This window comes from Terriglobia bacterium, assembly GCA_020073185.1.
In the GTDB taxonomy this organism is placed as follows: Bacteria; Acidobacteriota; Terriglobia; order Terriglobales; family Acidobacteriaceae; genus JAIQGF01.
On record JAIQFT010000061.1, the window covers coordinates 1 to 43,840 of the forward strand.

A 43,840-nucleotide genomic window follows, 5' to 3' on the forward strand; every position below is an offset into this window, starting at 1 on the left:
TTTTTCCCAAAGTGCTGAGGGTGTGGTAGCTTCGCTTCAAGGCGGTTCTCCTTTCGTTGAGAAAGTTTCCAACCCGACTCTATCAAGAGCCGGGTCGAGAACCGCCCCTCAACCTTCAACTATGGATGGGACACCCTCTGCTCGTCCAGATAGCGGAACAGACGTAGGTTTCCAGATGATTCATAACCCGGTGAACAAACGGGTGCTCATTGAGGCTTTGGTACGCACTGGACTGATCGGTATAGAGATTTGTGTGATGCGCGACGTGCTTGAAAACCTGACTCTGCAGGACCACGCGTTGAAGTGGTCGGCACAATTTTAGTGCGAATCTTACGGAGATCACGATCTAGAAAGCCCATCACAACAGTTTTTGTTTCCACAGCGCCAGAGGTGCCAGCCTTGTGGACGATGCGGTTGCGCTTCCGCGAGTGCATATTCTTCATCTTCCCGCCGATGAAGCTCTCGTCCACTTCTACCTCGCCGCCAGGACCGCCCAGTTTGTGAGTGTATGGGCCATCCTGCATCGCCAGCCGAATCCGATGCAGCATGAACCACGCACTCTTTTGTGTGACGCCAACGGCGCGATGAATCTCATAGCTGCTCACGCCGTTTTTGCAATTCGCAATCATCCACATCGCGGTTAACCACTTGTCCAGCGGAATCGCGGAATCTTCCATCACAGTGCCGACCTTCACACTGAATTGCCGCTTGGGGTGTTTGCTTTTGCACTCCCACAGGCGGCGGGTGGGAATGAAGCTCACATCGCTGCTTCCGCAATTTGGACAGACCACCACGCCATCGCGCCAGCGACGTGCTGAGATATACTTCAGGCAATTGTCGGGATTTGTGAAGTAGCGAATCGCTCCTTGCAGGGTAAGTGGCTCTTTCTCTTGCTGTTGTTTCATGGCAAGAATAAGGTAGCACACTCAGTGAACTGAGTCAAGTATATTATCGCCAAATATATATTCGGGGACTGTAAAGAAAGTGCCGGCCTGATTCGTCCTTGCTACTTGGTCCTGGCCGGCGACCCGAGGAAAAACCTGGTAAGCCTTGAGTTGACGTTGCCCTCAAACGCCGTTAGAGTCAAATTCTACGGAACGACCTCGAGGTGACCCCGGTGAAAGCTACCCGTGCGCGTGTGCGTGTGTGGTGGTTGGCATGTCTGTTGGTAGTTATCGCGATCCCGACATTGGCGGAGGACGGAAAGCAAGAAGTCAGCCTGACGCATGACTGGAGCCATCGTCACGTCGTTTACACGAATACACCCACTCAGATGAACGCGGCCATGGCAGCCACCAGGGATCCGCGCGCGCTCTCGTCTTACTTGAGGAGAGTGGTAGCGGCGCGCAACGCGAGAGAACGGCAGGAGGGGAGGCAGGAGAGGAGAACGGAGAAGCCGTTCGAGGTGGACTGGGCGTTTTCCATGGGCACGCCCAACACGGCGACGCCGATTGCCGCCAACCAGTACCCGGCAATCTTTACCCAGAACTTTGCTTCTCCAAGCTGTACCGCGGACTACCTGGTGATGCCGGTGAATGTCGCGGGCACGGCCACGGCAGCAAACCTGATCGGGGTGAACCAGTTGTACTCCAACGCCGCCAGAACGGGCTTGTGCAACACCGTAAGCGGGCCCTCCGTCCGGTTCGCGTACTTCAACGCGAGTGCAAATACGACTTCCGTTTCGACGTCTCTGGATGGGACGAAGATCATCTGGGTGGAAAACTCCACACCCGCCAAGTTGCACGTTCTGGCCTGGAGGGCCGAAGGCACGGTGGCAGGACCGATCGCCCCAGCGGCCGCGGCGGGGGCACCGGTAGCAGGATCGGGCACCATGGCCACGGTGACCTTGAGCGGCAATGTCACCAACTCCTCGCCTTTCGTGGACTACGATCATGACGTGGCCTATGTCGGCGATAACAGTGGGAACCTCTACTGGATCACGAATGTGTTCTGCACGACACCGACCTGCCAGGCCGCACCGGTCGCACCCAGCCTGGATACCACCGCTTGGGCGCCCAACGGCTTCGTCAACGTGGGGGCAGCAACGATATTGACCGCACCCGTGGCGGACGGTGTCACTGGCAACATCTATGTCGGCGGGGCAAACGGAACGCTATACGTGCGCAAAGGATCCGACGGAACTTCCGTGGGTACGGTTGCGGTGGGAAACGCCAACCAGGGTGGCATCAATAGTGCACCCATCGTGGATGGCACCGGCGCCAGCGGCAACGAGTTGGTCTATGTCTTCGCGGGTGACGATCAGGGCGTGACAGGCGCGTTGAGCGCCGCGGTCGCAGTTCAGATCCAGGTCAGCCTGAGCACGGGAACGATCGGCACCGTCACTCGACAGAACATCGGACCGAGGAATGTGCAGCCCGCTCGCATGGGGGCGCTGAATGATGCCTATTACACGGGTTCCGGCACGCCCCGGTTGTACGCCTGCGGGACGTTGGCCGGTGGTACCAGGCGGCGCCTTTACCGCATTCCTTTTAATGCCAGCAGGGTCATCGGTACTCCTGTCTCCGTCGGTAATCTGGGCACTAACACCAACCAATCCTGCTCGCCGCTCACCGCCTTCAACAACGGCACCAACGACCGGCTTTTCCTGACCCTGGGCACTAACAGAGTGCTGGATGACTTTGTCATCACCACCGATCTCACGAGCGCGACCTGCCCCAATGCGCCCACATGCATTCAGCAGTCCACGGGCACCGCCGGCACCGTCCTTACCAGCGGCGTCATCATTGATAACGGCGCCACCGGCACCGCCCAGGGCGCGAACATGTACTTTGGAAAGTCTGCCAGCGGCAACATCACGAACGGCAGTTGCTGGACCGGCACCAATAGGGCCCTGAGCGGCACCTCAACCAAGACGAATGGAGTCGGGACCTACTCGACGGGCGCCACCAACCATGGGCTGGCGATCGGCGAGACGGTTGCGATTGCCCTCAATACCAACGCTAACGTGAATGGCAACTGCACGGTGACAGCGACACCGAGCGCAACCACGTTCACTTGTACTTACACGACCATTAACAGCGGCTCAGGCACCGGCGGCAACGTCCGACTGGGCACTTGCGCCTTCAAGTTGACCCAGAATGCTCTGCAGTGATACTGCAGGAAATTCGCGGATGGGTTATACAATCCGAAGAAGGGTGAAGTCCGGTGGGATATGTCTGAAAAAGCGGTGACTCGGCCACACGAATCAGCTCCGGCCGCTCGCAAGCCATACCAGAAGCCCTCGTTTCGCTACGAGCGGATCTTCGAAACCATGGCTCTGTCCTGCGGGAAGATCGATCCCACTCAGTTGCAATGCAGGAGCAATCGCAAGAATTCTTAGAGTGGAGAAATGGTGGTGTCTACCGTATTGGCCGCGGACCAGCGGTGCAAGTGCAGCCTGGCGTCGGAAGTCCTCGGGCGTTTTGGTGAGCTTCGTCTTCAGGTCACCGGTTCAAGCATGTTGCCTTCGCTTTGGCCCGGTGACCTTCTGCTTATCCGCCGAGCCCAGTTGTCCGAGATCACCACGGGAGAGTTGGTGCTGTTCACGCGCCAGGAGCGTTTTTTTGTTCACCGGGTGGAGCGCGCCTTGGGAACCTGCCTACTGACTCGGGGCGATTCGCTGGCCGCCACCGACGCTCCGGTGGGAGCTGACGAGTTCCTCGGCCGCGTGGTTTTCATCTCCCGTGAGGGCGCAACGCGTACGCCAGCGGTTCTGAGTCCTTGCGGCCGCTGGCTCGCGGGTGCGGCGAGCCGCAGCACAATCTTCTGCAATTTCCTGCTGCGCCTGCGCGCGTTGTTCCTCCGCATTCCGCGGGTTTCCCTTTTCACGAGCATGCATCCGGAGGAAGTGTGCCCCAGCTAGCGACACCGCCAGCCTATGCGGTAGCGGTGGAAGTCGGAGGGATCCCAGTCCTGCTGCGCACCTCAGATGCAGACTTCGCACGGATGTTGGAGGAGCGCTACTGCGGCTTCGTGAACCCCGCTGCAGGCGCCGGATTCGAATTCGACGTGGACCTTGCTTCTCCCAGCGGGATGGGTCCGGACGATGGGGTTCAGGTCCGCTGCCGGAACCGGCGTTGGTCGTTCCAGCGCGGCGATTTCAGGGCAGAATGGGAGCCGGGTTGCGGACGCGGCCACATCCGCCAGTCACCGAATCCGTATTCGGTCGACTCGGTCCTGCGCATCGTCCACTCCATCATCCTGGCCGGGGAAGGTGGTTTTTTGCTCCATGCCGCGAGCGTGGTGAGGGACGGCCGCGCGTTCCTGTTCTCCGGGCTCTCGGGAGCAGGCAAGACCACGATCGCACGCCTGGCGCTGCCCGATGTCACACTGTTGACCGACGAGGTCTCGTATGTGCGGCGCCGTCCCCAGGGATACGACGCCTTCGGCACCCCATTCGCGGGCGAGCTGGGCCGCGTGGGAGAAAACGTCTCCGCGCCCATCAGCACGGTTTACCTGCTGGCCAAGGGCCCGGAGAACTGCATTGATCCCGTGCCACCGTCCGAAGCCGTGCATCGGCTGATGCGCAACATCCTGTTCTTTGCCGAGGAACCGGCGCTGGTGCAGCGCGTCTTCCATGCTTGCTGTGAATTCGTGGCCAGGGTTTCGGTCCAACGCCTGACGTTTTTTCCCGACCAGCGAGTCTGGGAGTTGATCCGATGACGGCGAAGTACATCGCCCACAGCAGGGCCATCGCCGCCCGCAAACTCGGCGACGAGTTGGTCATCATGTCCGCTGTGGACTCGACCTTGTACACGCTCAACCCGGTCGCGACCGCGATCTGGCAGGCGGCCGATGGCCGCACTCCACTTTCCGAGATTGTCGAGGCGGCGGTGTGCGGCCAGTACGAGGTGGAACCGGAGATCGCCTACGCCGACGCGGAAGCGCTGGTGAACGAACTGGCCAGCCATGGAATCCTACTGGTTTCCGAACAGCCAATCGCCGAGGCGCGCGCCCCCCAGGAGACCCGATGAGCCTGATGGCGGAGCTGAACGCGAAGGCGCTGGGGCTGGGAGTGCCCCTCGCCGCTCATGTTGACGTTACCTACCGCTGCAACGAGCGTTGCGAGCACTGCTACCTGGAGCACGATGACAAGGGCGAGATGACGACGGCGGAGATCGTGGACATCCTCGGCCAACTCGCCGATGCCGGCGTGTTGTTCCTGACGATCAGCGGCGGCGAACCGCTGCTGCGCCGCGATCTTTTCGAGATCCTGGAACGCGCCCGCGCTCTTCTGTTCAACGTGAAACTGAAGACCAACGCGGTCATGATCCGCGAGCCCGAGGCACAGCGCATCCGGGCACTCGGCGTGGAGCAGGTGCAGATCAGCGTTTATTCGCACCGCGCGGAGGTCCACGACGGCATCACCAAGCTGCCGGGCTCGCTCCAGAAGACGCTGCGCGCCATCGAGTTCCTGCACTCGCAAGGGGTCAAGGTCACGATAGCAAATGTTCTCATGCGCCCCAACTTGCCCGACGCCAGCGGCGTGCAGCGCCTGGCCGCGGCGATGGGAGTGGGGTACACGCTCGACCCGACCATCACGCCCATGATGAACGGCGGCACCGGCGTGCTGGCCCTGCGCGTACCTGGCGAGGCGCTGCGCAAGGCGTTTCACGATCCCGCGCTGGTGGGCAACGTGGACGAGTACTGCGCTCCGCCGCCGGTGGCCGACGAAGACGCGCTCAGCCAGATCCCGTGCGGCGCCGGCCATACTTCCTGCTACATCTCGCCCTACGCGGAGGTTTATCCTTGCGTGCAGTTTCCGCTGCCCAGCGGCAACCTGCGCCGGCAAAGCTTCCTCGACATTTGGCGCAACTCAGCGAAGCTGAATCAAGTGCGCTCCATCACGGCGCGCGACCTGCCCACGTGCTCATCGTGCGTGCACGTCTCATCGTGCACGCGGTGCCCGGGGCTGGCGTTTCTGGAAGGCAACATGCGCGGCCCGTCCACCGCCGATTGCGAGAAGTCGTTTGCGCGGACGGGAATCCCATCGGCGAACATGTTGGCCAAGCAAGGCGCGAAGCAGCGGCCCACCTTGCCGGGCCTGGTGCAGATCGATATGGCCGCCGCCTGACGCGTCGGGCGAAGTCAATCGATCCAGATTCTGTTGGCCGCCGCGCGGTCGCTACCGAGAAAGCCGGCACTACACCCGCGGGCCGCTGATCTGGCAGCTCAGCGCCACTCCCACTCAATGAAGCCGGGCTTCACGTCCGCCATCGCATTCACGATCAGCTCCACGAGACCGCCATAGAGAATCCGGTTCTGTTCCCACAGCTTGTAGTGCGCCAGCATGTCGCGGAACTGCCCCTTGCAGTTGCTGCAGGGCGCGCAGAGATACTTGGGAGTTTCCGGTTCCAAGCAGTCGGAAAATGCGTTCAGCACCTGCTCCAGCTTTTTGCGCCCAGCCACATGAAACCGCCAGTCGGGAAAATTGTGTCCGCTCATGATGGCAAAGCCGCTGCCGCCGCCGCAGCAGTAATTGTTCACACCGTGCGGCTCCATTTCCCGGAACTGCGGGCACAAAGCGCGCACCACTTCGCGTTGCGGCTCGACCACGCCCATTAACCGCACCAGATTGCAGGGATCGTGCAAGGTCACGGGAAAGTCATTGCGGGAAGGATCGAACTGGATGCGCCCGCTCATGACGATGTCGCGCAGCAAGGTGAGGGAACTCTCGCGCGGAACGTTCAGGTCACCGCTCAGCAGGCGGTCGGCGATCACGCACAGCGCCTTGTGCGCGTGGCCACATTCCCCGACGACGATCTTCTTGACCTTGAGCTGGCGCGCGATTTCCGCGTGTTGCAACGCGACGCGGGCGAATTGCACGTCGTCGTACCACAGGCCGTAATTGATGGAATCATAGCCCGCCAGCTCCGACGACATGGTCCACTTCACTCCCGCCACGTTCAGGATCAGCGCGAAGGCGCCCGGATTCTCCGGCCACGCCATGATCTCGCCGGCATTGTGAATCAGCAGTACATCCGCGCCTTCGACGTCCCACGGTGTGCGCACCTCGATGCCGGTCCTCTCGCTAATGTCCTCATCAATGAAGGCGATATTGTCCTTCACCACCTCCGGGCTCATGCCGGTTGACGAGCCGACCTTTAACTGCAGCATGGACCCTTGCTGGTGCAGTTCCTTGGCTGCGATTCCCATTTCCTGGCTGAACAGCTTTCTGAGCTCGTGGGCGACCAGGCCGTTGTCGGCCCCGATCGGGCAGGTCTGCGCGCAACGGCGGCACAGGTTGCAGCGATACGACAATTCAATCAGCCGCGCCACCAGCGGCCAGTTCAATTCGATTTCGCCGTGCTGCCACGCCGATAGCAGGCCGCCGTGCTTGACGTATTTGAAGTAGAGCCGCCGCAGGATTTCCGACCGGAACACAGGGCGGTAGAGCTCGTTCCGGCCGCTGGCTTCAAAGATGTGGCACGATTCCGCGCACGTCTGGCAGCGCGTGCAGTGCTCCATGGTCAGCAGCAGGGGCTGCAGAAACGTCCAGTTGTTTTCCCGGCTAAACAACTTTTCCAGACCGGAGAGAAACTGCGCTACCAGGCGCCGCTCTTCGGCCGCCGTTGGCGGGTGCGGGACGCTGACCGCGCAAGTGTCATCCAGCCCACATTCGTACTTGTCCCGGATCTGCGGTGCGAGCGCTCCCCACGCCCGGTCATGGCCGTCCAGCGGGTGAGGCAGGGGCATCAGGTCACGGTTCTCGAGATGAGCGACAGGTTCGCGATCGGGGCGAGAAAGATCCGCGATGTTCAACCGGCCTTTCACTTGCGAACCTCCTGCGCGGGACGCATCGCCGCAATCTCCGCCCAGGTCCTGTGCCCGTCGGCCCCGATGTGCGCCGCCGCCCAGGTCGGCTGGTAGGCCAGTTGCTTGGCGAGTTTCGCTTCGATCGGCCCGCCGCGCAGGTTCTCTCGGTCATCCCAGCGCACCGCGTGGTAGGTAAAGTACTTCGCGATGAAGTGCGCCATGTGCGTGAACGGTATGTAGGCCACCAGCGCCGAGGCGAGCATGAGGCCAACCGCGAAGCCGGTGCTGAGGACCAGGGAAGTGTCAAACGTTGCCAGCCCCCGCAAGACCGCGCTGGCACTGGCGGTTCCTGGGCCGCGTACGAGATATCCGGCGGCGACGAGGCCGTACGTCAGGATGAAAAAGTGCAAATTGAAAATGTCGGCCGCGCTGGTGTAGTTCTTCAGTTCAGGATCGGTAAGCCGGTGGAACAACAGAGCTACCGCTCCGGACAACGTCATCACGACGCCGGCGTAAGCCGTGGCGTGATACAAGCCGCGCATCCAGAAAACGAAGCTCGCATGCGAAGGTCCGCCCAACGACGCCCCAGCGGCGATCAGCAACCCAGTAGCGATCGTCAGGTAGAGGCCGGCATGGAACAGGAACGACGCGTACCACAGCCGGCGGTTGAATTCCCACAACCCTCTCAGGAAGGCGATTTCCGGGAGCGTGGCACGCAATTCGCCGCGCCAGTTGAAGTGTGGCGGCCTTGTCGACCGGTTGCTGGTTTCGAACGAGGAACCTCCGTATGCGGCGCGTTCCGGGTTCTCATGCGGAACCGGATACAACTCCCATCGCAGGTGGATTGGCGCTCGGGCGTACCGCACCACACGGAGAAGGCATCCGGCGAGAAAGATCAGTAAGCTAAGATAAATGCCGAGGTAAACTGCAATCGTCATACCTGCCTCCGGACAGTGCTGGGGTCCGGACCACCATTGCTTCTCCTACAGCGTACCTCCCTGACCTCTCCCCGCCGTGTGACCTGCATCACGTGCCGTGGCCCAAGGCCGTCCGCCACCCAGGGCGGGGCAGACTGGTTGCGATTTCGCTCCGCTGGCCAGCCGCTGACGGGCACAAGATCGCCCTGGCTACAGGGTTGTGCTGGAAGTCTGCTCGACAATTCTCCAGCGCGCTGACGGAAGCAGAGTCAGCCGTCCCTGCGTCGCTCTGCTGCCCGCATCGAAGGGCGGAAGCTGTGGCACCGCAAAGCTGCTCAAGTTGCGGCGCGGCATCCTGGAGGCCAGCGGCGACACCGACTCTCACTTCATCACACCGCCAGCGAATGGCGCTTCTCAATTTGCGTTCGCAACACGTCGCGAATGATCCGGCAGGCGCTCTTGACCTGCGGCATGGCTAGGGAGCAGAGCATTTGCTTGCCTTGGCGACGGGTGGCCACGACGCCGGCGGTGCGCAGGACCGCCAGATGCTGCGACAGGTTCGGGTTACTGATGTGCAAGCGCTGCTGGAGCTCGGAGGCGAACCAATCGCGTTCGGCCAGCAGATCGAGGAGTTGGAGGCGGATGGGATTCGCGAACGCTTTGCAGATGCGGGATTGAAGGACGTAAATCTCCGGGTCAACCGGTTTGCCGTTGCTGTTCTGCACTATCTCACCTCGCCCCGTTCGCAGCGCTGGCTTCCGGTTTCGACCCGTTGCCCGTTTCGAGCGTGTCATGCGAGCGGTCCTCCTCTGGGGATATTGTGTGTGCGCCATCTGCTTGCTGCATTTTAACTTCACGCCACCATTTGTAGTGGTGGCGAAATGCATACAGCTCGCTGACCATGCCGGTGATCATCGAATAAAACGCCGGACGCTCCTCGGGAAAAACCGCGCCCATGTAGACGTGGATCATCAGGCCGGAAACGACCATGCCCACGGCGACGAAATGCAGCACCATCGCCCACTGCACCAGGAAGGCGCTGAACAGGTGAAACGTCATGATGGCGCCGGTAACCATGATCAGCGGCACCATGGCGTACACCATTACGGCATAGAGTTTCTGCCCGGCATTATAAGCTCCCTGCGGCGGGAGACCCTCGGAGGAGCGGCCGACGAGACGCAGCACGCGAATGCGCAACCAGCGGAAGTCATCTGCGTCGAGACCGATTTCTTTTTTCAGGACTTCGGTGTGCAGGTAATTGCGCCAGCCGAAGATAGCGTAAACGCCGAAGACGATCATCCAGGTGAGGCCGGCGGCAATGTGCACCCGCAGCAGGTTGGCACGCGAGCCGAAGATGCTCTCCATCATGACCAGGTACCAATGCGGCATGAAAGCAAACGGAGGCGTGACTACGATCGCGGAGCCAGTTGCCAGTTCGATGAGCCATACGAGCGCATTGAACCAGTGAAGCAGGACGATGGCTACCTGGTGCTTCTTTACCTGGCGTAGCGCAAGAGTCTCGGCTTGTTCGGCGGTAAGCGCGTAGGGAGAAGTGGAAACGATGTCGGTGGCCATGTGACCTCTATTCGTCAGACTGCTTTTCGCCGACTGACAACTGGTGGAAGAATGCGCCTGCCTGTCCGAGGAACGTTGTACCCACAGCAAGGTAGACGAGCTTCTTCGCCAGCCTCGTCCATACGAAGGCCGCAGCAACAGTTCTGGGTGGTGTGGGAGCGAATGAAGCGGCAGCCATCTCCAGGTGTTCGGGCTTGCCGGTGTAATAGACGTTGGGTCCGATGGCTATATCGGCAGTTTCCATGCGCTTTGCGCCCGCGCGATAAACCAGGCGGAACACTTCGCTGCTGGGGTCCTCCATGTCACCAAACACTTTGGCCTTAGCCGGACATGTAGCCACGCACGCGGGTTCGAGCCCATGTTCCAGGCGGGGCGCGCAGAAGTCGCACTTGTCCACCACACCGCGATCGGGGTTCACGTAGCGTGCGCCATAGGGACACGCCGCCACGCAACTACCGCAGCCGATGCAAAGGTCGCGGTTGACGCGCACGGCGCCGTTGGCATCCTGCCAGGTTGCGCCCGTCGGGCAGGCGGGAAGACAGGAGGGACGCTCACATTGGTTGCATTGCGAGACGAAGAACGCCGAGGTGAAGTTCGGATACGTCCCGCGCAACCCGGCCGGGCGCACGCGGGTTCGGGCATAGCCATTGGGCACATCCCACTCCGACTTGCACGCCACCGTGCATGACTGGCAACCTACGCAGCGTTCCTGATCGATGACCATCGCATATCTGGCCATGCTTGTTAACCTTTCTCCACCGGCAGCACGCACACAAAATTGACCCGCATGCCGGTCGTACCGGTGAGCGGGTCGATGGCAACACGCGTCATGAGGGCATTATCAGAAAACCCGTGCTGGTAAGCCTTTTTGAGACCGGGCGCCTGCGGGCCGAAACCATGCACGGTGTAGGCGACGTCGCTGCGGATGGCCGGCGTCACTTTGACCGTCACCTCGGGACTCTTCACGCTATCCTGGTTTTCCAGAACGACCTTCTGCCCGTCGTGCACTCCGATTCGCTTCGCGGCTTGGCTACTGATCCACACCGGGTTCTCAGGCATGAGATCGTCGAGCCAGGCATTATTCGCCGAGCGCGAAAACGAATGCACCGGCGCGCGGCCGTAAATCAGCCGCAAGTATCCGTCGGGCGGGTCCGGCACCGCCTCGTACTTGGGCAGCGCATCGAGCTTCAAGTCCTTCAGGACCGACGACACCAGTTCGATCTTGCCGCTCTGCGTCGGAAAAAGAGGAGGATCGGTTTCGCTGCGGCCCTCGATGTAGGGCTTGCCGGGAAACGAAACTGCGCCTAACGATTTCAGTTCCGTCTCGCTGATATTGAGAGGAGCGATCAGTTGGCGGAGATGATCGTCGGGGTCACGCCACGGAAAGTAGTCCTCGAGTCGCAAGCGCTTGGCCATTTGCTTGGCAATCCACCAGCCCGGCTTGGACTCGTACATAGGCTCGACCGCGGGTTGACGGATTGAAATATAGGGCCGCTTATGGGTGGTGACGATCGCCGGCGGATCGTAGCGCTCCAGGTAGGTCGCCTCGGGTAGGACCAGGTCGGCGTAGCGGGTCATTTCCATGGGCAAAACGTCCACCACCGCCATGAACTCCAGGTTCTTGATTGCTGCGACGGTCTTCTGGCGCATGGGGACGCTTTCCAGAATGTTCTGCCCGTATACCACCCATCCTTTAATAGGATACGGGTTGCCGGTCCGGGTAGCTTCGATGAGGCCGTGTGTGAGGCCATAGGCGTCCTCGGTAGCCAGCGGATAGACATTTCCGACGCGGTCGGCAGCGCCTTTTTCGGACTCCGGCATGGGTGGCAGGGGAATCTTGCCCGTGGAGAGTTTGGTGGGCAGGTAAATTCCGCCTTTGCGGCCGTACGCGCCGAGCAGCGCCGTCAAGATCGCCATCGCCCGAGCACGCTGCGTGTCATTGCCATACCAAGTAACGTGCCGTCCGGGATGAATCGCGACTGCGGGTCTGGCTTCCGCCATGAGGTGTGCCGTTTCGCGAATTTGCGCGGCAGAGAGTTCGGTGATGGGCGCCGCCCACTCAGGAGTGAACTGCTCTGCGTGCTTCGCCAGTTCCGCGAAGCCCGTGGCGTATTGATCGAGGTAGGCTTTGTCGTAGAGCTTCTCGGAAATGACAACATTCATCCACGCCAGCAACAACGCGGTATCGGTGCCCGGCTTAATCGGCAGCCAGAAGTTCGCCTTCGATGCGGCGGTGGAAAAACGCGGATCGACAACGATGAGCTTGGCGCCGCGCGCCAGGCCCTCGGCGAAGGCAGTGACCTGCGACGTAAAGACGTTCTCGCCGATGTGGCTGCCGATGAGAACGATGCATTGGGATTCTTCGAGGTCCACCGGCTCCGGCGAATTCACGGGGCGACCGAAGGTAAGCTGGTAGCCGATATCGCGGGGCCCCCGGCATTGCGCAAACGCCGGCTCCGCCGAGTTGGGCGTGCCATAGGCTTTCATCAGGGTGGCAAAGAAACCCGAGTGGACGCCGTGGGGAAAGAGCGCGACGCTCTCCGGACCGTACTTCTGCTTTAGGTCTTGGAGACGTGTGGCAAGAAAGTCCAGCGCCTCGTCCCAGGAAACGCGCTTGAACTTTGCTTCGCCGCGATTGCCGGTACGGATCTGCGGATACTTCAGGCGGTCGGGATCGTTGAGCAGCGCCACGCCGGCGTTGCCGCGAGCGCAGAGCTTGCCTTTGGTCATGGGGTGATGAGGGTTGCCCTGCAGCTTGAGCAGCTTGCCGGCAACGACTTCCGCCATCACGCCGCAGCGCCAAAAACACATCTCGCAGTTGGTCGCGATCTGCTGGACGCGCGTCTCTCCGCGCCAGCCGGGCGGATGCACGTCAGCCACGGAGGTGGTGGCGGTAGTTATTCCGGCCGCAAGCGCAGTTCCCTGCAGAAACCTGCGGCGCGTGAACCTGGTAGCCATTGGTCCTCCACAACATTGCGAACCTGAGGCGGCGCGTGGGACGCAGGTCCCACACGCCTCAGGAGGTCTGCCTAGAAGCGCGCTGTCAGACCCAAGGTGAACATGTTCGCCGCGTCGTAGGTCGGGAATCCGAGCAAAGGCACCGAATCCAGCCGCTTGGGAGCGCCAAGATGCCAGCCGGAGCCGGACCACGTGTAGTTGTAGCGTTGAAACGCGGCCTTGAAGATGAAGCGCTCGTTGATGCGGTGCGTCAGGTACGTTTCATACACTTCGCCGCGCGTGTTCGTCTTGGGCGCAATGATGTCGTCTTCGGCATTGGCAAAGTTGAACCAATACTTGGAACCGTGGTTCATCTCGAAGCCGACTTTGGTTTTGCCGTCGTTTTGCGGGAAGCTGTAACGCAGTCCCACGTAGATCATCTGGCCTTCGTGATTGGTGGGAACATCAAATGGATCGCTGCCCATGCCGCCGAAGGGTGTGGTGACGCCATTGGGGCGCAGGCTGCTCCAGTTGCCACTCACGAACATATCCACCGGGCCAAACTTCTTTTGCGCGACAATTCCGTACAGGTTGATTCCGCCCAGGTTCGCCGATGGTGTGTAACGCATGATGACCGGCGCTCCGATGGCGTCGCCGGTGATGGGGTTGTTGGGAAGGACGATTTCTCCGTTGAACCCGTCGGTGACATTCCACGCGTGTGCGGCCAGCGCCTGAACAAATGCGGTGTCGCTTTCATACAGGTCGCTCATGACACCCAAGAGGTGAACGTCCTTGAGACGGTCGGCCGGCGTTTTCAGCAGGTTCCCATTGCCAAAGCCGGAGGAATAGCCGACGCCGTAGCACGCCCGGACCGTGGTTTTTTCGGTGATGTGATACCCCAAGGTCATGCCGTCGTACTGGTAATCGAACAAAGCGCCGGTGGGCGTGCCGCCGCGGGGTTCGTCTTGCCGGAAATTGAGCGGCGGGCCATCGGTGGACGGGCGGCGTCCGATGGAGAAGTACATCTTCGATCCGCCGATATTGGTCCAGTTGAAGAACGCGCGCTCGACGCGCAGCATGTCGCCGGAAGGGACGCGCGTGGTCGTGCCGTCAATCGCCAGCGTGTTGGGCTGGCCATTGAACATCTGCACGCCGGTGGAGTCCCCGAATACCTTGTACATGCTGAGTCGTGCATCCACGCTGACGTTGTCGGACACCTTGCCGTTGAAGCGCAGCCGCAGGCGATTGGTGAAGAGGGCGTCGGTGTTGTCCGAGTACCCGGGGGTGTACACCCCGGGAGCTTGCATCAGGTAACCCATCAACTGCTGTTGCATGGCCGGCGGGAACTGTCCCATCGATTGCTTCAACTGGTTGAAGGTCAGGTTGTTGGTGAAGTATTGGTACGAGCCGTAGTTGCCCGCCACCTGGCTATCCAGGAGCCCCTTAAACTGTGCGGGCGTCATGGTTTGCAACATGGCTGGGTCAAAGGGCATGCCGAGCCCGCCCTGGGCGGTGGGCGCGGTCAACCACAAGGTGCGCACCACCAGGTTCTGGAGGTTCATGCCGTCATAGTGAGCCGGCACGTTGCCGCGGATGGTGTGCGCTTCGAAGCGATAGTCCCCGCTCCAGTTCAGCCGGTCGAGCGCGGATTTCTTCTCGGTGCTGTTGACCCGGTCATCCAAGTCCTTGACCTGGTCTTTGAGGTCCGCCGCCGATACCGTGCCTTCGGCAGGCGTCTGCTGCTTCGATGCTGCGGTTTTCTGTCGCTCCTGGGCGGCGATGCGCGCCTCCAGGGCAACAATGGTTTTCTTCAGGTTATCGACCTCCTGGCGGAGCTCGGAGGAATCGTTGCCGGGCGCTGTCTGTTGCGCCCACGCTCCGGGTCCCGCCAGCAGGACGACCGATAAGAGACTGGCAAGAAATGTACGCATGAAATCCTTCCTCTATGAAAAGCGTTCCAAAGCCGTTGTTAGCCGCAAGTCGCCGGCGCTTCCGAGTCGGCGGCGTGATCGATGCAGAAGCGCTGGATCGCCTTCATCTGTTCCGGTGTCAGCGATTCGAACAGCTTCTTGCCGGTATTGGGATGGATGACAGTCGCGTGCGAGGCGGCGAGCTTGGCGCTGTAGAACTTGCGCCACTGCGCCTGGGTCATCGTCATGGGGGTGTACTGCTTATGGGGCGACCCCTTGTCGTGACAAACCTTGCAGTTGTTTCGGTACAGGGTCTTGCCGTCCTGGCCGGAAACCGGCAGGGCGAGCAGAACCGCGGAAGTCAGAACGAGAAGGACGATTTTCGCGCAACGCATGAGTGGCCTTCCTGGCAAAGAATGAATACGCCGGGAACGATGGTGCGCCGGAAAGCCTGCCCGCGCAGTGATACACATCACGTGTTGCTGTATTAAGCATATTCGCAATTAAGAATGTTACTAATATAGAACGGTCGTTCGTTCCGGCGGCGCGGCCCCGAAGATCGCCGGCGGAAGGCGGAGCGCTTGCTCAGCGGAGCACTCCTAACGAAGAAGTCCAGGTTTTACGGGTATGACTTCACGGCGAGTGGAAGCCGCTGTGGCCACTGACCCCTCGGCGCTCTCAGCTTGCCGGCACAGGCACTTTGTGCAAGGAAGCTTCCAGCCGGGACATCCTTTCCTCGATGCTGGCCAGAGGGCCGGGCGCGATTTCCGCCTGCTTGTCGGCACGGAAGATGGGATTGTTCACCCACCAGTCCATGCCCATTTCCTGGGCCTTCTCGACCGAGCAGATGACCAGGCGGATCTGGATCGAAAGCAGCTCGATGTCAACCAGCTTGACCCTGATATCGCCGGCGATGACGATGCCTTTGTCCAGAACTCGCTCCAGGACATCCGACAGGGTGGAAGTTTGCAGCGAGTGTGGCGGACCGTGTTGTTGCGCCATGATTGCTCCTTACAGAAGTCTTCCCAGCGGGCCAAGGTCGAGGTTGAGATCCTCTTCTTCCAGGCCGAATTCCTTTCGCAGCCGCTCAATTTCCCGACTTTGCTGCATCAGGGCCAGGCCCAGCCTTTCCACCTGCTGGCTGCTCAGGGAACCGGACTCCACCCGACGGATGGCTTGCCGCTCCAGCAATTCGTGCAGCACTTTGACCAGAGTCAGCACCAGTTGTCCCAGCCCGTTCTTCTGCTGGTTGCCGTCGAGGTTCAGGCGCGGGGTCCGGCAGCGCCGCATCTGGTGTAACTCGGAGCCGGGGAGTCTGTCGACCTCCATCACCCGAGCGAATTCGCTCAGGTTGTCGGACTCCACCCGCGCCGGGTCACAAGGCTGCATCTGTCATCTCCCCAGTCCGCGCTCCGGAATCCGCCGCGGCGCCATGCCAGCCCAGGCGCGCCGTTTCGATGGAGGTCAGCACCAGTTTCAGCCCCAGATAGATGAGGTCGATTCCGGCTACCGCAATGGTCGCTTCCCCATCCACCACCACGCCCTTGTTCAGCACTCGGTCCAGCACCTCGCACAAGGAAATTCGCTGCGAATCATTCAAGGTCACCCGTGGCGCCGTCACAAGGTCGGCTGCGGTTGTATTCTCAATCGGCATGGACCACACTCGATTCCGTCGCCGTGCGCTGATACAGCGCCTCTCCCAGGTCGCGCAGCCCGTGCAGTCCGCGAATCTCTCCGTGGCGGTAGACGCGGGTGATTCGGCCGAGAAAATTCCTTTTGAATCTCTCGCAGATCAGCGATTCCTGGCGGCTCAGGGAGGAGCACAACCCGCAATCGCTGGGTGGCGTGAGCAGGTTGATGAACAGTCCCGGCACCGAGATCCGTAAACGTCCGCAGGCCGCCAGCAGGTCGCGCGTCTCCTCAAAAGCCATTGCGGTCGGGATGCTCACCGCGTAGAGGGCCGAACCAGTCGGATCCTTCAGCAACCGCCGCAGCATTTTCAGATTCTTGGACATCTCCACCAGCTTCTGGGAAAACGCAGTTAGCCGGAAAAGCTGCCGGTACCTCAGCAGCACGTCAAAAAACGCTTTCAGCCATTGATCGATGACCTCTGGGAGCTCCAACAGCCGGATCAGGTGGCCGGTGGCGGCCGAATCCAGCACCAGCACGTCATAGTCCCGCGAAGCCAGCAGCGCCATAACCCGGGTCAAGCCCATCACCTCGTCCAGACCTGGCGGAGAAAGGTCCAGGGCCCGTTCCAAGACCTCGCGGTCGTAAGACAAATCAAAGTTGCCGGAGACCGACTCCAGGAACTTCTCGATATCCCCCGCGTACTGCCGCTTCATCGCCTCAAACTCCGCCTCCGAATCGATTTCCAGGGCGGTCAAGCCGGGCAGGATGCGTCTTGGCTTGGAGTCAATCGCCTGGTCCAGGCACCCCGACAGTGAGTGGGAGGGCCCGGTAGAAACCAGGAGAACTCTTCGTGATGAACATTCCGCCAAGTGAAGGGCAGCGGCGCAGGCCAGGGTTGTCTTGCCCACGCCGCCCTTGCCGGCAAAAATCAGCAGCGCAACTCCCGGCCCGGGAACCTGCATCCCTTCTCCTTCCTGGACTGCCGGCAGCGCCATTTCCTCCGCCACCTCCGCCGGAGGCTCGCGGATGGGCCGGGCCGCATCCCAAAATGGCTCCAGTGCGCTTGCTCCTCGGACTTCTTCGGCGTGTAGGGGAATGCCCCACAGCGCGAACCTGGGCAGGCAAGTCTCAAGAAATAGTTTCCGGAGAGAGCGGGCCTGCAGGAAGTACTCATGGCGGCAGACGCTGCAGTCATTCACCGGGTACAGCTTGTTGACGATGATGTCGCGCACCGGCAGCTGGAGATAATCCGCCTCCTTCACAATCGAGACCGTTTCTCGGAGGCTCATCGGCTCCGCCAGCATGACCAGAACGAAACTGCAGCGCTGGGAATCCACCAGGACTTCCTCCACACGTTTCACCGAGCCGGCCAGGTCATCCAGGAATGCGTCCAGTTCGTCGCGCTCGCGGGAGCGAGAAAACTTCCATCTCATGTAGCGGTGCTTGGCGAGCAGGGTCTCCAGCATGGCCAGCCACTTGCGCAGGAATTCCGGCATGGTCAACAGGCGCAGGGTGTGACCGCTGGGAGCGGTGTCAACAAGGATGCAGTCGTACAGGCGATGTTCTACCCAAGCCGCAATCTCCAGAAACGCGATCAACTCGTCCAGGCCCGGCAGAGACAGGTCGAGGAAGCGGTTGATCTCGTCGTCGTCCAAGAAAGTTCCGCGCGAGGCGATCTCGCGCAGATGGTGGTTGTGCTTCTGCTTGAACTTCAGCAAGTATTTCTCGGAGTCCAGTTCCAGAACCTTCAGGTTGTGCGGCGGGACCAGATCCGCCAGGCTGTCGGCCAGAGAGTGCGCCGGGTCGGTCGAGACCAGCAGAAACGATGACTGGGGCGCGCGCCTCGCCAGGCGCAATGCCGAGGCGGTGGCACAGGTGGTCTTGCCCACACCGCCTTTTCCGCCGAAGATCAGCAACTGCAAGCCGCGAGGCGCCAGAAAGCTCGGCTCTGGCTCCTTCACTTTCCCTCCCCCTGCGATGCTTCCTGCCATGGTTCCTTCTCGCTATTCGATCGTCGGCGCCGGCCTTTGGATCTGGTCCAGCCGGTCCAGCAGGAGCTTCTCCTGCTGGGCGAATTCTTGTTCGGTGATCTTCCCCGTCTCCAGCATCATGTAGAGAGTGCTGAGCTCCGCCGTGATGGATTCGGCGCCGTTCGCTATCTCCTCGTGGGCGGCGTGATGTATCTCCTCGAAAATCCAGCGCAAGCCGCGAAACGGAGCCAGCAGGATATCGTCCACCAAAATCACCGGCAGCCTCCCCTTTGGCGCTTACAGCAGCAGTTCCACATCCACGAAGTTGTGCGGCGCCCAGGGCCCGTTGTAGTCGAGGGCAAAATTGTTGTCGAACTGCTTCGCCAACTCAAATACCGACGACTCAAAGCGGGCCATCGCATCTTTTCGAATCAGGCAAGCCAGGTTCATCACCTCGCGCTCGTTGCGGCATTTCAACGGCCGGATTTCGCACTCCCGCGTCTGGAGCATTTCCATCGCCCGCGTCTCGTAGGCTTCCCGGTCCCGGGTGAGCAGGCGGTCGAACATGCTGCCAACCTCGATCTTGTGCTCCTGCGTGGGCGCGCAGTTCACCCCCAGCAGCCGGTCACGCGCCAGCCCCAACTCGGGATGCGTGTTGACGAAATACTCGAAGATATTGGGAACGTCCCAGGTCACCCGCAGTCCCATCTCTACCTTGCCTGCTAGGCGCTCCAGTTGCCCCACCAGAGACTGGTGGTTGCGCGCCAGCATTCGCCGTACGGTCGCCGGGCTCTCGGCGACGATCCCAAATTTCATGGGCAAAGGAGTGCTCTCCGCCATGAGCCGCTTCAAGACTTCGTGATGGGCGGTCAGGCGTGCACGTTCCGGGCGCACTCCCTCGCCCGAAAAGGCGCTGACCACGGCCGCCACCTTCCCCGCCGCAATCGAATACACGTTTTGTCCGTCGATGCCGAACCCGCCGTAGACGCGCTCCCGCCCGCCGGTGATGATGGCGTACAGGTAAGTCTTCTGGCGCGCGGCGGGCCCCGGCGCATATTGCGTCGTCGGCCTGGGAGTCACACTATGGCTAGGCACAAATTTTCTCCTTGGCGTGCATGCGGGCGCGGGGAGATAGAGGCTGGACCCGCGCCGTCATTTTCCACCCCGGCTAGTACCGGATGCGGAACGGCTGCGCCCGTACCCGGGACGGCGGCTTGGCTCCGGCTCCCGCGTTTTTTTCCTTGTGCGCCGCCAGAGCCTGCAACAAGCGCGCCTGCTCCGAATCGATCTCCCGGAGCCGGGCGTCCAACTCTGCCACCCGCCGCACCGCACTGGTTCGCTCTGTCGCCCGCCGTGTCTTTTCGAGCTCCAGGCAGGCAACCTGCAGATGCGCCCGGTGCGGAACCGTGATGGGGTCCACTTTCCCTGCCATGGTGCGGATCGTCCTGAGCCCTCGCAGTGGAATCGCCATGGTTACTCCTTCTCCCGTTTCCGCCCGCGCTCGTTGCGGCGCCGCGGCAGGACTGCGCTGCACACGTTGTGAATCGTTTCCTCCACCTTGTCCCCCATGAGCGATTGGCCCTCGTGAGTGACTTTCGCGGTGTCGGTGTTGAGCACGTCATGGCAAATCGTCTTGAAGGTGGCGTCGTCGGGACTGGCCGAGCCCTTCCCGTGAGCCAGAATGCGGGCGATTGCGATGCCGGCCCGGATGCTGGGCCGATGATTGTTAACGCCAATCCCGCGCAGCTCGCGGATGATGTCGATGATGATTTCCGCGTCCCGCCGTCCCAGGCCCGATTTGGCCATGGCGATCTCGATCTCGGTCTCGCGGTCGAAGTGTCCCAGGTTGAGGGTGATCAGTCGGTCCAGCAGCGCGTCCTGAGTTTTGTGCACCCCCGCATACTCTTCCGGATTAGAAGTCAGGATGGCCCGAAAGCCAGGGTGCACGTGCAGGTTGCCCTCCCCGGAGCGGCGCAGATTGGGCAAACTCAGGATCTTGCCCTCCAACACTCCGAGCAGGACATTGTTCGCCTCCGGGCGGGAGCGGTTGAATTCGTCGTAGATCAGGGTGTAGCCGTTGAGGCAGGCGGTAGTCAGGCGGCGGTCTTCCCAGACCGTGCTCAGGCTCTCCTCCGTCTTCACTACCGAGTGAATGTAATTGTCCACCAGCTTGGACTTGTGGTAGCCCGAGTCCTTGCCCACCAGGTCGGAGCTGGCGTACTCGTCGTCGCCATGGATGAGAATCACCGGCCGGCCGCGCTGGCTGGCCACGTGCAACGCCAGCGTCGTCTTGCCGGTGCCCGCCGGACCCGCAAAGTGCAGCGCGTATCCCACATCCATGTAAGTCAGCGCGCGGCTGGTCAGAGCGTCGATATAGGGGGTCACCACGAAGCTATCGCTGGGCTCGGGAACAACATGGCTTTCTTCAGTCAATATCTTTAGCTCGGCCTGCGGGATCAGCTGATGTCCATCGCCGTTGCTGGGCGGCCTAGGGCCGGCAGCGGTGATTGCGGTTGCGGGATCAGAAAGTGACGCCACGGTTCCACTCCTTTCGAGCTTTGGGGTCAGGGCTGGCGCCGGACGCTACCGCCACGGCGCCCGCCCGCCGGTTAGGCCTGTACGCGTCTGCCCCAAACGCGCCGCACCATCGCCAGATCATCCCGCATTTCCCTGGCTTGCTCACTCACCCCGTGCTTGAGGTCGTTCAGGAAAGTCGTCCGGCTATCGTGGGCGCGCTGGGCTTTGCGCGCCAACGCGTCCGCAAAAGTGGCACAGCTTTCCACCACCTCTACCTGACGCGCTTTGCTCGCCGCTGCCAGTTCTTTTTTCAACTGTTCGCGGTCCGCCCGCAGCGCCTGGATCTCTTCGCATAGGCGAGTCATGTCTTCGGTCATCTTGGGCACGGTCACCCTCCTTATTCTGTGTGTTGTTCCGTCACTAAGGCCGCCTGAACCAAAGGGAGGGCCGGGACACAGCCCTCCCGACTTGGTTGCGGCTGCTGGCCTCGGTTACGACTAAGCCGGAGCCGCGGCGTTTGCCGTCAGGCCGATGGCCTCGGCGTACTTCAGGTAGGTTTCGACAGAGGCGATCACTACCCGGGCTTCGACCGATAGCAGCTCGATCCCAACCAGCGAAACCTTCGCCCACACGTCGATGACGATGCCTTTATCAAGAATCCGATCTACCACTTCGGCCAAACTGGAGGAATCGGTAGACTTTTGGACCTTCGCCATGTTGTATCTCCTTTCAAATTAGAACGACGATTAACCTTCTTTCGCAGTCGACCATTGAACCGACGCTGCGATCCCGTCTCCCGTGCTAGAGCAACGCGGCTGCCACGAACTGTGCGAAACGGAAGGTTTTTCTTTTGCCGCGGCAGAAAGCTGTCCGCGAGTAGGGAGCCACCTGGCAACGGTGTGCTGGCCGGCCCGCGTACGCCCCTGCAATGCTGGACTTAGGCTTGAAGGGTTCAAGCGAACAACCGTGGCCCGAACCGAGTGACTTTGGTTTGCTAACTGGGCATGCTGCACCAGCGTTCCTAGCGCGCGGGCGCGGACTATGGAGCACAAGGGTCACTAGTGAGGCATGGTGTCCACAGAATGAGGTATGGTTTTGGTGCTATAGAATCGCGCCGCCATCACTGCTATCGACGAAGTTGTACGGCGGCCATGGCCCGCTCAACAGCAGTCTGAACGACTGGTTTTTCAGACTCAAGCTCGCCTTGCGAAACTCTTCCACGGACGATTGCGGCACCAGAAAGTAGAGAGAGAGAAGGCCCTCGCTCCTGGCAGAAGACCGTTCCACTTTGCGGCGGCGGAACAGCCCGGCAAGGGAAGCGCATAACGCCTCCACCAATTCGCTCTCCCACTCCGCCATGCGGTCAGCGTTGCGGTAGGAGAGCTTCTTGGCCAATAAATAGGAAGCGCCTGGCGGCTGGGCGGAAGGAAGCTGCGGCGGCGAAACCGCCGTCGAGCCCACCTTGGCGCGGTCAGGAGCGCCGTCGATCAGAAGTTGGATTCCCATCTCGGCGAAGCCGTCGAGTGCCTGTAGCAAGGCTCGGTATTCCGCCTGGCGCGTTTCTAGGAGCGCCGTGACCTCGCGCCGCTCGCCTGCCATGGCTCCGAAGCGCAGCGGGATCACCGTCCGAAGTCGGAAGAAGAACTCGACCACCTGCTCGTGCGCGACCAGGCTAGGCACATCCGCAGGCGGCTCCAGTCCGGGCAGCTCGGAAACCGCCACGCCCAGGTCCAGGTAGCTAACCACCTCGACCGGCAGCCCGGCTACGCCAGTGGGCAGCTCCACTCCCAGCCGCAGTGGAGGGCCGAAGATTGCGTACAGCAGGCAGCTCACGGCGCGACCACCGGAGCCAGCGGAGGAACGAAACGGAAGGGAGGCCAAGGGCCAGAGGCTTCAAACTGCAGTCCTTGCCCAGCGTGGGCCAGATTGGCTCGGTCCACGTCTTTCAGAAACGGAGAAAGGGTGCATTGCGGCAGCAGGAAGACCCAATGCAACGCTTCCTCAACTCCTTCATCGGAGCGCTCCGCGGGAAGCGGAACGCATTCGCGGAAGTCGGTGGCGTGCTGGGCCAGATTGTGCGCAACCCGCCGCAGGGTCTGCTCCAGCCAACTTCCCAGCTCACGCTCCGCGTACTGGTGGAGGCGCCGCTGGGTCAAGTAGCGGGCGCCCTCGGAGAGCCCGGACAACTGTTCCCCTTCCCCAGTCTGCCTTTCTGAAGCCAACGCCTGCTGGGCTCGCTTCCGGTCGAGCCGGCATTTCACCGACCATTCTCGGTGGCCCGTCACCCGCTGGAGAAACCGGGAAATGGCTTCCTGGTGCGCATCCATGAATTCGGTGAGGGCCGGCAATGACGAGAACAGCGTGCCAAAGCGCACCGGCAATACTGGAGAGTGTTCCATCACTGCTTCAATGACCGCTTCGTGGCGCAGGGCGCGCGGCCCCACCCAGGACAACTGCTGCATCTGGCGCTCCGCCACCGGGCCGCAGAACTCTTCCCGCGCCACTTCGCCTATGACCGCGCACACTTCTGCCGAGTGGCGGAAAATACGCACCGGGTTGTGCTCGTCGACGACGACGCCGGCCATCTGCCGGGCCTGCTCGGGGCGGGCAAAGCAGAACAGGTAGAGAACGACTTCGCTTTCCTGCATCAGGTTCGTTGCCCGACCCGGCGGCCGGCCTCCTCCATGGCCGCCTCGAGGTCGGCGGACTCAATGGCCACCTGCGGCAGAGCGCCTCCGCGACGCCAGGTCCTGCGCGCTCACCTGAGCGGCCAGGGGTTTGTTCCGCAACTGCACCTGGAAGATCTCCCGGCGCCCGGCTTCGTCGGGAAGCGGGATCTCCACGATTTCATCGAAGCGGCCGGGCCGCACGATGGCCGGATCCAGCATGTCTGCGCGGTTAGTGGCGCCCAGCACCAGCACCCCCCGCAATTCTTCCACCCCATCCATCTCGGCCAAGAACTGGCTCAGAACTCGCTCCGAGACGTGCGCGTCGGAGCCGCCGCCACCGCGGCTGGGCACCAGCGCGTCGATCTCGTCGAAGAAGATAATGCAGGGGGCCGCCTGCCGCGCCTTGCGAAAAATGTCACGCACCGCCCGCTCCGACTCCCCCACGTACTTGGAGAGCAGCTCCGGCCCCTTGACCGAGATGAAATTCACCTTGGTTTCGCTGGCCATGGCTTTGGCCAGAAGGGTCTTGCCGCATCCCGGAGGCCCCGACAACAGGATCCCCTTGGGCGGCTTGACGCCGGCCTGATGGAACAGGTCGGGGTAGCGCAGCGGCCACTCCACCGCCTCCACCAAGCGCGTCTTGATCTCCGCCAGCCCGCCTACATCTTCCCAGCTCACGTTGGGGACATCGACAAACACCTCGCGCATGGCGGAGGGCTCGATGGTCTGCAGCGCGGCCAAGAAATCGTCCATCTCCACTTCCAGCTTGGCCAGTTGATCGTAGGGGATTCGGGCCAAGCCGAAGTCCACGTCGGGCAGGATGCGGCGCAGGCAAATCATGGCCGACTCCCGGCACAGCGCTTCCAAGTCAGCACCCACGAAACCGTGGGTGATCGCCGCCAGGTGGGGAAGATCGACTTTGTTCCCCAGCGGCATGCCGCGGCTGTGGATCTCGAGAATCTGCTGGCGCCCTTGGCGGTCGGGAATGGGAATGGAAATCTCCCGGTCGAACCGCCCGGGCCGCCGCAGCGCCGGGTCCAGCACTTGCGGCAGGTTGGTAGCGGCGATCACGATCACTTTGCGCCGGGAGGCGAGCCCGTCCATCAGCGCCAGCAACTGCGCCACCACTCTTTTTTCCACGTCGCCCACCACCTGCTCGCGGCGGGGGGCGATGGCGTCGATTTCGTCCAGGAAGATAATGCTGGGGGCCTTGCGGTCGGCCTCCTCGAAGATTTTCCGCAGGTGCGCTTCGCTCTCGCCGTAAAACTTGTGGATGACCTCTGGGCCGCTGACGGAGAAGAAGCTGGCTTGGGTCTCGTGCGCGATGGCGCGAGCGATCAGCGTCTTGCCGCAGCCCGGTGGCCCGTACAACAGCACCCCTTTGGGGGCATCGATCCCCAGACGCTCGAACACCTCGGGGTAGCGCAGGGGAAGCTCGATCATCTCCCGGATGCGGACCAGGTAGTGCTTCAGTCCGCCAATGTCCTCGTAAGAAATCGCGCGCTCGGCGGCTCCCTGCGGCTTGGCCTTGGACATCAGCAACTGGGTGTCGGCTCCGATCAGCACTGGGCCTTTGGGTACCGTGCTCTCCACCTTGAAGTCGGCCCAGCGCGATCCGAACAACGTGGCCCGAATGCGGTTTTCCGCCAGCACCGGCAACCCGTCCAGGCGACTGCCGATGTAGTCCATATCCCGCTCCGACGGGACGATGTTGGTCGGGACCAGGACCACCCGCTCCGCCGCCGGGCAGGCAATCGGTCGTACCACGACATGTTCATCCAGCCCGATGGCCGCGTTCTCCCGCGTCAGCCCATCCAGTTGCACCTGGGACTGGCCGCGCATCTCCTTGTATGCCGGCATGGCCTTGCAGACGGTCCGGGCTTTGCCGGCGACTTCCACGATGTCTCCGACCTCCACCCGCAGCCGGAGCAGGTCCTCCGGCCCCATGCGAGCGTAGGCCCGACCCACGTCCTTGCTGAGCGCCTCGCTGACTTTCAGCTTCAGTGGCTTGTCGCCCATTTCCATGCTGCTCCCTTGGCTTTGGAACTACTTCGCCCACCGGATTTCCAACACCCCGTTGTTGCAGTTGACCTGCATCTTCTCTTTCGGGACGCTGCGCGGCAGGAGAACTTCTTTGCGGTACTTCTTGTCGCCGCGCTCGGCGGCGATGGTTAGAACATCGTCCTCCAGTTCGATCTGGACATCTTCCTTGCTGATGCCGGGCAACTCGGCCAGCACCAGCAGGTGCTCCTCTTCGTCGAAGACATCCACCATCGGCTCGCGCACCTCCTGTACCTCGGTGCGCCCGGAGCTGGCATCTCGGCGAAGATTCCCAAACGGCTCGATGCGCGGCCCCTGATCTCCCAGGCCTACTTTCACGGTGAATCCGTAGATGCCCCGGACTTGTTCTCCCGAACCGCGAATGGTCCCGGTCTTGGATACCACGCCCTGCTGTTCCAGGTCGGCCAGTTTCTCCACCAAGTCTCCCAGGCCGCGGAGGATTCCGCCTATGCCGCCTTCCAATCCGCCGTGTGTGTCTTTCTCTCTCCTCTTTTCCACTTAGAACTCTCCTTTTCTCGTTCTCTCAGCGGGAATGCCGTACTCTTTGAGTTTGAGGTGAATGGTCTTGTAGTCGATGTGCAGCAAGCGCGATGCCCTGGCTTTGTTGCCGCCGGTTTCCCGCATCACGCGCAGCAGAATCTCCCGCTCCAGGGCAGCGATCCTCGGTTGCACAATGTCTTTCAGGGATAAGCCGTTCCAAGGCTTCTGCCCGGCCGCCGCATAACCCGCATCGTCCTCCGAAATCGCCGCGACCTGCGGCGGAGCGGTGGGAATGGCCAGATGGTGCTCGTCGATGGTGTCATCCGCCAGAAGAACCGCCCGCCGGATCATGGAGCGCAGCTCGCGGACGTTGCCTGGCCAGTGGTAAGCCAGCAGGGCATCGGCCGCACCCTGGGTAAAGTTCTCCACCTTCTTATGCAGTTCGGCGTTGGTGAGGTTCAGAAAGCGCTGGGCCAGATACGGGATGTCCTCGCGCCGCTCCCGCAGGGGGGGGAGTTTGATGGTGTATTCGTTCAGACGGAAGTACACATCACGGCGAAACAGACCTTGTTTGCTTTCCGCCGCCCGGTGCAGATCCTGATTGCTGGCCGCAAGAATTCGCACATCCACGGGGATGTGCTGCGTACCGCCAATGCGACAAATGGTTCTCTCCTGCAGCACGCGCAGAAGTTTGGCCTGCGATCCCAGGGGCATATTGGAAACTTCGTCCAGGAAGAAGGTTCCACCCGAGGCCATTTCGAACCTCCCAATCCGGCGGTGGTCCGCCCCGGTGTACGCCCCTTTCTCGTGTCCGAAAAGCTCGCTGTCCAGCAGCGTCTCCGGGACGGCGCCGCAGTCCACGGTCAGCAGCGGATTCTGCGAGCGGAAGCTGAGAGCGTGAGTGGCGCGCGCGACCAGTTCCTTGCCCGTTCCGGTTTCCCCCAGAATGAGCACGCTAAAGTTGGTTTTGGCTACGCGAGCGACCTCCGAGGCCAAGCGGCTGATGACGCTGCTGGGACCCATCGACTCCCGCAGCGAGGCCTCGTCTTCCACCTGTGAGGACAGGCAGCGCAGCTTGCGCTTGAGGGAGCGCTCATTCAAGGCGCGGAACACAACCCGCAGCACCTCGTGGTGCTTAAGCGGCTTCTCCAGGTAGTCGTGGGCGCCGGCCCGCATGGCGGCCACCGCTGCCCGAATCTCCGGTGTGTGAGTCATCAGAATCACCGGCAGATCCTCATCCAGCGCCTTGGCTGCCTTCAGGGCCTGCATCCCGTCCATGTCCGGCAATCTGGAAGCCAGGATCAGCGTGTCGGGAACCTCGGAGCGGATTTTCTCCAGCCCAGCTTCCCCGGTGTGGGCGATGACCGCGGTTAGGCCTTCGCGCCGCATGTACTCGGAAAGCAGGCTGCACGCCTCCGCTTGCTCGTCCACAATCAAAATCTTGCTTCCCGCAGGCATGATGGCGTTCTGTCTCCCAACTTCTAAAGATGGCAAATGGTGCGAACTACTCGGATGTCCTTGGCCAGGCAGGACTCCACCGAGTGCAGCATCCCCAGCAAAAGCAGGCCGGTTTCACCCTTCCGCAGCGTGGCGTTGATCCTGGCTCCGAGGTACTGGTCGCGCCGCTGGAGCAAGGAATCTTGCACACTCCTTCCCCGAGGCGGGACCTGCGCCGGGACTTTCGACCGCGGTACGGAGAAGGCTTGCTGCAGGAGCTGATACTCCTCGACCAGCAACTCGGGTGATTCCGTGCCCATGATGGTGGCGCCCTTTTCCTTCAGCTTCAACAGCAGTTGATGGTTGCGGCTCCCCGCCTTGGCCAGCTCGCTGACGATTTCCAACTCGTGGCCGCACACCGGCAACCCGTCCTGGTAGACACGAACCCGCTCGTAGGAAAGTGCCAGGCTCTCCAGGGTCTGTTCGATATGGGACCACAGCTCGTTGACCAGCTTGAGGTTGCGCGCCCAGTTCTTTTTGCCCAGCTTCGCCACTTTCAGGCGCTGGATTGGCTCGCTGAGCGCTCCCAAGTCGGCTTGGGTGTGAATGATGGGAATCAGGATCAGAGTGCGCTGGCCCGCTGGGGTGGGGGGGTCGGGAGGCAAATTGGCTTTTTTTCTCCATGTTTCGCGCAAGGTATGTGTATCTCTGGAGCGTACCGCAGAAGAGAGGGGAGCAACGGCGGCAGGGAGTGTTTTGTTAAGCCCTCAGTGCCAAACTGGGTCGAGTTTCAAATTAGGACCAGCCGTTGTCATCGCTTGGCATCCGGCGACCATTTCGGAAATCGCCACGCCGAGCGCGTAGTGTTGGCCGCGCTGTGATCTCGCTCCCCAGCCCAGGATCAAAAAAAGGAAGGCGGCAGGTTTGCCGCCTTTCCTTCCGTCGCAGCCGCATCCCCCTTGCGGTCGCGATTGAACTTGATTGTCCAGCGCCGGACCTTACGACCTCCTAGCAAAGCAATTGGCATTCCAATTTGGAGCGAGGTAAGTCCATTAGCTAATATCGACTTACGCTGGCGGTTTGAAATGATTCCACGAACAACTGCAAAGCTTTGCGACTCTGAACTGGCATTTGCCCAAAGACCGCTTCGCACCTGGGGGACTAGTCTAACGGCGCAGATTTGGGAAATTGACGAAGCTCGGGAGGGAATCAGTGCCCGATGAGGTTGAGACTCCGCGATGCTGGTCCAACGTCCACCGCTGATTTCTGTAAACGTGTGCAGCGGCGGTGTTTATCAGCGGAGCGGTCAAACAATGTCGGCGAAAGTGCGTTCCACACGACGGAAGTAGTGCAGGCCAGCGATCAGCAAAAGCAGCACGACGCCGACGGAGATGCCGAGCATGATGCCGGGTTTGTCGCCGCGGCCAAGTAGCGCCCATCGAAAACCCTCGACCACGCCGGCCATGGGATTGAGCCCCAAGACCCAGCGCCAGCGCGCCGGAACCACGGAGCTGGGATAGCCCACGGGTGTGGCCAACATCCAGAATTGAACGAGAAATCCGAGCGTGTACTGGACGTCACGATAGCGAACGTTAACGGCGGAGAGCCAAATGCCGGCGGTCAATGCGGTGAGCACGGCGAGCAGCACAAACAGCGGGAGAAGGAACACGCCGTAGCCGGGCGGGACGCGATAGTACACCATCATGCCGAGCAGCAGGACGAAGGCGATGGCGAAGTCGAGCAGGCCGGCAATAACGGAGGCGATGGGAATCACCAGGCGCGGGAAATAAACCTTGCTGATGAGGTTCTGGCTTTGCACCAGGCTGTTGCTGGATTGTCCGAGTCCAAAGGCGAACAGTTGCCAGGGCAGGAGGCCGCAGAAGGCGAAGATTGGATAAGGCACCGGCACCGGGACTTTAGCGACGCGTCCGAACAGAAAGGTGAAGATGACCATGAGAAACAGCGGTTGCAGAAGGGCCCAAGTGGCGCCGAGCGCAGTCTGCTTGTAGCGCACCTTGATGTCGCGCCAAGCGAGGAAATAGAGCAGCTCGCGGTTTTCCCAAAGCTCGCGCAGGTTGACCGCCGAGAGGCCCCGGGATGGGGCGATCAGGGTGACTGTGGGGGCAGCGGCGCCGCGATTCGGCGCTTGGCTGAATTTCGCTGCGCTCAGGCCGGGGGCCGACACAGGACCTCCTCGAGCCGATGGCGGAATGCGGAAAAAGAAAAGTTGGTTTCGAGTCGACGCAGTCCGGCGCGACCCATGGCTTGGCGGAGGGCTTCGTCGCTGAGCAGGGCGGTGATGGCGAGCTCCAAGCTGCGGGCGTCGCCAGGGGCAGTGAGCAGGCCGCTCTCGCCGTCCACGATGACCTCTGGAACGGCGGCGGCGCGCGCGCCGATGCACGGCTTTGCGTACTGCATGGCCTCCAGGAAAACGATGCCGAACCCCTCTTTCAGGCTGGGGAGGACGAAAACGTCGCATGCCTGGTAATAGAGCGGCAAGTCCTCCTCCGAAACGCGGCCGGTGAACCTCACTCTATCATCGAGGCGGAGTTGGGCTGCAAGCCGTTGCAGGCGGGCGCGGTCTCTGCCCTCGCCCACTACCACGAGGAAAACATCGGGCGCCTGCTTAAGCACCGCCGGCATGGACTCCAGGATGAGGTCAATCCTCTTATAAAACTCGGTCTCGTGGAGGCGCGAGACGCTCAGCAGCATGCGACCGGCAGGCAGGCCGAGCCGGGCGCGTGCGTCGCCAGCATCGGCTCCGCCATAAAAAGGATCGAGCGTGTCAGGAAAGGTGGTGAAGGACAGCCCGTTGACCTGATTATGCAGGCGCATCTCGTCGCGGGTAAAGTCGCTGACGGTCAACACTTCATTCAACTGCCGCACGCCCCAGCGCTGCAAGAGGGAGAGCGGCTTCCACACCTCAATGCCGTGCACGACGAGGATGAAATCCACCGCCGTGGCAGAGACCTTCATGAGCGGCAACACCGGGCAGAAGTTGACGTGGCCAATGATAGCGGTGGTGGCGCGGGAGGCGGCGCGCACGGCAGCGCTCACGAATTGAGTCGAGTTGCGCTGGAACGACCGGTAGGCGACCGCCTCGGGATCGAAGTAGGGAGACTCGCAATGGGCACGACGGCGGTCGTTGAGCACCAGCAACTCGACAGGCCAGCGGCGCGCAACGGCGATGCCGTCGAGCGCCTTGACCAGGGAGCGGTTGAAGGTCTGGATGCCGCCGAAGGCGTCGAGCAGATCGGTGAGCAGCACCAGCACGTGTTGCTGTCCGGCGCGGAGCGCGCCGCGCCTCATCCCGCCGGGCCCGGTGCTGCGCGCCGGCGCAGGTGCGGGCAGGGATGCCGGGGCCACTTCCGCCGGAGCACGTAAAGAAACCGCAGGCACCGCAGCAGCGCGGGCGGCCGCGACCGGTTGCTCGGCTTCCATAGCACGCGTCAACACCGACAGCGCCCATGGCCGCGACCAGTGCACTCGGCCCTGGCGAAACTGCGCCCACAGTTCTTGCACGGCGTGCGATTCAAACAACCGACGCGCCTGCACATCGGCTTCGAGGGAGCCGCGATCGGAGCGCAACCATTCGCCGAACGGGAAACTGAAGCCCTGCTTGGGACGGTCCCACACACTCTGCGGCAAACGGTCGCCCAAGGCTTTTACCAACAGGGGCTTCGGCGTGTGCCCTTGCAGCCGACGCCGAGCAGGGACGCCAAGCACGTACTCGACGACACAATTATCGAGGTAAGGAACACGCGCCTCGATGGAGTGGCTCATACTCATGAAATCCGTGTCTTTGAGCAACTGGTTCTGCAGATAGTGGTGGAACTCGAGGCTGACCATGAAATCGGCAAAGCTGGTGTCGGGCGTCTGGTGGGATGCGGGGATGCAGAGGCCGAGATCGCGCACCTCGCGCTCGGTGATGCCGAGAAATTGTTGGATTTGCTGCGGGGCGAAGAGCCCGCGGATTAGGAGGTACATGTTCTCCCAGGTGGGTCGGTTTAAGTAGGTGAGCCGTTCGCGGCGCCCGTAGGGAATGCCGACGTTGTAGGCGGTGCGGACGATGCGCGAGCGCAGGGGTTTGGGGATGCGCGCCATCACCTGGGAGATGCGCCCGACGGAGGCGGCTTGCCGCAGATGTTGATATCCGAGAAAGATTTCGTCGGCGCCGGTGCCGGCGAAAACCACGGTCAGCCCCAGCGCCTTTGCCGCCTTGGAGACGAAGTAGGCATTTACGCCGTCCACCGTGGGCTGGTCCATGGCGCCGAAGATGCGGGGTAATTCCTGGAAGAAATCGCCCTGCGTGAGGCGGACTTCGCCATGTTGCGTGCCGTACTTGCGGGCCACGGCGCGCGCATAGAGGGACTCGTCGTACTCAGGCTCCTCGAAGGTGAGAGTAACGGTCTTGACCGGACGCTGTCCGGCCAGGCTGGCCAAGGCCACCAGGGCTGAGGAGTCAATGCCGCCGCTGAGAAAGATTCCCAGGGGAACGTCGCTGACCGAGTGGGCACGGACGGAGTCGGTCAGTAAGCGCAGGACACGGTCCTCCCCTTTGTCCGCTTCTTTGCGATTACGGAAACACTGGCCCAGGTCCCAGTACTGGCGCACACGAATCTTGCCGTCCTCGGTGGCGAGCAGGTGCGCGGCAGGCAAGGCGCATACGCCACGCACCGTGGTCAGCGGCAGCGGTACGGATCCCAATTGCAGGAAACGCACCATGGCCTCGAGATCATGCCGCTGCGGAACAAGACCGCTGGCCAGCAGCGAGCGGACCTCGGAGGCGAACAGCAGGCGCTCATCGTCAGCAAAGTAGTAAAGCGGCTTGATACCGAAGCGGTCCTTGGCGAGCAGCAGCGCGGGCCGGGCGCCGGTCCGCAGCACGGCGAAAGCAAACATGCCGTGCAGGCGAGGGATCAAATCCTCGCCCCACTCTTCGTAACCGTGGAGCAGCACTTCGGTGTCGGATTCGGAGCGGAAGGAGTAGCCGCGCCCGATCAGTTCGGCGCGCAATTCGCGAAAATTGTAAATCTCGCCGTTGTAGGTGATCCAGGTGCGGCCGTCGTGGCTGCCCATCGGCATGCGCGCCTTTTCCGACAGGTCGAGGATGGAGAGACGGCGCGTGCCCAGCACCGCCGATACTCCCGATCCGCTGGCGCGATAGGAAAAATCGTGGCCGCGGCCGCGGGCTTCGATCTCGCGCAGCACCTGGGCATCGTTGGCGACCGAGTCGGGAAACAGAATGCCCCAATCGTTGGGGCCGCGGTGAATCTCGGCGTCAAGCATCCGGAGTACCGCGGTTACTTCCTGCGATGTCACCGGCCCGGACAGTTTGAGGATTCCCGCGATGCCACACATAGTTATTTAGTTAAGCACACCTTGCGCCGGGACAAGGATTGCACCCGATGGCTCGCTGCAGACCGGCAGCTTCTGAATCTATGATTGAGGCCACCCGCTACGCCACTCGCGCATCACATACAGAAAGTACCTGGGACAGATAGTACCTATGTTTGTTGCCGAAGAGGTGACATTTCGTGTCACCTGACCAGGAAAGCTGCTACTATCGTCGTTCATAACAAAGCGGCCTACATTAATTTAATTGCTACCTGGGCCGTCAGGAGCGGTGGATGGATCCGAGGCAGTTGACCTCAGGGAGCAGCGTACCCGCTCCCTACGAGCCGCAATCGGTTGAATTCCCAAGCATTCCCTTAACATCCGGTTATTACCCGTTCCAGCAGGAAGGTATTTCCGTTTGGGAATACCTGCGGACGCTGTACAAGCACCGCTGGTTGATCCTGGCTTCCCTGGTCATCATGGGAACGCTGGCGACCATCGCCACCCTGAGGATGACGCCGATCTACGAGGCCTCGGGACGAATTGAGGTCAACAAGCCTGCCCAGAACATTCTTCCCTTTAAGGAGTCTGGCACTTACGGTGGCGGCGGGGACGACGACACGGTCGAAATCGAGACGCAGGTCAAGATTTTACAAAGTGACGCGCTGGCGGCGGACGTCGCCCGGCGGCTCTCTCCGACAGCGGCAGCTTATCTGGGCCTCAAAGGCACCCCGGGACTCGGCGCCGGTGAATACGTGAAACTCGATGTGACGCAGGCGGCGCGCTCGGCAGGCCGGATCAAGGGGGGATTGAGCGTAACCACGGTGCCGCGCACGCGGCTGGTGGAGATCCGTTATGCCAGCGCCAATCCGCAGGTGGCGGCGGAAGTCGTCAACACGATGATCGACGCCTACATCGAACACAACATCCGCAGTCACTTCGAGTCCACGATGCAAGCCTCGGAGTGGCTCTCGAAGCAGCTCACCGACTTGCGGGTGAAGTCGGAAACGACGCAACAGAAGCTGGTGGATTACCAGAAGCAGAAGCAGATCGTCGGGGTTGACGAAAAACAGAACATCACGCTGAGCAAGCTCGACCAGTTGAACAAGGAACTGACGACTGCCGAAGCGGAACGGATCCAGAGGGAAGCCACCTACCGCATGACTCAGGCCGACGACCCGGAGCAGATCCACAACCTGGCCAAGAGCGCCGATTCCAACAGCCTGCTGATTGGGTTGAAGCAGCAGCAGGCAACGCTGAGGACGCACATCGCGCAGTTGCAGGTGCTGTACGGGCCGTCGCACCCAAAGATGGTGGAGGCCCGCAACCAGTTGGCGGCGGTCGAAAGCTCCATCCAGACCGAGTTGAAGCGCAACGCGGCGCGGCTGAAAAGCGATTACGAAGTGGCCTTGCAGCGCGAGAGCATGCTGCGGCGGGAGTTCGAGAATCAAAAGTCTGAAGCCAACAAGCTCAACGAGGACGCGATTGAGTACACCATGCTCAAGCGCGACGCCGACACCAGCCGCCAGCTCTACGACGGCTTACTGCAGAAGCTGAAGGAAGCGCAGGTATCGGCGGGATTGAATTCCAGCAACGTGCGCATTGTGGACGCCGCCGCGGTGCCCGCAAGCCCGTCGCGGCCGAACAAGCGGCTGAACATCATGCTGGGCCTGCTGCTGGGACTGGGGAGTGGCATCGGCCTGGCATTCCTGATCGAGTCCCTGGATACGACCGTCAGTTCGCCGGAAGAGGCGGAGTCGGCGGCCGCCCTGCCCTCGCTGGGCGTGATTCCGCTCAGCGCCCGCGCACCGGTACGCAAACTGCTGGCGCGCTCCAGCGGAGCGACGGCTGAGGCCGACAACGAGTCGCACATGATCGCGCACTTCCGGCCGCGCTCGCAGTCGGCAGAGGCCTACCGCGCTCTGCGCACTTCGCTGTTGCTCTCCGGCTCGGGCACGCCGCCCAAGACCATCGTTATCACCAGCCCGCTGCCGCAGGAGGGCAAGACCTCCACGGCGCTCAACAGCGCGGTAGTGCTGACGCAGATGGGCGCGCGCGTCCTGCTGGTGGATTGCGATCTCCGCCGTCCCAGCATTCACCGGGCGCTGGGCATGCCCAACCGCTCCGGGCTGAGCACGCTGCTGGCGACCGGCCAGGGCTTGGAGAACATCATCCTGAAGTCGCAGCAAATCCCGAATCTGTGGGCGGTGCCGGCGGGCCCGCCGCCGCCGCAGCCAGCGGAGCTGCTCTCGACCAAGTTTTTCCAGGATTGCCTAGCGAAATGGAAAGAGGAGTACGACCACGTCATCATTGACACGCCGCCGGTGCTGTCGGTGACCGACGCGGTGGTGCTGTCCGTCTACGCCGATTCCGTGGTGTTGGTGGTGCGCTCCGACGTGACCACCAAGAATGCGCTGCGGCAGGCGCGCGACCTGCTGTTGCAGGTGAATGCGCGTGTCACCGGCACGTTGCTGAACGGGGTGGACCTGACCTCGCCCGGGTCATACTACTATTACTATTCGTACGGTTACGGGCAGAAGAACCGCTACTACAGCGAATCGCGGCATAGCTGACGTTACCCGCGGGCCCTGCGCTGCTCGGAACGCGCAGCCGCGAATTGTGCATGCGCATCGAGCTGCATTCTGCGCGACGAAAGCTCCTGTTCGGCGCCCTTTGCCTCGGCCTGATCGCCGGGTACGTGTATCGCGCCGGACGGAGTTACCTCGTCTCGCGCGCCGCCGACAGCACCGACCCGGAAGTGCTCGAGCGTGCCGTGCGCCTGGAACCGGGCAATGCGCAGGCGTGGTACCGGCTTGGGCGAGTGCGCTCGGTGTTCATGCAGGATGTTCCGGGGTCCATTCCTCTGTTGCAGCGGGCCCTTTCCCTCGATCCTCACCACGCACGATACTGGCTCGACTTGGGCCTGGCATACCAATACACCGGCGATGCGGCGGCGCAGCGCAACGCGATTCATCAAGCCGTCCGCTACGATGCGCACGACCCCGACATCGCGTGGGAGGCGGGAAACTTTTATCTCGTGGCCGGGGACACCGACCGCGCCCTGTCGCTGTTTCACAACGCCCTGGAAGGCGACACCACGGGCAAGAATCTGGCGCGTGCCGTCTTGCTCAGCTTGCGGGCCACGAACAACGATTTCGTACGCGTGGTTGACCAGGTGCTGCCGCGGAATCCCTATTACTGTCTCCAGTTTGCAGAGCTGCTGACCGACGCGCGCCAGTACCAGGCCGCCGATATGGTGTGGTCACGCGCCGTCGGGCTGGGCAAGCACATCCCAATCCGCTTCGCCGCCAATTACCTGGCGAGCCTGGTGGAGCGCAACAACTCCGCCCGGGCGCGTTCGGCCTGGAACGACCTGGCCAAGCTGGACCCTGAACTTCAGCCGTACGCTTACTCCGCCGACAATCTGATCGTGAACGGCCGCTTCGAACACAACATCCTGAATGTCGGTTTCGACTGGCACTACACGGTCAGCGAGAACGTCACTCTGGAGGTGGACAACTCCACCATTCACGGGGGAACGCATGCCTTGCTGATCACCTTCAACGGGCAGCCGGTGAGTGACCTCGGGCTGCGGCAAACCGTGCCGGTGGACGGGGACGAGTGTTACGAGTTCTCCGCGTTCCTGCGCACCAGCGAATTGGACAGCGTCGGCGGCCCGCGGTTCTCGCTGCAGGATGTGAAGACGGCGCACGCTTACGTGCTCACCGAAGACATGACCGGTACCCACGGCTGGGAAGAGCGGCGGCAAACCTTCCGCACCGAACCCGGCACCCACTTCCTAGAATTGAAGATCGTGCGTAACAAGCCCGATACTGCGATCCGCGGCCGGGCATGGACCGACGATCTACGGCTGACGCGCGCCGCGCCGGAGGCATGCCGGTGAAAACTCCGGTTTCCGTCGTTGTCCGTCACGCACCCTCGGGCCTGACTTGGCCGGATGCAAGCGATCGTGTCGAGTTGTGGGACAACCTGCTGTTGTTCGGCCTGGGATTGGTGCTGGGGTTCGCCGCGCTGGCGTTTGGCACGACAGAGCCGTGGTCGGAGTTCATCCTGGAGTGCGGCGCGGCCGCGTTGTTCCTGCTGTGGGCGGCCCGCCAGGTGGTGGGGGGCAAACTGGAACTGCGGCCCAGCCCGCTGTACTTCCCTACCCTCGCCTTCGCTCTGCTGGTTGCCGTGCAACTGGTGTTCGGGATCTCGGTTTACCGCTACGCGACCGTGCAGGAGAGCTTCCGCTACCTGGCGTACGGGCTGCTGATGTTTGTCGCCATCCAGAGCTTTCATAGCCGGCAGCAGATCCAGAGGTTTCTGTTCGGCATGAGCGTGTTTGGGTTTCTGCTGGCGGTGTTTGCCATCCTGCAGGACCTCACGTCAAACGGCAAGCTCTATTGGGTCCGGACGCCGACGGTCAAGGCGTGGGCGTACGGTCCTTACGCGAACCACAGCCACTGGGCGGGCCTGATGGAGTTGCTGACGCCGCTGCCGCTGGCGCTGATGATGCGGCAGCGCGCCACGCCGCCGCAGAAAGCGCTGCTTGGATTCGCCATCCTGATGATGGGAAGCACCATCTTCCTGTCGGGTTCGCGCGGAGGCATGATTTCGTTCGCCGTGCAGGTCGTATTTGGTGCGACCTTGATGTTGCTCCGTGGACGCTCCAGCGAGCGGCTTCGCGATCTCGCCATCCTGGCCGTCATCGGCGTGGCGTTTCTTACATGGTTGGGCGGCTCCCGGGTTTCGCAGCGCATCGAGAGCGCCTATACCGAGGGCGGAGCCACCATGAGCAACACGCTGGACGCGCGCTTCCGTTTGGCGCTGGACAAAGATACGTTCGCGATGGCCAAGGCGCGTCCCATCCTCGGTTGGGGGCTGAACTGCTTCCCCGCCGCGTTCCCGCAATTTCAGACGTTTTATACCGATCGTTTCGTCAACGCCGCGCACAACGATTTCCTGCAATTGCTGGCGGAGACGGGTGTGATCGGGTTCGCGATCATGCTATGGTTCCTGATCGGCATGTTCCGCTCGGCGCTGCGCCGCACCAGGCCGGCGGGATTTGTCTCCTCGGCAAAACTGTCGGCCCTGGTGGCATGTGCCGGTGTGCTGGTGCATGGGCTGGTGGATTTTAACCTGCACGTAGCCGCCAATGCCGCGCTGTTCTATGTCTTGGCTGCGCTGGCGAGCGCTGAGGAGGTAGAGGGGGCGTCGCGCAACGTCGTCCGCCGCGAACAGGGCCCCGTGCTGGTTCATGACATCACGTTGAACTAGTTTCGGCTTTGTTTGGGAATGGGGAGCAACCGGCGCGCCAAACGCGGCAGGTAGCGCATGGCGCGCGCGACTCGCACCAGCGGATACAGCCACGCAAGCGACCCTGGCAGCGAGACGCTGAGCCAGTCCGGCGGGCCGGGATTGAAGGCCAGCCGGAGCGCGATCAGGAGGACGTCGGACCAGCGCTCGCGACAGCGGAGCAGCAACAGGTTCTCAGCCAGCTTGTCAGCCGGCGCGTCGCCGGTATACAGCGACTGTGCCATGGCCTCAAGCAGAGGCGGCACGGCAGGGTCCCGCCGTACGGCGTCTGCTATGGCGGGTGGCAACTCCAGCTGCAATATGCGGGCGGCGAGCGCGACGGAAACCAGCACGATGCGGCGCACGCCTTCCCGTTGAGAAACGTCGAGTAAGTGCTGCGCGGCGGCGGCGCGCTCGCGCAGCAATAGCGCGACATCCACCAGCCAAAGGAGGCGGTACCAGAAATGCTTCGTGCCGTGAGCACACAACAGCAGGAACAGATCGTCAGGGGCGGGCACGGCGACCTGCCGCCCGGCGACGGTTACGCTCACGCTCGCGCGTTTCAAGTCCACGACGGGAAAATCGAGAGAAAAGTACTTGCGGAAGGGCGCCCAGTGGAGCTCGACCACAGTGCCCGATTCCCTTCCCACGAGCTGCCATTCAGATTGTGTACGTAGAAAAGCCGCGAAGAGTGACGGACGAAGCGGGAGCCGGTCGCTGTAGCCGGCGTTGTGCAAGGCTTCCAGCGCGCGCGACACATCGGCCGGCGCGACCAGGATGTCGAGGTCGCACGACTGGCGAAGCGTCACATTGCCGTACAGTAGCTGCGCCATGGCGGGACCTTTGTAGGCGAGGGCGTCAATCCCGCCAGCCTCGAGGACGCGCATGATGTCGAGAAGCTCCGCCGAGAGGCGCAGATTGTCCAGGGCGACCTGGCGCGCGCGCTGCCGAATGGCATCGACGGCGGGAGAGCCTATGCGGGCGTCTTGCTGGGCACGCGCCAGCAGCGGAAGGACTCCGTGCCGGTCGGCGACGGAAGCGAGGAAGGCCAGGTCGGGATAGGCCGCCAGTTCTCCGGCAGCTCCGCGGTTGCGGCCGGAAACATATTCGCCGCACATCAGGCCAAGCAAATCCACCGCGCGGCGGGCATTCTCCGCCGCATTCGCGGGCGGCAAACCAACCGTCGTGGTCGGACAAAAGGATTGTGCCGGGGGCAGGTTCATGCGGACTGGGCGGCTCGATGCGCGTGTAAAATAAACTGAGAACAGCGACTCCGAAATTCTTTCCCCATATGCTTGTTGGCATCTTAGCGCAGTTCGACTGGCGGGCGGCGGCTGTCTCTCCGGATTGCGTGACGAGGATCCATTGAAATCTGCGTCCAGCAGCAATATCGCGGCAGAACACGCGCTGGCCATGGCCGGCGCCCATCCCGTGCTGCTGGAATTAGGTCCCAGAGGACGACCGGCGGCGATCTGGGACAACCTCGCGTCGCAGTCCACGTACATCGGCGTGGGATACGAAGCCGAGCAGATGCGCGCTGCGTGCTCGCATTTTGCGGGCGTCCATCTGGTGAATGGGATCGTGGTACCGCAGACCATGCTTGTTCCCGGTACTTCGGTGACGTTTCACACTACACGGGATCCCTTATATTGCTGTGTTTTGGAGCCATCCAGCGGTTGCGCCGAGTATCTGGATGGTGCCGCGCGAAAAACGGGGCAATTGAGTTGTTCCCCAACCAGCGTCGATTCCGCCTTGCAGCGCTGTGGAGTGGATCGAGTCGATTGGTTCCATGTGTACGTAGGCGGTGTTGATCTGCGCCTGTTTACCAGCAGCAGCGAGCATTTGCAGGCACACGTGCTGGCGCTGGACACAGGCTTCGATATCGTGGATCTGTGGCCCGAGCCGGGATCGAGGCTCACGGCATTCGACGGCATCTTGGCGCGCGGTTTTTGGCTATCGCGGCTCAGCTCGCACGGGTTCGTCAGGATGCGCGCAGCCACGCTGGAGCGCCTCCGCCAGTCAGGCGCGGCGATCGATGAAGGGTTCCTGGAGCGCTGGCACCGGGTCTCCCCGGGTTGGCTGTTCGCCCGCTTCCTCAGGACGATTGCGTTTCTCGCCGAGACCGATGCCGACCGCCACGACTATGTAAAGCTGTGGAGTTTTGCCCTGACCGACCAGCAATTCGGGTTCGCCGCCGATGTGGCGTGCGACTATGAGCGGCGGTTCGGCAGCGACCAGGTCAGCTCGGCCATGCTGGAAGAGGTGCGCCGGCGGTTCAAACTGCTTCCGCGCAAGCCGCCGCCGCTCGGCTTTCTACGACAAATGCTTCCCCACCCCATCAGAAGGCGCTTGCGCCGTTTGGTATTCGGAGATTCGTAGGGTTCCATGAGTGCAATTTTCGGGATCGTCTATTTCGATGGCAAGCCGGTGGAGCGCAAGGTACTTGCGGCCATGGAGGAGAGCCTCGCGCCGCGAGGGCCCGACGGCCGGGGCACGTGGCTTAAAGGACCGGTGGGCCTTGGGCATCGCCTGCTGTGGGTCACGCCGGAATCGCTGCACGAGAAGCAGCCGCTGGCAAATGCCGACGGAACCCTGGTCATCACCGCCGATGCGCGGGTTGATAACCGCGATGAACTGATTGCGGAACTTGGCACCGGCGGCAAGGCGCGCGAGTCGCTCACCGACGTTGAGCTCATCCTGCGCGCCTATGAACGCTGGGGAGAACCGTGCGCGGAAAAACTGCTGGGAGACTTTGCGTTTGTCATCTGGGACGAGCGCAGGCAGCAACTGTACTGCGTGCGCGACTGCGTCGGCGTCAACCCCTTTTATTACTACCATCGGCCCGGCCGGTTCTTCGCCTTCGCTTCCGAGATTGGTGCGCTGTTCCAGGTGCCCGGTGTCCCGCGCGAACTGAATGATGCGATGGTCGCCACGTACTTGCTGCAGGATTTTAACAACCGCATCACTTTCTATAAGGACGTGCTGCGGTCCCCCCCAGCACATACTCTCACCGTTGCCGCAACCGGCGTGACGTCGCGGCAGTATTGGGAGTTGGATCCGGGCCGCGCGATAACACTGTCGAGCGAGGAAGCATACGCGGAGCGCCTGCGCGAAATTTTCACCGAGGCGGTGCAGTGCCGCCTGCGCAGCGCGTTTCCGGTGGGCTCCTATCTCAGCGGCGGGCTGGATTCTTCCTCCATCGTCTGTTTTGCGCGGCAGATGCTACAGCAGGCGGGCGGTCCCGCGCTGCACACATTTTCCCGCATCTACGAGAACTTCCCCGAAGCCGACGAGCGGGAGTACATACAGGAGGTACTGGCGGGTGGCGGTGTCGTGCCTCACTCCGTGGCTGTCGATTCGCTCAACCTGTTCGAGGACTTGGATAGGCTGCTTCGCGACGTCGAGGAGCCGCTTTGGACGCAGGCTCTGCTGGTTTACCCTCCCCTTGAACAGGTGGCTCGCGACTGCGGCGTGCGCGTGCTGCTGGACGGGGACGATGGGGACAACGCCGTCGGCTACGGCGATGACCTGATTTTGGAGCATCTCCGGACAGGACACTGGATCTCAGCCTGGCGGAAAATGATGCAGTTCGCCACCGTTAGCCGGTTCCCCCGGTGGCTTATGTTCAAGGGTTACGTTCATCTCGCTCTTCCGCATCCGCTCATCACCGCCTGGAGGCGGCTAAAAAGGACCTGGGATGCGACGCCGCATACGCTGATTGATCGGGCATTTGCGCAGCGAGCAGGTATCAACCTCGAACTCTGGCCGCCAAGACTGAAGCAGGTGCCGCTGAACCGGCCAGTGATGAGTCAATGGCAGAACCTTACGGCAAATGCGGTGGCGCTGTCCTTCGAGATCGTCGGAAAGCATGCCGCCAGGCTAGGTTTGGAGTGCCGGTACCCGTTTTGGGACAAGAGACTGCTGGAGTACTGCCTGGCGGTGCCGGCGACGCAAAAATTCCAGAAGGGTTGGAACCGCGTGGTCATGCGGCGCGCTGCGGCGGGCATCGTGCCGGACAAGATTCGCTGGCGGGGCACGAAAGCCAATCCCTCCCGCTTCCTTGCCCACGCCGTCCTGTCTTGCGGACAGGACCTTCTCGAAGACGTCATCTACGGCTCCCCTTCTATCCTGGAGGAATACGTTGATGTGGAGGGGCTGCGGACTCTGTACGCCGAGTGCTTGTCGGGGTCGACCACTAAGTTCAACCTTCTCTGGAAGACCGCTAACCTGGGCTTATGGCTGCGCTACACCGGCCTTCATCTTGGCTGTTCTTCGGCCAACTCGATTGATGATAAGCTCGCGCCAACAGCGGAGGAGGAGCACCAACAGTGAGTGACTCGAGCCTAGATCAACAAGTGAGTAACTCGAGGCCAGATCAGCCGCCCAACGCAGACCAGAAGAAGCCTTACGTGGCACCCGAGCTTAGGCCTTACGGCGACGTCGTCAGGAACACGCACTCCAAGGCAGGCGGGTCTACGGACGGACCAAGTAGGTCGGCCGCTTAACGTCATTCATGGAAATCCGGGTCTGGATCCAGCCGTGAGAGACTTGTATGCGGAGTTGCTCGTCGAGGATCTCTCTTGCTGAACGCCGCCGGTGCGTTCTGCTGATTCTTGCTTCCGTATGAATTCCGCCTGCCAAGCAAAGAGACCGCGCTCCGCGCGTGAATGAGAATTCAGTGACGCGGATCGAAGCAGTCGCCGGGAGCCAGCGCTTGGGGATACTCCCTCCGTACATTGGTCGATGTTAGACTTATGCAGGAGGAGCGCAGGGCATGAGTGCTGCGAACGGAGAACATCAGCCCACGGCGAAAGGCAGACGGCCTTACCAACCACCGGAGCTAAGATTCTACGGCGACGTCGTAAAGAACACCAAGCGCGGCGCCGGCAGAACCCCCGGGGCTGGGGATGGGCAGTTCAGGTCAGCCGCTTGACGGTAACCGGTAGAGTACTGCTTCTCCGCTTCCTTGCGATTCACTGTAGGTTGGTGCTCAAGGGCGTCGCCTGGCAAAGGGCCACTAACATCGCCTGTGCTCCTTCCAGTTTTCCCACCCCATGACCTCTGCTTGCCGGAGGAACGAAACTGAGCCGGGCCCGGACTTCGAGAGTGGAATCTTTCTGTGATTATTGCGCATACGGATTGCGCGTGCGCGTTGACCGGCCGATTCCGGGCCTTTTGCCCTCGCCGCCCGCCGCTGCGGTAGACTTCTAGAGCGGTTCCCGAGTAGATATACCCGCGAATGAGTGTTTGGACGTAAGCTGCTGGTGCTGGCGGTCTCTGCGAATACAGCTGATGGCACGAGCCTTTTCCGACGATCTGCGGCGGAGGATTTTGGTGGCGTACGC

General features: G+C 61.9%; 38 protein-coding genes. 10 read left to right on the forward strand and 28 right to left on the reverse strand.

Translation table 11 applies throughout. The features are described from left to right. Positions 1 to 206: 206 nt before the first annotated feature. Positions 207 to 905: an IS1595 family transposase gene (locus LAN64_17400; GenBank protein ID MBZ5569606.1), complete on the reverse strand. Its 699-nt coding sequence runs from the start codon at positions 903 to 905 to the stop codon at positions 207 to 209. Positions 906 to 1,117: 212 nt separating this feature from the next. On the opposite strand from LAN64_17400, the gene LAN64_17405 reads away from it, so the two are divergent. The 5 genes from LAN64_17405 to LAN64_17425 all read left to right on the forward strand — a co-directional run bounded on the left by LAN64_17405 (position 1,118) and on the right by LAN64_17425 (position 6,073). Further along, positions 1,118 to 3,112 carry a hypothetical protein gene (locus LAN64_17405; GenBank protein ID MBZ5569607.1) on the forward strand — a complete coding sequence of 665 codons (1,995 nt, stop codon included), beginning with the start codon at positions 1,118 to 1,120 and terminating at the stop codon, positions 3,110 to 3,112. A 243-nt stretch (positions 3,113 to 3,355) separates the two neighbouring features. Further along, positions 3,356 to 3,862, forward strand: coding sequence for a S24/S26 family peptidase (locus tag LAN64_17410; GenBank protein ID MBZ5569608.1), 507 nt, complete (start codon positions 3,356 to 3,358; stop codon positions 3,860 to 3,862). Then, positions 3,850 to 4,662, forward strand: coding sequence for a hypothetical protein (locus tag LAN64_17415; protein MBZ5569609.1), 813 nt, complete (start codon positions 3,850 to 3,852; stop codon positions 4,660 to 4,662). Before LAN64_17410 ends, LAN64_17415 begins: the two co-directional genes overlap by 13 nt. Before the next feature lie 65 nt (positions 4,663 to 4,727). Continuing rightward, positions 4,728 to 4,973 carry a PqqD family protein gene (locus tag LAN64_17420; GenBank protein MBZ5569610.1) on the forward strand — a complete coding sequence of 82 codons (246 nt, stop codon included), beginning with the start codon at positions 4,728 to 4,730 and terminating at the stop codon, positions 4,971 to 4,973. Then, positions 4,970 to 6,073, forward strand: a complete 1,104-nt coding sequence (locus LAN64_17425) for a radical SAM protein (protein ID MBZ5569611.1) — start codon at positions 4,970 to 4,972, stop codon at positions 6,071 to 6,073. Before LAN64_17420 ends, LAN64_17425 begins: the two co-directional genes overlap by 4 nt. Before the next feature lie 98 nt (positions 6,074 to 6,171). On the opposite strand, the gene LAN64_17430 is transcribed toward LAN64_17425, so the two are convergent. The 26 genes from LAN64_17430 to asnB form a co-directional block, all read right to left on the reverse strand. Continuing rightward, positions 6,172 to 7,695, reverse strand: a complete 1,524-nt coding sequence (locus LAN64_17430) for a (Fe-S)-binding protein (protein MBZ5569612.1) — start codon at positions 7,693 to 7,695, stop codon at positions 6,172 to 6,174. Positions 7,696 to 7,769: 74 nt separating this feature from the next. Beyond that, positions 7,770 to 8,693, reverse strand: coding sequence for a respiratory nitrate reductase subunit gamma (locus LAN64_17435; protein ID MBZ5569613.1), 924 nt, complete (start codon positions 8,691 to 8,693; stop codon positions 7,770 to 7,772). A 368-nt stretch (positions 8,694 to 9,061) separates the two neighbouring features. Further along, positions 9,062 to 9,397: a metalloregulator ArsR/SmtB family transcription factor gene (locus LAN64_17440; GenBank protein MBZ5569614.1), complete on the reverse strand. Its 336-nt coding sequence runs from the start codon at positions 9,395 to 9,397 to the stop codon at positions 9,062 to 9,064. A gap of 4 nt (positions 9,398 to 9,401) precedes the next feature. After that, the gene (locus LAN64_17445; GenBank protein ID MBZ5569615.1) at positions 9,402 to 10,247 is read right to left on the reverse strand and encodes a cytochrome b/b6 domain-containing protein; all 846 of its coding nucleotides are present in this window, start codon (positions 10,245 to 10,247) and stop codon (positions 9,402 to 9,404) included. Positions 10,248 to 10,254: 7 nt separating this feature from the next. Next, positions 10,255 to 10,986, reverse strand: coding sequence for a 4Fe-4S dicluster domain-containing protein (locus tag LAN64_17450; GenBank protein ID MBZ5569616.1), 732 nt, complete (start codon positions 10,984 to 10,986; stop codon positions 10,255 to 10,257). Positions 10,987 to 10,991: 5 nt separating this feature from the next. Then, on the reverse strand, positions 10,992 to 13,205 hold the full coding sequence (locus LAN64_17455) for a molybdopterin-dependent oxidoreductase (GenBank protein ID MBZ5569617.1): 2,214 nt from the start codon (positions 13,203 to 13,205) through the stop codon (positions 10,992 to 10,994). Positions 13,206 to 13,276: 71 nt separating this feature from the next. Further along, positions 13,277 to 15,115, reverse strand: coding sequence for a DUF3373 family protein (locus LAN64_17460; GenBank protein MBZ5569618.1), 1,839 nt, complete (start codon positions 15,113 to 15,115; stop codon positions 13,277 to 13,279). A gap of 38 nt (positions 15,116 to 15,153) precedes the next feature. Next, positions 15,154 to 15,489, reverse strand: a complete 336-nt coding sequence (locus LAN64_17465; protein MBZ5569619.1) for a cytochrome c — start codon at positions 15,487 to 15,489, stop codon at positions 15,154 to 15,156. A 283-nt stretch (positions 15,490 to 15,772) separates the two neighbouring features. Continuing rightward, the gene (locus LAN64_17470; GenBank protein ID MBZ5569620.1) at positions 15,773 to 16,096 is read right to left on the reverse strand and encodes a gas vesicle protein; all 324 of its coding nucleotides are present in this window, start codon (positions 16,094 to 16,096) and stop codon (positions 15,773 to 15,775) included. Between the two features lie 9 nt (positions 16,097 to 16,105). Then, positions 16,106 to 16,483 (reverse strand): gas vesicle protein K, encoded by a 378-nt coding sequence (locus LAN64_17475; protein ID MBZ5569621.1) that lies wholly within the window; start codon positions 16,481 to 16,483, stop codon positions 16,106 to 16,108. Then, positions 16,470 to 16,748: a gas vesicle protein gene (locus LAN64_17480; protein MBZ5569622.1), complete on the reverse strand. Its 279-nt coding sequence runs from the start codon at positions 16,746 to 16,748 to the stop codon at positions 16,470 to 16,472. The genes LAN64_17475 and LAN64_17480 overlap by 14 nt, the downstream gene beginning before the upstream one ends. Then, the gene (locus LAN64_17485; protein ID MBZ5569623.1) at positions 16,738 to 18,717 is read right to left on the reverse strand and encodes an ArsA family ATPase; all 1,980 of its coding nucleotides are present in this window, start codon (positions 18,715 to 18,717) and stop codon (positions 16,738 to 16,740) included. The genes LAN64_17480 and LAN64_17485 overlap by 11 nt, the downstream gene beginning before the upstream one ends. Positions 18,718 to 18,729: 12 nt before the next feature. Beyond that, positions 18,730 to 18,972, reverse strand: coding sequence for a gas vesicle protein GvpG (locus LAN64_17490; GenBank protein ID MBZ5569624.1), 243 nt, complete (start codon positions 18,970 to 18,972; stop codon positions 18,730 to 18,732). Positions 18,973 to 18,993: 21 nt separating this feature from the next. Next, positions 18,994 to 19,776 (reverse strand): GvpL/GvpF family gas vesicle protein, encoded by a 783-nt coding sequence (locus tag LAN64_17495; protein ID MBZ5569625.1) that lies wholly within the window; start codon positions 19,774 to 19,776, stop codon positions 18,994 to 18,996. An 88-nt stretch (positions 19,777 to 19,864) separates the two neighbouring features. Further along, the gene (locus LAN64_17500) at positions 19,865 to 20,167 is read right to left on the reverse strand and encodes a hypothetical protein (GenBank protein ID MBZ5569626.1); all 303 of its coding nucleotides are present in this window, start codon (positions 20,165 to 20,167) and stop codon (positions 19,865 to 19,867) included. Positions 20,168 to 20,169: 2 nt separating this feature from the next. Continuing rightward, positions 20,170 to 21,084, reverse strand: a complete 915-nt coding sequence (gene gvpN / locus LAN64_17505) for a gas vesicle protein GvpN (protein MBZ5569627.1) — start codon at positions 21,082 to 21,084, stop codon at positions 20,170 to 20,172. Between the two features lie 221 nt (positions 21,085 to 21,305). Next, entirely contained in the window at positions 21,306 to 21,599 is a 294-nt protein-coding gene (locus tag LAN64_17510) for a hypothetical protein (GenBank protein MBZ5569628.1), read from the reverse strand. 111 nt (positions 21,600 to 21,710) lie between these two features. Then, positions 21,711 to 21,929: a gas vesicle structural protein GvpA gene (gene gvpA / locus LAN64_17515; GenBank protein ID MBZ5569629.1), complete on the reverse strand. Its 219-nt coding sequence runs from the start codon at positions 21,927 to 21,929 to the stop codon at positions 21,711 to 21,713. A 385-nt stretch (positions 21,930 to 22,314) separates the two neighbouring features. Next, positions 22,315 to 23,046 carry a GvpL/GvpF family gas vesicle protein gene (locus tag LAN64_17520; protein ID MBZ5569630.1) on the reverse strand — a complete coding sequence of 244 codons (732 nt, stop codon included), beginning with the start codon at positions 23,044 to 23,046 and terminating at the stop codon, positions 22,315 to 22,317. Next, entirely contained in the window at positions 23,043 to 23,861 is an 819-nt protein-coding gene (locus tag LAN64_17525; GenBank protein ID MBZ5569631.1) for a GvpL/GvpF family gas vesicle protein, read from the reverse strand. Before LAN64_17525 ends, LAN64_17520 begins: the two co-directional genes overlap by 4 nt. 60 nt (positions 23,862 to 23,921) lie before the next feature. Next, positions 23,922 to 25,901 (reverse strand): CDC48 family AAA ATPase, encoded by a 1,980-nt coding sequence (locus LAN64_17530; protein ID MBZ5569632.1) that lies wholly within the window; start codon positions 25,899 to 25,901, stop codon positions 23,922 to 23,924. 27 nt (positions 25,902 to 25,928) lie between these two features. Beyond that, a complete protein-coding gene (locus tag LAN64_17535; GenBank protein MBZ5569633.1) occupies positions 25,929 to 26,441 on the reverse strand; it encodes an Hsp20/alpha crystallin family protein in 513 nt (170 codons plus the stop codon). Continuing rightward, a complete protein-coding gene (locus LAN64_17540) occupies positions 26,442 to 27,881 on the reverse strand; it encodes a sigma-54 dependent transcriptional regulator (protein ID MBZ5569634.1) in 1,440 nt (479 codons plus the stop codon). Between the two features lie 23 nt (positions 27,882 to 27,904). Beyond that, positions 27,905 to 28,525, reverse strand: coding sequence for a hypothetical protein (locus LAN64_17545; protein MBZ5569635.1), 621 nt, complete (start codon positions 28,523 to 28,525; stop codon positions 27,905 to 27,907). A 641-nt stretch (positions 28,526 to 29,166) separates the two neighbouring features. Beyond that, positions 29,167 to 30,030, reverse strand: coding sequence for an ABC transporter permease (locus tag LAN64_17550; GenBank protein MBZ5569636.1), 864 nt, complete (start codon positions 30,028 to 30,030; stop codon positions 29,167 to 29,169). Continuing rightward, positions 30,027 to 33,221 (reverse strand): asparagine synthase (glutamine-hydrolyzing), encoded by a 3,195-nt coding sequence (gene asnB / locus LAN64_17555; GenBank protein MBZ5569637.1) that lies wholly within the window; start codon positions 33,219 to 33,221, stop codon positions 30,027 to 30,029. The genes LAN64_17550 and asnB overlap by 4 nt, the downstream gene beginning before the upstream one ends. A gap of 269 nt (positions 33,222 to 33,490) precedes the next feature. On the opposite strand from asnB, the gene LAN64_17560 reads away from it, so the two are divergent. The 3 genes from LAN64_17560 to LAN64_17570 are packed head-to-tail and all read left to right on the forward strand — an operon-like array spanning position 33,491 to position 38,477. After that, positions 33,491 to 35,770, forward strand: coding sequence for a polysaccharide biosynthesis tyrosine autokinase (locus LAN64_17560; protein ID MBZ5569638.1), 2,280 nt, complete (start codon positions 33,491 to 33,493; stop codon positions 35,768 to 35,770). A gap of 50 nt (positions 35,771 to 35,820) precedes the next feature. Further along, the gene (locus tag LAN64_17565) at positions 35,821 to 37,101 is read left to right on the forward strand and encodes a tetratricopeptide repeat protein (protein MBZ5569639.1); all 1,281 of its coding nucleotides are present in this window, start codon (positions 35,821 to 35,823) and stop codon (positions 37,099 to 37,101) included. Further along, complete coding sequence (locus LAN64_17570) at positions 37,050 to 38,477, forward strand: O-antigen ligase family protein (protein ID MBZ5569640.1); 1,428 nt, start codon at positions 37,050 to 37,052, stop codon at positions 38,475 to 38,477. The genes LAN64_17565 and LAN64_17570 overlap by 52 nt, the downstream gene beginning before the upstream one ends. Here LAN64_17570 and LAN64_17575 read toward each other — a convergent pair. After that, positions 38,474 to 39,670, reverse strand: coding sequence for a nucleotidyltransferase family protein (locus tag LAN64_17575; protein ID MBZ5569641.1), 1,197 nt, complete (start codon positions 39,668 to 39,670; stop codon positions 38,474 to 38,476). The genes LAN64_17570 and LAN64_17575 overlap by 4 nt on opposite strands. A gap of 190 nt (positions 39,671 to 39,860) precedes the next feature. Between LAN64_17575 and LAN64_17580 the strand changes: the two genes are divergently transcribed. Both LAN64_17580 and LAN64_17585 read left to right on the forward strand, forming a co-directional pair. Continuing rightward, a complete protein-coding gene (locus LAN64_17580) occupies positions 39,861 to 40,874 on the forward strand; it encodes a hypothetical protein (GenBank protein ID MBZ5569642.1) in 1,014 nt (337 codons plus the stop codon). A gap of 6 nt (positions 40,875 to 40,880) precedes the next feature. Next, entirely contained in the window at positions 40,881 to 42,827 is a 1,947-nt protein-coding gene (locus LAN64_17585; GenBank protein ID MBZ5569643.1) for a lasso peptide isopeptide bond-forming cyclase, read from the forward strand. Positions 42,828 to 43,840 lie beyond the last annotated feature (1,013 nt).

Excerpts from the sequence above, each read along its gene's own strand:
- LAN64_17400 (MBZ5569606.1), bottom strand. The coding sequence starts at position 905 with ATGAAACAACAGCAAGAGAAAGAGCCACTTACCCTGCAAGGAGCGATT.
- LAN64_17420 (MBZ5569610.1), top strand. The coding sequence starts at position 4,728 with ATGTCCGCTGTGGACTCGACCTTGTACACGCTCAACCCGGTCGCGACC.
- LAN64_17425 (MBZ5569611.1), top strand. The coding sequence starts at position 4,970 with ATGAGCCTGATGGCGGAGCTGAACGCGAAGGCGCTGGGGCTGGGAGTG.
- LAN64_17430 (MBZ5569612.1), bottom strand. The coding sequence starts at position 7,695 with ATGCCCCTGCCTCACCCGCTGGACGGCCATGACCGGGCGTGGGGAGCG.
- LAN64_17435 (MBZ5569613.1), bottom strand. The coding sequence starts at position 8,693 with ATGACGATTGCAGTTTACCTCGGCATTTATCTTAGCTTACTGATCTTT.
- LAN64_17445 (MBZ5569615.1), bottom strand. The coding sequence starts at position 10,247 with ATGGCCACCGACATCGTTTCCACTTCTCCCTACGCGCTTACCGCCGAA.
- LAN64_17450 (MBZ5569616.1), bottom strand. The coding sequence starts at position 10,986 with ATGGCCAGATATGCGATGGTCATCGATCAGGAACGCTGCGTAGGTTGC.
- LAN64_17455 (MBZ5569617.1), bottom strand. The coding sequence starts at position 13,205 with ATGGCTACCAGGTTCACGCGCCGCAGGTTTCTGCAGGGAACTGCGCTT.
- LAN64_17460 (MBZ5569618.1), bottom strand. The coding sequence starts at position 15,115 with ATGCGTACATTTCTTGCCAGTCTCTTATCGGTCGTCCTGCTGGCGGGA.
- LAN64_17465 (MBZ5569619.1), bottom strand. The coding sequence starts at position 15,489 with ATGCGTTGCGCGAAAATCGTCCTTCTCGTTCTGACTTCCGCGGTTCTG.
- LAN64_17470 (MBZ5569620.1), bottom strand. The coding sequence starts at position 16,096 with ATGGCGCAACAACACGGTCCGCCACACTCGCTGCAAACTTCCACCCTG.
- LAN64_17475 (MBZ5569621.1), bottom strand. The coding sequence starts at position 16,483 with ATGCAGCCTTGTGACCCGGCGCGGGTGGAGTCCGACAACCTGAGCGAA.
- LAN64_17480 (MBZ5569622.1), bottom strand. The coding sequence starts at position 16,748 with ATGCCGATTGAGAATACAACCGCAGCCGACCTTGTGACGGCGCCACGG.
- LAN64_17485 (MBZ5569623.1), bottom strand. The coding sequence starts at position 18,717 with ATGGCAGGAAGCATCGCAGGGGGAGGGAAAGTGAAGGAGCCAGAGCCG.
- LAN64_17500 (MBZ5569626.1), bottom strand. The coding sequence starts at position 20,167 with ATGGCGATTCCACTGCGAGGGCTCAGGACGATCCGCACCATGGCAGGG.
- gvpA (MBZ5569629.1), bottom strand. The coding sequence starts at position 21,929 with ATGGCGAAGGTCCAAAAGTCTACCGATTCCTCCAGTTTGGCCGAAGTG.
- LAN64_17525 (MBZ5569631.1), bottom strand. The coding sequence starts at position 23,861 with ATGCAGGAAAGCGAAGTCGTTCTCTACCTGTTCTGCTTTGCCCGCCCC.
- LAN64_17530 (MBZ5569632.1), bottom strand. The coding sequence starts at position 25,901 with ATGGGCGACAAGCCACTGAAGCTGAAAGTCAGCGAGGCGCTCAGCAAG.
- LAN64_17540 (MBZ5569634.1), bottom strand. The coding sequence starts at position 27,881 with ATGCCTGCGGGAAGCAAGATTTTGATTGTGGACGAGCAAGCGGAGGCG.
- asnB (MBZ5569637.1), bottom strand. The coding sequence starts at position 33,221 with ATGTGTGGCATCGCGGGAATCCTCAAACTGTCCGGGCCGGTGACATCG.
- LAN64_17560 (MBZ5569638.1), top strand. The coding sequence starts at position 33,491 with ATGGATCCGAGGCAGTTGACCTCAGGGAGCAGCGTACCCGCTCCCTAC.
- LAN64_17565 (MBZ5569639.1), top strand. The coding sequence starts at position 35,821 with ATGCGCATCGAGCTGCATTCTGCGCGACGAAAGCTCCTGTTCGGCGCC.
- LAN64_17570 (MBZ5569640.1), top strand. The coding sequence starts at position 37,050 with ATGGACCGACGATCTACGGCTGACGCGCGCCGCGCCGGAGGCATGCCG.
- LAN64_17585 (MBZ5569643.1), top strand. The coding sequence starts at position 40,881 with ATGAGTGCAATTTTCGGGATCGTCTATTTCGATGGCAAGCCGGTGGAG.